Annotated in this window: 47 protein-coding genes and 1 riboswitch; of the genes, 28 read left to right on the top strand and 19 right to left on the bottom strand. The window is 65.1% G+C overall.

The window, feature by feature from the left end:
* Positions 1–647 precede the first annotated feature (647 nt).
* The 11 genes from M2320_RS20890 (at position 648) to M2320_RS20840 (ending at position 11,737) form a co-directional block, all read left to right on the top strand.
* Positions 648–3,038 (top strand): hybrid sensor histidine kinase/response regulator, encoded by a 2,391-nt coding sequence (locus M2320_RS20890; protein ID WP_264598939.1) that lies wholly within the window; start codon positions 648–650, stop codon positions 3,036–3,038.
* 72 nt (positions 3,039–3,110) lie between these two features.
* Positions 3,111–5,318 (top strand): type I secretion system permease/ATPase, encoded by a 2,208-nt coding sequence (locus M2320_RS20885; RefSeq protein WP_264598938.1) that lies wholly within the window; start codon positions 3,111–3,113, stop codon positions 5,316–5,318.
* The gene (locus M2320_RS20880) at positions 5,315–6,799 is read left to right on the top strand and encodes an HlyD family type I secretion periplasmic adaptor subunit (protein WP_264598937.1); all 1,485 of its coding nucleotides are present in this window, start codon (positions 5,315–5,317) and stop codon (positions 6,797–6,799) included. Before M2320_RS20885 ends, M2320_RS20880 begins: the two co-directional genes overlap by 4 nt.
* A gap of 109 nt (positions 6,800–6,908) precedes the next feature.
* Complete coding sequence (irrA, locus tag M2320_RS20875; protein ID WP_210304465.1) at positions 6,909–7,382, top strand: iron response transcriptional regulator IrrA; 474 nt, start codon at positions 6,909–6,911, stop codon at positions 7,380–7,382.
* Complete coding sequence (locus M2320_RS20870) at positions 7,379–7,651, top strand: hypothetical protein (RefSeq protein ID WP_264598936.1); 273 nt, start codon at positions 7,379–7,381, stop codon at positions 7,649–7,651. Before irrA (M2320_RS20875) ends, M2320_RS20870 begins: the two co-directional genes overlap by 4 nt.
* A gap of 219 nt (positions 7,652–7,870) precedes the next feature.
* A complete protein-coding gene (locus M2320_RS20865) occupies positions 7,871–8,350 on the top strand; it encodes a hypothetical protein (protein ID WP_264598935.1) in 480 nt (159 codons plus the stop codon).
* An 8-nt stretch (positions 8,351–8,358) separates the two neighbouring features.
* A complete protein-coding gene (locus tag M2320_RS20860) occupies positions 8,359–8,676 on the top strand; it encodes a heavy-metal-associated domain-containing protein (RefSeq protein WP_264598934.1) in 318 nt (105 codons plus the stop codon).
* A 21-nt stretch (positions 8,677–8,697) separates the two neighbouring features.
* The gene (locus tag M2320_RS20855; protein WP_264598933.1) at positions 8,698–9,006 is read left to right on the top strand and encodes a hypothetical protein; all 309 of its coding nucleotides are present in this window, start codon (positions 8,698–8,700) and stop codon (positions 9,004–9,006) included.
* Complete coding sequence (locus M2320_RS20850; RefSeq protein ID WP_264598932.1) at positions 8,993–9,319, top strand: hypothetical protein; 327 nt, start codon at positions 8,993–8,995, stop codon at positions 9,317–9,319. The genes M2320_RS20855 and M2320_RS20850 overlap by 14 nt, the downstream gene beginning before the upstream one ends.
* A complete protein-coding gene (locus M2320_RS20845) occupies positions 9,312–9,644 on the top strand; it encodes a YtxH domain-containing protein (protein ID WP_264598931.1) in 333 nt (110 codons plus the stop codon). Before M2320_RS20850 ends, M2320_RS20845 begins: the two co-directional genes overlap by 8 nt.
* Positions 9,641–11,737 (top strand): heavy metal translocating P-type ATPase, encoded by a 2,097-nt coding sequence (locus tag M2320_RS20840; RefSeq protein ID WP_264598930.1) that lies wholly within the window; start codon positions 9,641–9,643, stop codon positions 11,735–11,737. The genes M2320_RS20845 and M2320_RS20840 overlap by 4 nt, the downstream gene beginning before the upstream one ends.
* A gap of 13 nt (positions 11,738–11,750) precedes the next feature.
* Here the strand turns inward: M2320_RS20840 and M2320_RS20835 are convergent, their stop codons facing one another.
* The 6 genes from M2320_RS20835 to M2320_RS20810 form a co-directional block, all read right to left on the bottom strand.
* The gene (locus tag M2320_RS20835; protein ID WP_264598929.1) at positions 11,751–11,957 is read right to left on the bottom strand and encodes a heavy-metal-associated domain-containing protein; all 207 of its coding nucleotides are present in this window, start codon (positions 11,955–11,957) and stop codon (positions 11,751–11,753) included.
* Between the two features lie 190 nt (positions 11,958–12,147).
* Entirely contained in the window at positions 12,148–14,613 is a 2,466-nt protein-coding gene (locus M2320_RS20830; protein ID WP_264598928.1) for a heavy metal translocating P-type ATPase, read from the bottom strand.
* Positions 14,574–15,182 carry a thiamine phosphate synthase gene (locus M2320_RS20825; protein WP_264598927.1) on the bottom strand — a complete coding sequence of 203 codons (609 nt, stop codon included), beginning with the start codon at positions 15,180–15,182 and terminating at the stop codon, positions 14,574–14,576. Before M2320_RS20825 ends, M2320_RS20830 begins: the two co-directional genes overlap by 40 nt.
* Positions 15,179–15,958 (bottom strand): thiazole synthase, encoded by a 780-nt coding sequence (locus M2320_RS20820; RefSeq protein WP_264598926.1) that lies wholly within the window; start codon positions 15,956–15,958, stop codon positions 15,179–15,181. Before M2320_RS20820 ends, M2320_RS20825 begins: the two co-directional genes overlap by 4 nt.
* Positions 15,959–16,060: 102 nt before the next feature.
* Positions 16,061–16,258, bottom strand: coding sequence for a sulfur carrier protein ThiS (gene thiS / locus M2320_RS20815; protein WP_264598925.1), 198 nt, complete (start codon positions 16,256–16,258; stop codon positions 16,061–16,063).
* Entirely contained in the window at positions 16,227–17,255 is a 1,029-nt protein-coding gene (locus tag M2320_RS20810; RefSeq protein ID WP_264598924.1) for an FAD-dependent oxidoreductase, read from the bottom strand. The genes thiS and M2320_RS20810 overlap by 32 nt, the downstream gene beginning before the upstream one ends.
* Before the next feature lie 41 nt (positions 17,256–17,296).
* Positions 17,297–17,417, bottom strand: a riboswitch (TPP riboswitch).
* Positions 17,418–17,934: 517 nt separating this feature from the next.
* On the opposite strand from M2320_RS20810, the gene M2320_RS20805 reads away from it, so the two are divergent.
* Together M2320_RS20805 and irrA (M2320_RS20800) are read left to right on the top strand one after the other, a co-directional pair.
* Positions 17,935–18,549 (top strand): Hint domain-containing protein, encoded by a 615-nt coding sequence (locus tag M2320_RS20805; protein WP_264598923.1) that lies wholly within the window; start codon positions 17,935–17,937, stop codon positions 18,547–18,549.
* Positions 18,550–18,671: 122 nt separating this feature from the next.
* Positions 18,672–19,139, top strand: coding sequence for an iron response transcriptional regulator IrrA (gene irrA / locus M2320_RS20800; protein WP_184429217.1), 468 nt, complete (start codon positions 18,672–18,674; stop codon positions 19,137–19,139).
* Positions 19,140–19,219: 80 nt separating this feature from the next.
* Here irrA (M2320_RS20800) and M2320_RS20795 read toward each other — a convergent pair whose 3' ends face one another.
* Positions 19,220–21,001 carry a cation:proton antiporter gene (locus tag M2320_RS20795; protein ID WP_264598922.1) on the bottom strand — a complete coding sequence of 594 codons (1,782 nt, stop codon included), beginning with the start codon at positions 20,999–21,001 and terminating at the stop codon, positions 19,220–19,222.
* Positions 21,002–21,307: 306 nt separating this feature from the next.
* On the opposite strand from M2320_RS20795, the gene M2320_RS20790 reads away from it, so the two are divergent.
* On the top strand, positions 21,308–22,048 hold the full coding sequence (locus tag M2320_RS20790) for a sensor histidine kinase (RefSeq protein WP_264598921.1): 741 nt from the start codon (positions 21,308–21,310) through the stop codon (positions 22,046–22,048).
* Positions 22,049–22,052: 4 nt separating this feature from the next.
* On the opposite strand, the gene M2320_RS20785 is transcribed toward M2320_RS20790, so the two are convergent.
* Together M2320_RS20785 and M2320_RS20780 are read right to left on the bottom strand one after the other, a co-directional pair.
* Entirely contained in the window at positions 22,053–23,615 is a 1,563-nt protein-coding gene (locus M2320_RS20785; protein WP_264598920.1) for an undecaprenyl-phosphate glucose phosphotransferase, read from the bottom strand.
* A gap of 87 nt (positions 23,616–23,702) precedes the next feature.
* Positions 23,703–24,488, bottom strand: coding sequence for a TOBE domain-containing protein (locus tag M2320_RS20780; RefSeq protein WP_264598919.1), 786 nt, complete (start codon positions 24,486–24,488; stop codon positions 23,703–23,705).
* Positions 24,489–24,696: 208 nt separating this feature from the next.
* Here M2320_RS20780 and M2320_RS20775 point away from each other — a divergent pair, with 208 nt between their 5' ends.
* Both M2320_RS20775 and M2320_RS20770 read left to right on the top strand, forming a co-directional pair.
* Entirely contained in the window at positions 24,697–24,858 is a 162-nt protein-coding gene (locus M2320_RS20775; protein ID WP_184429223.1) for a Flp family type IVb pilin, read from the top strand.
* A gap of 338 nt (positions 24,859–25,196) precedes the next feature.
* Positions 25,197–25,358, top strand: coding sequence for a hypothetical protein (locus M2320_RS20770; RefSeq protein ID WP_184429224.1), 162 nt, complete (start codon positions 25,197–25,199; stop codon positions 25,356–25,358).
* 22 nt (positions 25,359–25,380) lie between these two features.
* Here the strand turns inward: M2320_RS20770 and M2320_RS20765 are convergent, their stop codons facing one another.
* From M2320_RS20765 to M2320_RS20735, 7 genes are all read right to left on the bottom strand, one after another.
* Complete coding sequence (locus M2320_RS20765) at positions 25,381–26,370, bottom strand: alkaline phosphatase family protein (RefSeq protein ID WP_264598918.1); 990 nt, start codon at positions 26,368–26,370, stop codon at positions 25,381–25,383.
* Between the two features lie 759 nt (positions 26,371–27,129).
* Positions 27,130–27,582, bottom strand: coding sequence for a type II toxin-antitoxin system RatA family toxin (locus M2320_RS20760; protein WP_184429226.1), 453 nt, complete (start codon positions 27,580–27,582; stop codon positions 27,130–27,132).
* Between the two features lies 1 nt (position 27,583).
* Positions 27,584–28,570 (bottom strand): lipoyl synthase, encoded by a 987-nt coding sequence (lipA, locus tag M2320_RS20755; RefSeq protein ID WP_264598917.1) that lies wholly within the window; start codon positions 28,568–28,570, stop codon positions 27,584–27,586.
* Positions 28,571–28,622: 52 nt separating this feature from the next.
* Positions 28,623–28,910: a DUF5076 domain-containing protein gene (locus tag M2320_RS20750; RefSeq protein WP_184429228.1), complete on the bottom strand. Its 288-nt coding sequence runs from the start codon at positions 28,908–28,910 to the stop codon at positions 28,623–28,625.
* A gap of 47 nt (positions 28,911–28,957) precedes the next feature.
* Positions 28,958–30,301 carry a pyruvate dehydrogenase complex E1 component subunit beta gene (locus tag M2320_RS20745; protein ID WP_264598916.1) on the bottom strand — a complete coding sequence of 448 codons (1,344 nt, stop codon included), beginning with the start codon at positions 30,299–30,301 and terminating at the stop codon, positions 28,958–28,960.
* A 9-nt stretch (positions 30,302–30,310) separates the two neighbouring features.
* Entirely contained in the window at positions 30,311–31,240 is a 930-nt protein-coding gene (locus M2320_RS20740; protein WP_184429230.1) for a thiamine pyrophosphate-dependent enzyme, read from the bottom strand.
* Between the two features lie 104 nt (positions 31,241–31,344).
* Entirely contained in the window at positions 31,345–31,695 is a 351-nt protein-coding gene (locus M2320_RS20735) for an FtsB family cell division protein (protein WP_264598915.1), read from the bottom strand.
* A 147-nt stretch (positions 31,696–31,842) separates the two neighbouring features.
* Here M2320_RS20735 and M2320_RS20730 point away from each other — a divergent pair, with 147 nt between their 5' ends.
* The gene (locus tag M2320_RS20730) at positions 31,843–32,046 is read left to right on the top strand and encodes a hypothetical protein (RefSeq protein WP_264598914.1); all 204 of its coding nucleotides are present in this window, start codon (positions 31,843–31,845) and stop codon (positions 32,044–32,046) included.
* Positions 32,047–32,085: 39 nt separating this feature from the next.
* Here the strand turns inward: M2320_RS20730 and eno are convergent, their stop codons facing one another.
* A complete protein-coding gene (gene eno / locus M2320_RS20725; RefSeq protein WP_184429233.1) occupies positions 32,086–33,369 on the bottom strand; it encodes a phosphopyruvate hydratase in 1,284 nt (427 codons plus the stop codon).
* A 143-nt stretch (positions 33,370–33,512) separates the two neighbouring features.
* On the opposite strand from eno, the gene queF reads away from it, so the two are divergent.
* From queF to M2320_RS20685, 8 genes are all read left to right on the top strand, one after another.
* The gene (queF, locus tag M2320_RS20720) at positions 33,513–33,974 is read left to right on the top strand and encodes a preQ(1) synthase (RefSeq protein ID WP_264598913.1); all 462 of its coding nucleotides are present in this window, start codon (positions 33,513–33,515) and stop codon (positions 33,972–33,974) included.
* Positions 33,975–34,066: 92 nt separating this feature from the next.
* Positions 34,067–34,537, top strand: a complete 471-nt coding sequence (locus M2320_RS20715) for a hypothetical protein (protein WP_264598912.1) — start codon at positions 34,067–34,069, stop codon at positions 34,535–34,537.
* Positions 34,506–34,643, top strand: coding sequence for a hypothetical protein (locus tag M2320_RS20710; RefSeq protein ID WP_264598911.1), 138 nt, complete (start codon positions 34,506–34,508; stop codon positions 34,641–34,643). Before M2320_RS20715 ends, M2320_RS20710 begins: the two co-directional genes overlap by 32 nt.
* 507 nt (positions 34,644–35,150) lie before the next feature.
* Positions 35,151–36,002: a 3-mercaptopyruvate sulfurtransferase gene (gene sseA / locus M2320_RS20705; RefSeq protein ID WP_264598910.1), complete on the top strand. Its 852-nt coding sequence runs from the start codon at positions 35,151–35,153 to the stop codon at positions 36,000–36,002.
* 221 nt (positions 36,003–36,223) lie between these two features.
* On the top strand, positions 36,224–36,562 hold the full coding sequence (locus M2320_RS20700) for a P-II family nitrogen regulator (RefSeq protein ID WP_088518832.1): 339 nt from the start codon (positions 36,224–36,226) through the stop codon (positions 36,560–36,562).
* Between the two features lie 42 nt (positions 36,563–36,604).
* Positions 36,605–38,014, top strand: a complete 1,410-nt coding sequence (glnA, locus tag M2320_RS20695; protein ID WP_184429238.1) for a type I glutamate--ammonia ligase — start codon at positions 36,605–36,607, stop codon at positions 38,012–38,014.
* 97 nt (positions 38,015–38,111) lie between these two features.
* Positions 38,112–38,372: a BrnT family toxin gene (locus M2320_RS20690; RefSeq protein WP_264598909.1), complete on the top strand. Its 261-nt coding sequence runs from the start codon at positions 38,112–38,114 to the stop codon at positions 38,370–38,372.
* On the top strand, positions 38,353–38,691 hold the full coding sequence (locus tag M2320_RS20685; protein ID WP_264598908.1) for a BrnA antitoxin family protein: 339 nt from the start codon (positions 38,353–38,355) through the stop codon (positions 38,689–38,691). Before M2320_RS20690 ends, M2320_RS20685 begins: the two co-directional genes overlap by 20 nt.
* Positions 38,692–38,722: 31 nt before the next feature.
* Here the strand turns inward: M2320_RS20685 and M2320_RS20680 are convergent, their stop codons facing one another.
* Both M2320_RS20680 and M2320_RS20675 read right to left on the bottom strand, forming a co-directional pair.
* Complete coding sequence (locus M2320_RS20680; RefSeq protein ID WP_264598907.1) at positions 38,723–39,466, bottom strand: competence/damage-inducible protein A; 744 nt, start codon at positions 39,464–39,466, stop codon at positions 38,723–38,725.
* Positions 39,467–39,469: 3 nt separating this feature from the next.
* A complete protein-coding gene (locus M2320_RS20675; protein WP_264598906.1) occupies positions 39,470–40,318 on the bottom strand; it encodes an FkbM family methyltransferase in 849 nt (282 codons plus the stop codon).
* 152 nt (positions 40,319–40,470) lie between these two features.
* On the opposite strand from M2320_RS20675, the gene map reads away from it, so the two are divergent.
* Genes map through pcaD form a run of 3 tightly spaced genes read left to right on the top strand, consistent with a single transcriptional unit; the run spans position 40,471 to position 42,776 of the window.
* Entirely contained in the window at positions 40,471–41,304 is an 834-nt protein-coding gene (gene map / locus M2320_RS20670) for a type I methionyl aminopeptidase (protein WP_264598905.1), read from the top strand.
* Positions 41,301–41,993 (top strand): RadC family protein, encoded by a 693-nt coding sequence (radC, locus tag M2320_RS20665; protein ID WP_264598904.1) that lies wholly within the window; start codon positions 41,301–41,303, stop codon positions 41,991–41,993. The genes map and radC overlap by 4 nt, the downstream gene beginning before the upstream one ends.
* Before the next feature lie 9 nt (positions 41,994–42,002).
* A complete protein-coding gene (gene pcaD, locus M2320_RS20660; protein WP_264598903.1) occupies positions 42,003–42,776 on the top strand; it encodes a 3-oxoadipate enol-lactonase in 774 nt (257 codons plus the stop codon).
* Positions 42,777–42,995 lie beyond the last annotated feature (219 nt).

Here is a 42,995-nt window from a genome sequence, read left to right as displayed (position 1 = left end):
CGATTGTCAAACAGCAGGGCCAAAGAATTTAAGCCTCACACCCTAAGGTGTCAACCCGATCCTTCAGCGACACGTCATCCCCGGCGACCTAGCCGACCAAACCCACGAAGGTTCAGTTGAAGACGCGTCAGCGTCCGCCGCCAGTGACCGGCAGCGACGCCGTCGATGGCTGGCTTATAGGACCTCCCCGCTCGAACCGTCAAGCGCCTTTTTCAAAAAAGTTGCATTTTTCGCGCAAAGCGCATCGAAGCCATCCGGAAAACAGATGGTTGCGGCGGCTTCACGCCCCCTGCCCTTCGCTAGGCTGCGAGGACGTCCTTTCAATTTGGCTTTCTGCGCGCCGAAAGAGGGCCGCTCTTCAGAGCGGCCCAGTCGGGGAGGAGGATGTGGCGGTCCCGCCCCGGATGGGACGGGACATCGACGAAACCGCCGCCGTTGGCGATGGTTTCGTCGGGGATCGAAATCGGGGCGAGATCTCCTCTTGGCTGCAGCGGTCGGTCCCGTGGAATCGCCGATCAGGTTTCCCGCATTGCCCCAAGGGACCGGTCCTCTAGAACTTGAGGAAGCCGGGATTTCACCGATCCCCGCGCGAACAGGAAAACCGGGAGGACACGGTCCCACACGGCCAGACAGGCGCTCGGACGCCCATGCTGCGATGGCTTGGAGCCCTGCTGAATCGCATTGAAAGCAGGCCCACGGTCGCAGCGTTCGACGGTTGGACGATCGAGCGTCGTCTCGCCGCGCTCGTGCTCACCCTCGCCGTTCCCCTGAACATTCTGGTCGCCGTCGTCATCTGGCATGTGTCGTCGGCTCAGCAGGACGCCGCGCGCAACAGCCTGCAATATACCGCCCGCGCCGTCGCCCAGGGCGTGGACGCAGAATTGGACAAATACATGCGTCTCGCGGAGGCGCTGTCGCGGTCGCCGGCCCTGGTCGACGGCGATCTCGCGGCTTTTGAGGCGGAAGCGCGCGCGATTTTCGCCGAATCCAGCGACGCCTATGTCGTCGTCGGCGACCTCGACGGAAAGCTCCTGCTGAATCTGGCCGCGCCGCGCGGAGAGGCGCTGCCGCCGAGGACGCCGTCGGAACTCGCCGCGCAGCGGCTTGCCGCGGGCAAGCGGACGCCCGTGGTGTCGCCGCTGCGAAAAGGGCGGATCGCGAACGATTGGGTGTTCAGCGTCGAATTGCCCGTGGTCGCCGATGGGGAGGTCGTGCGCGCCCTGGGCGTGGTGGTCAAACCGCGGGGATTCGTTCGGCTGCTGAACGCCCAGTCCATGCCAGCGAACTGGTTTGCCGGCATTATCGACCAGGACGGCCGCTTCATCGCCCGAGTCCCCGGCAACGACCGCTATTTCGGCGGGCTGGCGTCCGACGGGTTCAGGGCGAGCCGCGGCAAGGAGGGCGCGTTCGAAATCCTGTCGCTGGAGCGCCAAGCCATCGTCCAGGCCAACGCGGTTTCAGGCTTGAGCGGCTGGACCGTCGGCATCGCCATCAGCACGGAAGAATTGCGCGCGACGGCCCTTGGCGCCATGGCCTGGGCGGTGGCGGCGGGCGCCCTGGTGTCGGCGCTGAGCATTATTCTCGCGGCGCTGATCGCCCGGCGGATCACCCAGCCCATCAAGACTCTGCACCTGGGCGCCCAGGCGCTGTTGCGCGGCGAAATGGTCGAAATCGATCCGAAATCGCCGGAGATCCGGGAAGTCTGGGACTCCTTGCGCCAGGTGGCGGCGGAGCGGCGGCTCGCCGAGGCCCAGCGGCGGGAGAGCGAGGCGCGCTCCCGGGAAGCCCTGCGGCGGATCAACGCCGAGCTCGAAACGCGCGTGCAGACCGAGGTGCAGGCGCGCGAACTGGCGCAGGCCAAACTGGCGCAATCCGAAAAGCTGGCGGCGCTCGGCCAGCTCGCCGGCGGCGTCGCGCATGATTTCAACAACATTCTGCAAACCATGGTGGCCGGCGCCGGCCAGGTGGCGCGGCGGTCGGACGATCCGGGGATCGCCAAAGTGGCGCGTCTGCTCACCGAGGCCGCCCACCGCGGCGAATCGATCACGCGCAGGCTGTTATCCTTCGCGCGCCAGGGCGAATTGCGTCCGGAGGCGGTCGATGTCGCGGCCACGCTCGCCGGCCTCTGCGAAATGCTGGCGGCGACCATTGGCCCGAATTACGCTCTGCGCCTGGACGTCGCGGACGATCTGCCCCGCGCGCTGGTCGACAAGGGCCAGCTCGAGGCGGCGCTGGTCAATCTCGTCATCAACGCGCGCGACGCGACGCCCGGCGGCGGGGCCATCGAAATCAGCGCCAAGCTCGACACTCCGCACGGCCGCCCTGGCGACGCCCCCTTCATCCGCTTCTCCGTCGCCGACACCGGGACGGGGATGGACGAAGCGACTGCGGCGCGGGCGCTGGAGCCGTTCTTCACCACCAAGGGGCCGGGGGCCGGCACGGGCCTGGGCCTGCCCATGGCGCGCAGTTTTGCCGAACAATCCGGCGGCGCTCTGGCGGTGGACAGCGCGCCCGGGCGCGGCACGATCGTCTCGCTTTGGATTCCGGTTGCGTCCGAAAGCGGCGGCGCGCGCGGCGCGAACCGGCGCCCTCCCCTGCCCGACGGCGCGGCGCGACCCACGATCCTGCTGGTCGATGACGAAGACGCGCTGCGTCACGTGCTGGCGGCCGAGCTCGCCGACCATGGTTTTCGGGTCGTCGAGGCGGCGAATGGCGCGGAAGCGCTCCAACGTCTTGGCGACGCTCTCCCGATCGACGTCCTGGTCACGGACCTGACTATGCCGGGAACGAACGGCGTCGAGCTGATCCAGGCCGCGCAAGCCGCCCGGCCGCGCCTGCCGGCGCTGCTGATCACCGGCAACGCCATCGAGGCCGCGACGGCATTCCTTGCGGAAGCTGATGGACAAAATGTGGGGCTGGTGCGCAAGCCCATCGACTCCGCCGGGCTTGCCGACAGGATCATGGCGGTGCTGGAAAAATCGCTCCCGTCTCCGCCCGCCTCTTGCGGGGGCGCAGCGGAAGCCGCGCCGCTTGGTTGACAACCGAATGCGCTCCATTGCTAATGCGGCGGTAAACACTTGGCGAGCACCAGGCTCAACTGCGGGCTGGCGATGAATATTGAGCAAAATGTTTTGTTGGAGCCAGAAGCGTCCGCCGACAGGCCTATCAGTGATGCGCAAGTGCAAACGCCCGCGCACACCGGCCTTCTCGCTCTGTGCGGCGTGGCCGCCTATTATCGCATCGCCGCCGACGCCAGCCATCTCGCCAAGGATCTTGCGATCGCGGCGCCGGAGGAGACGCCGAGCGATCTTGTGCGCGCCGCGGCGCGCATCGGTTTGAGGGCGCGCGTCATCGAAAATCCGACGCCAGCGCGGCTCGCCAGCGCCCCCGTCCCCGCCCTTTTGCGCCTCAGGACCGGCGGCTACGTTGTGTTCGGCGGCAAGACGCCGGACGGCTTGTGGCGCGTCGTCGATCCCGTCGGCCATGTCGCGCGCAATTTGACGATCGACGACCTGCTCGCCGAAATCGCGCCGCTGCTGATCCTGGTGGCGCGACGCCGGTTCGGCGGCGCCGGCATCGATCCGAAGACGTTCGGCTTCCACTGGTTCGCGCCTTCGCTATGGCGCTACCGCAAGCCGCTGATCCATGTGCTGATCGCCTCGTTTTTCGTCCAGCTGTTCGGGCTGGTGTCGCCGCTGTTCTTCCAGGTGGTGATCGACAAGGTGCTGACCCATCGCGGCTATTCCACCCTATTCGTGCTGGTCGGCGGCCTCGCCATCATCGGGCTGTTCGACGTCGCGCTGCAATATTTGCGCACCTATGCGCTGTCGCACACCACCAACCGCATCGACGTCGAACTGGGCCAGCGGCTGTTCCGCCATCTGGCGCGGCTGCCGGTCGGCTATTTCGAGACCCGGCCGACGGGGCAGACGGTGGCGCGCGTGCGCGAGCTTGAAACGATTCGCGCCTTTCTGACGGGACAGGGGCTGTTTTCCGCGCTCGACCTGCTGTTCACCTTCGTCTTCATCGCGGTCCTGTTCGCCTATTCCTGGAAGCTGACCCTGGTCGTGCTCGCGACCATTCCGCTCTATCTGGGCATTGCCGCGCTCGCGCGGCCGCTGCTGCGTGAAAAACTGAACGAGAAATTCAATCGCGGCGCCGAAAGCCAGCAGTTCCTGGTCGAATCCATCGTCGGCATGCAGACGCTCAAGGCCGCCGCGGTCGAGCCGGTTGTCGGCAAGCAATGGGAGGAAAGGCTCGCCGCCTATGTGCGCTCGGCTTTCGACACGACCATGCTGGGGGCGAAAGGCCAGAACGCCATCCAGTATGTCAACAAGCTCTCGACCGCCGCTCTGCTGCTGTTCGGGGCCAAGGCGGTGATCGACGGGGAATTGAGCGTCGGCGAACTCGTCGCCTTCAACATGATCGCCGGGCAAGTGGCGCAGCCGGTGCTGCGGCTGTCGCAATTGTGGCAGGATTTCCAGCAGGTGCAGGTGTCGGTCGAGCGGCTCGGCGACATTCTCAACCATCCGCCGGAGCCGACCCCGGCGACGCGGGCCTTGTTGCCGCCGCCGCGCGGAAAGATCGAGTTCCGGCACGTATCGTTCCGCTACCGGCCCGATGCGCCGCAAGTGCTCAAGCAGATTTCGCTGCGGGTCAATCCGGGCAAGGTGATCGGCATTGTCGGGCCGTCCGGCTCGGGGAAATCGACGCTGACCAAGCTGATCCAGCGATTCTACATTCCCGATGAAGGCCAGGTGCTGCTCGACGACATGGACCTCGCCCAGGTCGATCCGGCCTGGCTGCGCACCCATATCGGCGTGGTGCTCCAGGAAAACCTGCTGTTCAACCGCTCCATCCACGACAATATCGCGCTGGCCAATCCAGCCATGCCGCGCGCCCATGTGATGGCCATGGCGCGGCTCGCCGGCGCCGACGAATTCATCGGCAAGCTCCCTCAAGGCTATGACACGATGATCGAGGAGCGCGGCGCCAACCTGTCCGGCGGCCAGCGCCAGCGCATCGCCATCGCCCGGGCGCTGGCCACCAATCCGCCGATCCTGATCTTCGACGAAGCCACCTCCGCGCTGGATTACGAGAGCGAGCGCATCGTCCAGCAGAACATGCGCCAGATCGTGAAAAACCGCACCGTGTTCATCATCGCCCATCGCCTCGCCGCCGTGCGCGACTGCGACGTGATCATCGGCATGGTCGACGGGCGGCTGGTCGAGGCGGGCAGCCATGACGAGCTGCTCAAGACTCCGAACGGCCTCTATGCCCGGCTCTGGGCCATGCAGAACGAGCGGAGCGCGCCATGAACGCCGCCATGAACGCCGCCTTGGAAAAGCTGCGGGCCGCTGCGCCAAATCTTTTCGGCCGGGCGAAACGCTCCGATCGCGCGCCGCTCTCCGATCGGGAATTTCTGCCCGCCGATCTGGAAATCCTGGAATCCCCGCCCTCGCCGGTGCGCATGGCGCTGATCCTGATCATCGCGGCGCTGGTCCTGGTGGCGCTGGCCTGGAGCTGGTTCGGCCGGCTCGACATCATCGCCGTGGCCCAGGGCAAGATTCAGCCGGCGGGCCGCGTAAAGGTGATTCAGCCGCTGGAGCCAGGACGGGTCGTCGGCATTCGCGTCGAAAACGGCCGCCATGTGGTCGCCGGCGACGTGCTGGTGGAGTTCGACCCCGGCGAGGCGCGCGCCGAGGAAGCCGACGCGCGCGGCGCCTATGACGCCTACCGGGCGGAGGCGCTGCGCCGCCGCATTTCCGTGGAATCAGCGGAAAAGCGCGAATTCACGCCGGCGCCGGCGATCCCGTTCGACGCCGATTTGCCGCAACAAATTCGCGACCGCGAAACCCGGGTGCTCGCCAGCGACCTCCGCCAGTTGCAGGTCGCCGTTGAGGGATACAGCGCCCAGATTCGGCAAAAGGAGATCGAACGCGACCGCGCCGATGGCACGGTGGCGGCGCAAACCGAATTGATCGCGACCTTGCAGCAGCGCGTCGACATGCGCTCATCCCTGGTGAAGTCCGGGTCCGGCGCCAAGGCCAATCTGATCGACGCGCAGGAGAGCCTGGATTATCACAAGACCCAGCTCGCCATGCAGAAGGGCCAACGCGATTCCGCGGCCGCGGCCATCGCCGTCCTTCATCTCGACCGCGACAAGGCCGTCACCAGCTTCATCGCCGACAATGCGCAGAAAATGTCGGAGGCGCAGCGGCAGGCCGACGACTGGCGGGAGAAACTGGCGAAGGCGCGGCTGAAATCGCAGCGCATGACCCTGACCGCGCCGATCAACGGCATCGTCTATGGCCTGACCGTGAACACGATCGGCCAGGTGGTCGGCGGCGGCGACGAATTGATGCGCATCGTGCCCGAAGACGCCGCGCTCGAAATCGAATGCTACCTGCTCAACCGCGATGTCGGCTTCGTCAAGCCGGGCCAGAGCGCGGTGGTCAAGGTCGAGGCGTTCCCGTTCACACGATTCGGCACGCTGCCGGCGAAAGTGACCCATGTGTCCAGCGACGCCATTCCGGAGCCCGAGGCGCAGCAACGCGAGGGCGACGCGGCCCGGCTGAACAAGGAAAAGACCTTTGGCGGCGGGCAACGCACCCAGAATCTGGTGTTTCCGGCCACGCTCGCGCCGGGGCGCGCGGCGATGGATGTCGACGGCGTGTCCACGCCGCTGACCCCCGGCATGGCGGTGAGCGTCGAAATCGCCACGGGACGCCGGCGCATCCTGGAATATATCTTTTCGCCGCTGGTGGAGACGGCTTCGGAGGCGATGCGCGAGCGATAGGCGCGTCGCCCCTATTTAGAATAATTCAAAATCGCCGCATTTCGTTTCGGCGCCTGGACTCCCGCTGCTAGCTTTTCCGCATCAGGACAATGCTTTCGCGGATGAGACCATGGAGACCTTCGGCGGCGAGAAATCCCGGGCGCGCATCGCCTATGACTGGCGTGGCGGCCCGCTGGCGCGGATGATCCGGCAGCGCCTGCAGGCGGCGCGCCTGCGTCCCAGCCGGCAGCGCGTCAGCCTCGCCGGGCTGCTGTTCGTCGCCGGCGACCGCCATGTCACCGCGGAGCAGCTTTACCGCGAGGCGCAGGCGCTCGAAATGCCGCTGTCGCTCGCCACGGTCTACAACACATTGCGGCAGTTCGTCGCCGCCGGACTGATCCGGGAGATCGCGGTGTTCGGCTCCAAGGTCTGGTACGACACCAATGTCGGCTCCCACAGCCATTATTTCGATGAAAACCGGCAGCGGCTCTCCGACATTCCCGAGGATTTGACCAAGAATCTCAAGATCGCGCCGCCGCCCGGCTACCGCGTCGTCGGCGTCGACGTGATCGTTCGCCTCTGCGACGACGACGCCCTCCAATGAGCTTTCAACCCGACGAGGCCAATATGTGCGACATCGCCCGTGAACGACACAGAATCGACGCCCTGATCGCCGAGGCGATCACGCCATTTCGTTACCTGGACAGCGCCGGCGACGCGCTGCTGGTCGATCTCGCCTTCGCCGCGCTCAGCGCGCAGTTTTTGGACTTCGTGGCGCCGGCTGCGATCCGGGCGCGATGCGAAAGCACGATCGCGCGGCTGCGGCGGGCGCCCGAAGCGGAGCGGGCGTTTCTGTCCATGCCGGCGGAGTGATCTTGGGCCGCCAATTTGACGCTCACGCTCCGTTAAAGCGACGCTCAAGTAACCGTCAGGTGACATCCAAGTGACGTTCAAGTGACATGAGACATGTTGGAAGGAGTCTAAAACGTGTCGGATTGGTTGCGGCCAAGGTTGTGAAACGCCATTGATGGTTGAAACGTCGGCAGGGTGAGTCGCTTCGCGCCGTCCCTGTCGCGCCAGCGGAATTGCGCCATGAGTCCTTTGAACCCGTTTGCATCCGCCCTGCCCGGCCGGATCAGGCTCCGTCATCCCGCGCTGCGGAATCGCGACATCCATGCGCGGGTTCTGGACAGCTTGCGGGAATTTGCGGACATCGAAAGCAATCCGGCGGTCGGATCGATGCTGTTGCGCTTCGATCCGACGGACGCCGAGCTGGAGGCGCGCATCCGCGCCGAGGTCGCGGCCTTGCTGGGCCCCGCCGAAGCCTCGCCCGCCGAGCCCGGGTCCGAGACCGCCGCCACGGCGCCGCCCCCTGCCCCGCATGGGTCGCGGCGTCGCCGGCGCGCCAAATGGGAGCTGAACCGCGCCGCCAAGATCGGCGCGGTCGCCAGCATGGCTTTGTCGCTCGCCGCCTTGAAATCCAGCCGCAAGCTTCACGCGCAGGCGGGCGTTCTGTCCCTTGCGCTCACGCTGATCCATATCGTCGTCCACCGGCGGCACGTGCTGCGATAGGAGCCGCCATGACCTCCACCGCTTCCCCGCTGCTCGGTCTGGTCCGCCAGCTCAGCGTCGCCCACCACATTCCCGGCCGCATCCGGCTGAAAATGCGGGAAAACCTTCCCCATGAGCTGATCGCCGAGGCCAAAAAATTCGGTCAGGCGCTCGGGGGGGTCGAGGGCATACGATCCGTCGGCGTCAATCCCTTGGCCCGGTCCTGCACCATCGAATATGACGCCCGCGCGATCCCGCCTTCGGCCTGGAGCGGCTTTCTCTCGGGCGAGGCCACGCCCGAGAGCGAAATTCTGCGGCGCCGTCTGCTCGACGCCGCCCACGCCTGATTTGACTGAAAGGAGATCGTCATGCTGCCCGTTTTGACTTTTGTGGCCGGCATAGCGGCCGGCGCCCTCGGGGTGCGCATGCTGAAGACATCCAAGGCGCCCGCCAAGCTGACGGCGCTGGCGCACAAGGCGCGCAGCGGATTCGACAAAGCCGGCGAGGAGCTGCGCGACGTCACGGTGTCCGGCCTGAGCGCGGTCGAAAAATCTTCCGCCAGCTTGCGCGCCAAGCTGGGCGGACAGGCTGAGGCGGCGACCGACCAGCCGGACGCCGCGCCGGCCAAAGATGACCCCGCCGCGGCCCAGGAAGGCGCGAAACATGAAAAAGCTTAAGGTAAGAACGCCGCAACCGCTCGCGCCGGCGGAGCTCTCCAACAATTTCATCCGCGGTCTGGTCGCCACCGGCCTGCTGGCCGCGATCCAGAATCGCGCCGCCGGCGCGTCGCCCAACCGCAAGGTGGCGCAACTCGCGTTGCAGGGCGGCTTCGCTCTCGCCGCCGGCGTCGCCACCGCCGACAGCCTGCGCCGCCAGGATTACCTGAGCGCCGCGCTGGCGATCGCCGGAGGCGTCGCGGGCGTGATGGCGGTCGAAACCTTGCTCACCACAGAAACCCACGATGCGCCGAAGGAGGCCGAAATTGGCTAAGAAGAAGAAAAAGGGAAAAGGCCTGAAGCGCCGTCAACTGCAGCGCCTGCTGGCGGGTCAGGCCAATATGGCGCCGCCGGCCAACCAGGGCGTGTTCGCCAGCCTCAGCAACCTGCTGCCCAAGGGCCGCAACGAACAATTCCTGCTCGGCCTCGCGGTTGGCGGGATCGCGGCCTATGTCCTGTCCGACGAGCAGATCCGCGGCAAAATGTTCAAGAGCGCGATCCAGGCCTATTCCAGCGTGATGGGCGGTTTCGCCGAAATGAAGGAGCAGATGGCCGATCTGGCGGCGGAAGTCGAGGCGGAACAGAGCGCCGCGGCATGACGGCTCAGCCCTGGCTGCGCACGCTGAAAGTCGTTCACCGGCTGCCCGGGCGCGTGCGCCTGCGCTATCGCCGCAATCTCGACGCGCCCGACGCGGCCGCGCTCGAAGGCATGGCGCGGCTGATCGACGGCGTGACCTCGGCCAGGGTCAACGCCCGCGCGGCGTCGCTCACCATCGTCTTCGACACCCAGCGCACCTCCGTCATGACCATTGTCGGGGCTTTGGCCGAGATGCGCTGGGACGAGGTCAAAACAAAACCGCGCGACGACGATGGCGCCGGGGCTTTGGCCTCGTCGCTCGCCGTGCTGCTCGGCGCCAATGTTCTGCCCATGCCGGCGCGGCTTCCGGTCAGCCTCGCCGCGGCGCTGCCGATGCTGCGCGAGGGCGTGGCCGATTACCGCGAGAACGGCGTCACCAGCCATGTGCTGGAGGCGATGGCGGTGTCGATCTCGCTGGCGCGCTCCGATTTCCTCGCCGCCAACGCCACCACATTCATGCTGGCGCTCGGCGAATATCTGGAAGGCACGATCGCGCGGCGCTCCGACGATCTGCTCAAACATTTGTTGCGCCCGAGCAGCGACCTCATCTGGGTGTTGCGCGACGGCGAGGAGGTTCAAATTCCCACCGGCGAGGTCGCCGTGGGCGAGTCCGTCGTGGTCGGCGCCGGCGCGGTGATTCCCGTGGACGGCACGGTGATGTCCGGAGAGGGCGTCGTCAACGAAGCGGCGATGACCGGCGAAAGCGTCTCGGTGATCAAGACGCGCGGCGCAAAGGTCCTGTCCGGCACCAGCATGGAGGATGGCCGGCTCACCATTTACGCCGAACAGGTGGGACGTCATACCGCCGCCGCGCGCATCGCCGATTATGTCGAGCAATCGCTGACGGCGAAAAGCGAGGCCCAGCTCGACGCCGCGCGCCTTGCCGACCGGCTGGTGCCGACGGTTCTCAAACTCGCCGGCGTCTCCGCCGTGCTGACCGGCGACTGGCGCTCCGCCGCCTCGGTGCTTCAAGCCGACTATTCCTGCGCGCTAAAACTGGCGACGCCGGTAGCGTTCAAATCGGCCATGTACAATGCGGGACAGGCCGGAATTCTGGTCAAGGGCGCGACCGCGCTGGAGCGGCTGGCGCAGGCCGACACATTCATTTTCGACAAGACCGGCACGCTCACCACCGGCCATCTGGAGGTGACGGATTCCATCGCCTTCGACACCGCCTATAGCGCCGAAGACCTGATCTGCCTCGCCGCTTCGGTCGAGGAGCATTATTTTCATCCGCTGGCCATGGCGGTGGTCAATGCCGCGCAGGCGACCGACAAGAACCACCATTTCGACCACACCGAAGTCCAGTTCATCGTCGCGCATGGCGTGGCGAGCGAAGTCAACGGCCAGCGCGTGGTGGTGGGCTCCAGGCATTTCGTCGAGGACCATGAGGGCATCGACCTCTCGGCGCAGACCGAAGTGGTCGACCGCCTATATCGCGAAGGCAAGACGCTGCTGTTCATCGGTTTTGGCGGGCGCCTGCTCGGCATACTGGCGCTGAAGGATTCGTTACGCGCCACCGCCGCCGAGACGATCGCGCGCCTGCGGCGCGCGGGCGTCAAACGCATTCTGATGCTGAGCGGCGACCATCACGACCGCGCCGCGGAGCTCGCCGAAAAACTCGGGCTCGACGGCTATCACGCCGAACTCACGCCGGAGGACAAGGCCGGGATCGTCGCCGAGCTCAACGCCAAGGGGGCGAAGATCGCCTTCGTCGGCGACGGCATCAATGACGCGCCGGCGCTCGCCGGGGCGCATGTCGGCGTCGCCATGCAGAAAGGCGCAGATATCGCCCGGCTCACCGCAGATGTGGTGCTGCTGGAGGATTCGCTCGCCCGAATCGCCGACGCCCGCGCGCTCGCCAATGCGGCGATGGCGCGGATCGACACGAATTACAAGCTGACGGTCGGGCTCAACACCGCCATTTTGGGTTTCGCCGCCTTGGGCCTGCTGTCGCCGGTCGCGACCGCCGTGCTGCACAATGGCGCGACCATCGGCATTCTGCTCAACGCGTTCCGAGGCTCCGCGCCCAAGGCGGACAAGCGCCGCGCCTGATTCGAGATTTGCTCTACGCCTGCCGAGCGGGATAGCCCGCTTCGGTGACGGCTTGCGCCAGCGCTTGCGGATTGGCGACGGAGGGCGCGATCGTCACCCGCTTGGTCTCCAGCTCGACCTGCACCTGCGCCTCCGGCGCCTGCGCCTGAATCGCCTTGGTGACCCGCGCCGCGCATTTGCCGCAGCTCATGCCCTCGACATGGAGAATCGTTTCGCTCATTGCCCCTGCCTCCTCTGCCGTATCGCGCCGAAGTTTCCCGAAAGAACATTTGGAGAAACCACGTCAACTCCGGCCTGTGGATAAGTCTGATAACTCGGTTGCGCTGTAGTCCTGGCGTCATTTTCTAAGAACAAAACCGAACCGCTCACGTCAAGTTTAATCTTTTATTAACTAAACCTTCACCGCGCCGTCACGACGCGAAGCTCCTCAAGCGGAGCGCGTTGGCGAGCACGAAAAGGCTCGAACAGGCCATCGCCGCCGCGCCCAGCGCCGGATTGAGCAGCGTTCCGTTCCAAGGATAGAGCGCGCCCATCGCCACGGGAACCAGGACCACATTGTAGCCGAAGGCCCAAAACAGGTTTTGCTTGATATTGCGCAGCGTCGCACGCGACAGCGCCACAGCCTGCGCCGCCTTGACGGGATCGGCGCCCACCAAAACCACTTCGGCGCTGGCGCGCGCGATTTCCGAGCCCGTGCCCATGGCGAGGCCGACATCGGCCGCCGCCAGCGCCGGCGCGTCGTTCACGCCGTCGCCGGCGAAGGCGACGGGGCCGCGCAGGCTCAAGTTTTGCAAAATCTCGACCTTGCCCTCGGGTTTCAGGCCGGCAAAAACTTCGCTCACCCCAGCTTGCGCGGCAATGGCGTTCGCCGTGGCGGCGCGGTCGCCGGTGAGCATGGCGACATCGACGCCCAATTTCTTCAGCGTCGCCACCGCCTGCGCCGAGCTGGGGCGCAGCGGATCGGAAAAGGCGAAAACGGCGGTCGCGCGGCCGTCCACCGCGAGGAAGAAGCAGCTCGCCCCCTGCCCCGCCAAAACTTCGGCTTCGGCTTCGAGCGCGGGCGAATGCGCGGACAGCGCCGCCATGAACTCGCCGGAACCGACCGCGATTTTTTTGCCGCCGACAGTGGCGGCGACGCCCAGGCCTGGCTGGTAGGCGAAATTTTCGACGTCCGGCGTGGCGAGCCCCCGCGCATGGGCCGCCTCGACCAGCGCGCGGGCGAGCGGATGCTCGGAACGGGATTCGACCGCCGCCGCCAGCGCCAGAGCCTCATCATCGCTCAAATTCTCGGCGCGCAGGGCGGTGAGCTGCGGTTTTCCCTCGGTGAGCGTGCCGGTTTTGTCGAACGCCACGGTTTTGACGCCCGCCAGCGTCTGCAGCGCGTCGCCGCGGCGGAAGAGGATTCCCAGTTGCGCGCCGCGCCCGGTGCCGGTCATCAGCGCCGCCGGCGTGGCCAATCCCATGGCGCAGGGACAGGCGATGATCAGCACGCTCACGGCGTTGACCAGGGCGAGGGACAAGGCGGGTTCTGGTCCGAAAATCATCCAGAGCGCAAAGGTGAGGGCGGCGATTCCCAACACCGTGGGGACGAAAATGGCCGTGACCTTGTCGGCGAGCGCCTGGATCGGCAGTTTCGCGCCTTGGGCGCCCTCGACAAGCCGGATAATTCCGGCCAGCGCCGTGCCGGCGCCGACTTTTTCCGCCCGCATCAGCAGAAAACCGGCGGAATTGACCGCGCCGCCGATCAGGGGATCGCCCGGCTTTTTGGCGACCGGCAGGCTTTCGCCGGTCATGAGGGCTTCGTCGACGTGGCTCGCGCCTTCGACCACCACGCCGTCCACCGGGATCGGCTCGCCCGGCCTGATCTCGACGAGATCGCCGACGCGGACTTCTTCGACGGGCAAGTCGATGGCGCCGGTCTCGCGGCGGACGTGGGCGATTTTCGGCTGCAAGGCGCCGAGCGCCGCTATGGCCTGGGCGGCGCGGCCTTTGGCCCGCGCCTCCAGCCAGCGGCCCAGCAGGATGAAGGCGACGATGGCGGCCGCCGATTCGAAATAGGAGTGGCGCGCGCCCTCCGGCAGGATGTTTGGGGCGAAGGTGGCGAGCAGCGAATAGAGGTAGGCCGCGCCCGCCCCCAGCGCCACCAGCGCGTTCATGTCGGGGGCGCCGCGCCGGAGCGAGCCGAAACCCAGCTTGAAAAAGCGCCGGCCCGGACCCGCCAGCACGAAGGTGGTCAGGGCCGCCGCCAAAAACATCGGAGTTTGGTGGCCCAGGGTGGCGTGGGGGGCGCTGGCGAAGTCGTGGGACATGTGCGCGCCCATTTCGAGCGCGACCACCGGGACCGCGCCCGCCGCCGCGAGCCAAAAATCGCGCTTGAGGCGAGCCGCTTCCTTTTCGCGGGTTTCCAGCGGTTCCGCGTTTTCGACCGGGCTCGGCTCGTAATCCTCGGCGCGGATGGCGGCGGCCAGCGTGGCGTAATCGACCGCGCCCGCCAAAACCTCGACGGTGGCGCGGTTGTTGGCGAGATTGGCCGTGGCCGAGAGCACGCCGGGGACTTTTTTCAGCGCCTTTTCGACATGGGCGACACAGGCGCCGCAACTCATGCCGCCGACGCCGATCTCAAACGTCTGGCGGCGGGCAGGATAGCCTTCTTCTTCCACCCTTTGGGCGAGCGCCGCGAGGTTCGCTTCGGGGGCGAGGTCGAGTTCGGCGCGTTCGGTGGCGAGGTTGACGCGGGCGTCGCGCACGCCCGGCGCGGATTTGAGGGCCTTTTCGACATGGGCGACGCAGGCGCCGCAGGTCATGCCTTCGATTTCGAGTGTGGCGGTGTGCAGGGTCATGCCGCTGATATGGGGCGGCGGGTCGCCGCAATCCATTCCCGACAGCGCGCCTCCGGGTCTGGGTTCAGAGAAATGTCGGTGACAACAGCCGCACTGTCGGCGCCGGCCTTAAAGCTCTCCTGCGCGCGCTCGGGCGTCAGGCCGCCGATGGCGACCAGTGGCAGCGCGCCGATTTTTTGCCGCCAGAGCGCGATTTTGCCGAACCCTTGGGGCGCCCAGGGCATTTTTTTCAGGATGGTCGGGAAAATTGGGCCGAGCGCCACATAATCCGGCTCGGCGTCGAGCGCCTTTTGCAACTCGGCCTCGTCGTGGGTGGAGATTCCGAGTTTCAGGCCTCCCGCCTTGATCGCATTGAGGTCGGCGCTCAAAAGATCTTCTTGGCCGAGGTGAACAAAATCGCAGCCGAGGTCCAGCGCGAGGCGCCAATGGTCGTTGACGATCAGTTGCGCGCCATGGGTCTTGCAGAGATCGCGAGCTTCCGCGATCTGCTCGCGCAGGTCTTCGGCTTGCTTGACCCTGAGTTGCGCCAGTTTGACGCCGCAGGGGAGCAGGCGGCGCAGCCAACCGACGTGATCGACGATGAGATAAAATGGGTCGAGCTTCATGTGAAGGCGCGCCCCAGGACCGGGGTGGAGGGTTCGGCCATGTCGCGGGGCTCGATCGGCAGCGCTTTGTAGGCGGCGCGGCCGGCTTCGCAGGCGAGCGCAAAAGCGCGGGCCATGGCGGCGGGATCGCCGGCGCGGGCGATGGCCGTGTTGAGCAGAACCGCGTCATAGCCGAGTTCGAAGGCTTGCGCGGCCTGCGAGGGCGCGCCGAGTCCGGCGTCGATGACAAGGGGGATGTCGCGGAAGCGGGCGCGCAGGGCGCGCAGGCCGAAGATATTGTTGAGGCCGCGGCCCGAGCCGATCGGCGCGCCCCAGGGCATCAGCACGCGGCAGCCGGCGTCCACGAGGCGGTCGGCCAGGGTGACGTCCTCGGTCATGTAGGGAAAAACGTCAAAACCGTCGTCGCAAAGGATGCGCGCGGCTTCGACGAGGCCGAAGGGGTCTGGGGCCAAGAGGTCGTCGTCGCCGATCACCTCCAGCTTGATCCAGGTGGTGTTGAAAAGCTCGCGGGCCATGTGGGCGGTGGTGACCGCCTCCTTGACGCTGCGGCAACCGGCGGTGTTGGGCAGGACGCGCAGGCCGAGATCGCGGATCAGGCCCCAAAAACTTTCGCCGGCGCGGGAGCCCCCGGCCTCGCGGCGCAGCGAGACGGTGACGACCTCGGCTTTCGAGGTTTTCAATGCTTCGGCGAGGATGGCGGGCGACGGATATTGCGAGGTGCCGACCAGCAGGCGGGAGGTCAGCGTGACGCCGTAGAAGGTGAGCGGATCGGTCATGGGCGCGCGCAAATTCTGCAGGGTTGAAGCGATGTCCCGGCGTGGATGCCCGGGACAAGCCCGGGCATGACGGTGTTTGTCATGCGTGGCAATTCCTGCACGTCACCCTCCCTGTCTGGGGCTCAACACTTCCACGCGGTCCCCCTCATTCAACGCGCAGGCGTCCCGGTCTTTGGCGCGCACAAAAATTTCGTTGACCGCCGTGGCGACCAGGGCGGGTTCGTAGCCGAGTTCAGACAGCAGCGCGGCGAGCGTCGCCGCCTGCGCCTCATGCGCTTCGCCGTTGACCGCGATCTTCATCCATCACCTCCGGGAAATGGGCGCCGTCCAGAATGACGCCGGCCGCGCGGCTCGCCAAGGGCGGCGACAGCAAAAAGCCGTGCCGATACAGCCCGTTGAGGAACAGTTTTTTGCCCTCGCGGCGGATGCGCGGCAAATTGTCGGCAAAGCTCGGCCGCACGTCCGAGCCGGTCTCCAGAATTTCGGCCTGGGCGAAGGCCGGGTTCAGCGCAAAGGCGGAATTGACGAGTTCCACAAGACTTTCCGCCGTCACCCGGGCGCGCTCCTCGTTCTCGTACATGGTGGCGCCGACCATGATGGTTCCATCGGGGCGCGGCACGAGATAGACGGGATGGCGCGGATGCACCATGCGCACCGGCCGCGAGAGTGTGATATCCGGGGCGCGGACGATCATCATCTCGCCCTTGACGCCGCGCAGGCCGGAAAGGTCGGGCTTGGCGGCAAAACCGCGACAGTCGAGGGTCCAATCGGCCGTGTCCGCGAGGGTTTCGGCGTCCGCGCTATAGGTGATGGCGACATTGGGTTTCTGCGCCAGATGCTCGGCGAGTTTTTTGAGGGCTTCGCGGGGGGCGAGATGGGCCTCCTGCTCGAAATAGAGCGCGAGATCGAAATTTTCAGCGAGGTCGGGCTCGAGCGCCGCTATGGCGTCGCGGTCGAGCGTGACGAAATTTTTGGTGCGCCTGGAAAAATGCAGGAGGTCGGGACGATCGCGCTTCGGCGCCACGACAAGGCTGCCGCGCTTTTCCGCGACCGGGAAAGTCTCGGTCCAGAATTTTAGGGCTTCTTCGCCGAGCGTGGCGACGATCGGCTCGGTCGATTCGGCCTCGCACCAGGGCGCGATCATGCCGCCGGCATAATGCGAGCAGCCGCGTCCGGGGCCCTCGGCCTTTTCGACGATTTCGACGGCGAGGTCGCGGTTTTGGGCTTCCGCCTGTCGCAGGAGTTCGAAGGCTGCGGTCAATCCGGCGGCGCCGGCCCCGATGATTCTGATGCGCATCAAACCTCCCGCGACATGGGGCGCGGAAAGGCTCGGGTTTTCGAGTCGATCAGCGCCATTCCTCCGCCAGCATGACCTGGTTCAGGTGTGAGGGTCGCCGGGCGATTTTCGGAAATCTCGCCGGCCTCTCAGCCCCCTGCCGGGGCTCCCCTTGGCTTTGGCGATATGTGGACCCGGGGGCGCGCGGGGTCAAGCGGGCCTTACGGCAGAACGCAACCCCGTGTCGTGTGCAAGAGAGCCGAGATGCGCTATCATGGCGCGAGGTTGGTTTTCCTAGCGATTTCCCAACATAGGCATTGACCAAATGCATAGTTTTTCATTCGACTTCAACGCACAATTTTCAAGCGGACAGAATTTTGGAGTCATGACGGGAACGATCGCGTTCTCCTATGACCATTATGACTGGCCATTGTTCAGCGGGTTGGGCATTACCTCAGCTGAGGTTAAAATCGATTACGGAATAGAGAGCGTCACATTTTCCACTGAAGACGCGCTTATTTGGTCGTATCCCAATCAGCGTTATTCCAGAAACATCGACCTTTTCAAAGACGAGCATTCTGGCGGATCTTCTTTTTCTGTCTCACTCGAATTAGAAGACGGCTTTATCCAAGGCCACAACGATTACATTCCCGATCTACGCCTTTTGGCCTTAAACAGCAGCAACGGCGATGCGTTCTCCTTGATCGATTTCAAAGCCACATTCATTGGAGACGCGCCCTGTTTCTGCGCAGGAACGCTGATCGCCACTCCGGAAGGCCCGCGCGCTGTCGAGACCCTGCGCATCGCCGATCGCGTGCTCACCGCCAACGGCGGCGTCGAGACCCTGCGCTGGATCGGGCGGCGCGCCGTCGACACGCGCTTTGCCGATCCGCTGCGCGCCTGGCCGGTGCGCATCGCCGCCGGCGCGCTCGGCGACGCCCTGCCCACACAGGAGCTGCGGCTGTCGCCGGACCACGCGCTCTATCTCGACGGCGTGCTGGTCCAGGCGGGGGCGCTGGTCAATGGCCGCACCATCGTCCAGCAGCGGCCCGAAAGCGAAACTTTCACCTACTACCACCTCGAAATCGACTCGCATGCGCTGATCCTCGCCAATGGCGCGCCCGCCGAGACCTTTGTCGACACCGTCACCCGCATGGGCTTCGACAATTGGGCCGAACATGAAGCGCTCTATCCCAGCGGACGCAATGTCGCCGAACTGCCGTTTCCGCGCGCAAAATCGGCGCGGCAGGTTCCGCGCGCCTTGCGGCGCCGGCTCGACGCCCGGGCCGAGGCGCTGACGCCGCAGGCGGCCTGACCTATCGCGTCGTTTCTTTCCGCTCGTGGCGCCCAATTTGCTTTCTAGCACATGCGACAAACTTAGAGTCTTTCTAAGAGCGTCAGGCCGTGCTAGATCGTGACACGAATGAGGCGGAAATCATGGCGCAATCGACTTCAACCCTCGGCAAGCCGGCCCGGCCCACCTATGACTGGGTCAATGGCGCTCTGGCGCGGCTGGTTCGCGACAAACTGCGCGCCGTCGACTTGCGCCCGACGCGGCAAAGGGTGAGCATCGCCAGCCTGCTGTTTGTCGCCGGCGACCGCCATGTCACCGCCGAACAGGTGTTCGCCGAGGCGCAGGCGCTGAAAATGCCGCTGTCGCGGGCGACCGTCTACAACACGTTGCATCAGTTCGCCGACGCCGGCCTGGTGCGCGAGATCGCGCTCTACGGCTCAAAAGTCTGGTACGACACCAAGACCGGGTCGCATTGCCATTATTACGACGAAGACCGCTCCGTGCTGTTCGACATGGAGCAGGACGTCACCCACCAGTTGCAGCTGAAGGCGCCCAAGGGCAAGCGCATTGTCGGGGTCGACGTGATCGTGCGGGTCGCCGACGACAATTAGGCTCGCGGGCCGGGGAGAGGACCGAATCGCGCCCTGCCCGCTCGCACTCACCGCAAGAACGTCAAGCGCAATTCGTCCCCCTATGTGGTTTTCGCCTTGACGGCGTGGCTCTCGTCGCGGCCTGCCAGGCGCGCCGCCTGTTGCAAGGCATGGCGGAACTCGTCGCGCCTTTGATGGATCGAGGCGATGGCGTGGCCGGTCGCCACCCCTAGCCCGACCAGCGTCGCTTCCGACAATTGCAGGCTCGCTTCGATGGTTTCGGGCACGGCGTCGGTCACGCCCAGAGCGTAGAGCCGGCGCGCGTGATCCTCGTCGCGGGCGCGGGAGACGATCATCACATCGGGCCGCGCCGCGCGGATGCGCTCGACGATCAGGTCGATGGTCTTGCGGCCGTTGATGGTGAGGATCACGCCAGTCACCTGTTTCAGCCCGATGGCCTCGAGCACGCGCGGGTCCGAGGCGTCGCCGAAATGGACGAGATGGCCGTCGCCGCGGTCGCGCGCCACCCCATTGGCGTCATGGTCGATGGCGACGAAGCCGACCTCGTGCTGCCGCAGCAGCGAACACACCACTTTGCCGACACGGCCATGGCCGACGACAATGGCGTGCCGGTCTCCGGGCTGCGCGCGAAACGTGAGGTCCGGCTCGGCGGCGGCCGGGGCTGGCGGTTTGAGGCGCCGCGCCGCCAGCGACAGAATCGGCGTCAGCGCCATGGTCACGGCGGCCGCCGCCAGCGCGGCGCTGGCGACCGGCGGGGGCAGCAGTTTGAGCGACGACGCCATGCCGATGCTGACGAAGGCGAATTCGCCGCCGGGGCCGAGCAGCGCGCCGGTTTCGACCGAAATGCGCCAGTTCGCGCGGAAAAAATGCGCCAGAACGACGAAGATCGCGAGTTTCAGGACAATCAGGCCCGCGACGATTCCGATGAGCAGGCCGGGCTCGTGCAAAAATTCTCGAAAATCGATCTTCATGCCGACGGTGAAGAAGAACACGCCGAGCAACAGGCCCTTGAACGGGTCGATGGCCGCCTCGATCGCCTTGCCATAGGCGGTTTCCGCCAGCATCAGCGCGATGACGAAGGCGCCCAGCGCCATGGACAGGCCGGCCTCGTGGGCGAGCAGCCCGGAGCCGATGATGACGAACAAAGCGGCGGCGATGAACAGTTCCGTCGAGCCCGCCGTCGCCACCAGTTCGAACATCGGGCGCAACAGGAACCGGCCAAACAGGACAATCGCGCCAATGGCGACGCTCGCCTTGAGCAGCGCGACGCCAATGCTGACCAGAACGGACTCGCCAGCGCCATTGCCGAGGATCGACACCAGCACGATGATCGGCACGACGGCGAGGTCCTGGGCGAGCAGGACGGCGAAGCTCAGACGGCCGACGTTCGAGGTGAGACGCCCCTGCCCCGCCAGGATTTCCAGCACGATGGCGGTCGAGGACAGAGCAAGGCTGAGGCCGATGATGGTCGCGGGGCCCAGCTCCAGGCCGAGAGCGACGCCTATTCCGGTGAGCGCCGCGCCGGTGACGGCGACCTGCAACCCGCCGAGGCCGAACACCAGTTTTCGCATGGTGAACAGCCGCTTCACCGACAATTTCAGGCCGATCAGGAACAGCAGGAAGACGACGCCCAGCTCGCCTATGCCCGAAATGCTGTCCGGATTGACCACCGTCACCCAGTAGAGGAAGGGAAATTTTTCGATCTGCGAGCCGAACCCCAGCGGTCCCAGCACGGCGCCGGCGCCGAGATAGCTGAGGATCGGGCTGACGCCGAAACGGCGCAGCGCCGGAACAATGATCCCGGCGACGCCGAGCACCACCAGAATGTCGCTGAAGATCTCGATCGTATTCGACTCGCTCATGCCCGACCATAGCCGGAAAACCGCGCATTAACAGCGCTATTGTCCGGCGCCGCATGAGCTGCGCCCAGGCGATTCGCGCGCGTCGCAACATCAAACAAAAAACGCAACAGATATTTCTTGCCGTAATGTCTCGAAGGGAGGATATTGATGCGGCATATTGCCGCGCTCTCGCATCCGTGATGCGGGCTTGCAGATCATTCCGATCGCTCTGAACTGCAAATCGTCGGAAACGAATTCATCATGCGCAAGGTGGCTTTCAGTAAGCGCGCGAATTCGGATCCTCGATTCGGAGGAGCCGACGCCGTCATGCCGCACGATCCGTTCGCGGCGCAATTCGCACAGTCGGAAAAGCTGGCGGCGCTCGGCGAAATGGCCTGTGGTATCGCTCACGATATCAACAATATCCTTCAGGCGGTGATCATTGGCGCCGAAATCATCCGCCAGCGCCCGAACGACGCACAGCATGTCGAGAAAACGTCGAAACTCCTGTCGCTGGCGGCGACGCGCGGCGCCTCGATCGTCCGCCGCGTGCTCACGCTTGCGCGTCCATCGGAACGGTGTGCGCAAGCGGTCGACACATCCATTCTGTTGGCCGAGCTTTCCGATTTGCTGGTTCTGTCTCTCGGCGATGGCGTGAAGCTGAGGATGCATTTTGGCGCCGACTTGCCGCGCGTTTGTGTCGATCGCGCCGAATTCGAAACGGTGCTCATCAACCTCGCCATCAACGGCCGCGACGCGATGAACCAGGGTGGCGCGCTGACGGTCTCGGTCTATTCCCAGTCCGTGGACGACACGCAGGTCGGCCTGCCTCCGGGAGACTATCTCCGCGTGGATGTGGTCGATTCCGGTTCGGGCATGGACAAGGACACGCTCTCCCGCGCCATGGAGCCGTTCTTCTCCACCAAGCCGGCGGGAAAGGGGACCGGGCTCGGTCTCTCAATGGCGCGCGATTTCGCCGAACGTTTCGGCGGCGCGCTGAGGATTTCCAGCGCGCCGGGCTTTGGAACGTCGGTGACGCTCAGGCTGCCGACCGCCCCGTGCGCGTAAGCCGTCAGAACGCGTTTTTGCCCGTCAGCACCACCCAGGGCGTCTTCAACAGAATGCCGACGTCCAGCCAGAGCGACCAGTGCTCGATATAGTGCAGGTCATGGGCGACGCGCTGCTCGATCTTTTCGAACGTGTCGGTCTCGCCGCGCCAGCCGTTGACCTGCGCCCAGCCGGTGATGCCCGGCTTGACCCGGTGGCGGGCGAAATAATTGTCGACCACCTGCTCATAGGCGCGTCCGGCCGCCGCCCCCTTGAGGGCGTGGGGGCGCGGACCGACCAGCGACAGGTCGCCGCGCAGCACGTTGAACAATTGCGGCAATTCGTCCAGCGAGCTGCGGCGCAGGAAGGCGCCGAACGGGGTCACGCGCGGATCGCCCCGCGTCACCAGTTTCGCCGCGCCATAGTCGCACTGGTCGACATACATGGAGCGGAACTTGTAGACGCCGAATTCCTCGTTGTTGAAGCCGTAGCGCTTTTGCACGAACAGGATCGGTCCGCGCGAGGACAGGCGCACGCCCAGGGCGATCACAAGCAGCAACGGCGACAGGGCGACGATCAGGGCCGCGGCGACGCAGCGGTCGAAGATCGCCTTCAGCGCCACGTCCCAATCGTTCATCGGCTTGTCGAAGGCCGGCAGGAACGGCACGTCGCCGATGAAATTGTAAGCGCGGTCGCGCAGGCGCAGCTTGCCGCCGAGCGCGGAAATGCGCACGTCCACCGGCAGCGTCCAGAGTTTTTGCAGGATGTGGAGGATGCGATCCTCCGCCTTGAGCGGGAAGGCGACGATCAGCAGGTCGACCTTGTAGGCGCGGCAAAAGTCCTCGAGGTCGTCGAAGGTCCCGAGCAGGCGATAGCGCGTCATTTCCGGGGGCAACCGCGTGCGGTCGCGGTCGTCGAACACGCCGAGGATGTCGAGCGCGCCCTTGCCCGATCGTTCCAGGCGGCGGATGGTTTCGAGCGCCTGTTCGCCGCCGCCGACGATCACGGTGCGGCGGGCGAGCGCGCCTGTTTTCGTCCAGGCGCGGATCGCCAGCGACAGGCCGGCGCGCCCGACCAGGGCGGCCCCAAAGGCCCAGACGAACCAGTCCAGGCTCCATTGGCGCAAGAAGGCCATGTCCACGGCGCCGGCCTGCACGCAGGCCGCGTTCCAGATGGCGAGCGCCAGCGCAAGGGCGAAGGCGAGGTCGAGGCCCTGGCGCGGAAAGTCCGAGAGCGCCCGGATCGTGTAGGACCAGCGCGCCCGTAAGGCGACCAGCGCCACCGCCGCGGTCAGCGCGAGCCCCCAAGCCAACAGGGCCAGGTCCGGCTCGACGCCGTAGAGCGCGCCGAAATAGGTGAGGACGCCCGCCGCCAGTATGGCGCCGAGGTCGAAGAGGAAGGCCGCGCCGACGATCATCGGTTGCGAGATCGCGCCACGCGGTTTGGGCGCGGGATCGCATCTGCGGGTTTCGGCGGCGGCCAGCCCCACCACCAGGCGCAGGTCGGCGACATGGAATTCGGGACGGCGCGCCGTCTCACGCGCTTGATTCTGATCTCGCTTTGGACAGGTGGGTTGCGGCAAGCTCATGCGCGTTATCATCCGAAAGCTCGCCTCGCAACGGAGGCGGTGCTTGAAACTGCTCGGAATTTACGTAACAGAGGTAAAGAAAACCGCTCAGCTGACGGCGAGAATCACGTGATTGGCGTCGAATTGCGCCGCCGCCCGCCCGCCGGCCTCCAGCTGCAGCGCCTCGACATGTTCGCGCGCCGTGACCACAGTCAGGGTCTTGCCGCCGCCGATGTCGAGGTGGATTTCGCTGTTGCGCTCGGCGTCGATGCGCTCCTTCACCTCGCCGACAAAATGATTCCGTCCCTGCGCGCCTTCAGGCGCGCTCAACCGGATGAACGAGGATTTGACCAGGGCCAGGGCGCGCCGCCCCGGCGCGAGATGCAGATCGTCGGCGGATTCATTGGTGACGATGGCGTGAATGCGCTGGTCAAGCCCGAATTTCAGGGTCACCTCGACATCAACCGGCCAGCGCCGCACCGTCTCGACCTCGGACTGGAACACGTTGCGGGCCGAAATGCGCGCCCCCACCGTCCACAGCAGCGCCTCCTCCTGGCCTTCGAGCCCCTCTTCGGCGATAAGATTGGTGATGAACGACAGCTTCTCTTCCAGCTTGTGGAAGGTGGCGATCAGCCGCAGCCCTTCGGGCGTGACCTCGGCGCCGCCGCCGGAGCGGCCGCCCGGGCGCGTGCGGAACGCCGGCGTGGGGAGCAGATTGTTGACCGCATTGACCGAATCCCAGGCGGTCTTGTAGCTGAAGCCCGTGGCCTTGGCGGCCTTGGCGATGCTGCCGAACTCGGCGACCTTTTCAAGAAGCTTGATGCGGTCGCGGCCCACGAGAAACCGGCCGCCGCCATGCAGCGCCAGCAATGCGTCGATCTTGTTGTCCGTCATGCCGAAAAATCCAGCCTCGCCGCCGGCCAGCGTTACACGATTTCGGCGCGCGGCGGAAATTGTTCCGGGCCTTCGCCCAAACCCGATCGCTTCAGCTCCATTAGGGTCAACATTACTCGGCAACGTAAAGCTGTAAGAAACTTTTTTGGTAGCATTGTTGGCGCGACGGCGGCCCGGGCGGACCGCCGGGATATTGAGGGACAAGACAATGCGATTACTTAAATCCTTCCTCCGCGACGAAAGCGGCGCCACGGCGATCGAATATGGCCTGATTGCGGCCCTGATCTCGGTCGTGGCCATCGCCACCCTGACCACCACCGGCAGCCGGCTCAACGCGAAATTCACCAAGATTGCGAACGGCTTGAGCTGATCGCGCTGGACCGGTCGCGGGCCAGGACAGAACCGAATCGCGCCCGCTCCCCCGTCTCAAACCGTTAACGCGCCGCGCATGATTCGCTGCGGCGCTCCTTCAGGAGCCCGTTCGCCGAATGGGCTCTTTTTATTTGTTTCCAAAGCTATTTCGCCAAATCGCTCTCCGGCGCCCCTCTCGCCCGGCGCGCAACAGCTCCGACGCTCTCTTCCATGGATTCCGGGCGTGAGCGGACAATCGATCGATTTGTTTCCGTTACGTTAGTCGAGGCGCAACCTCTGGCGCATAGACCTCGCGGCCGACGGAACACACGCAACAAGTTGCAGGAGATCATGGGAATGCGGGGGCCACAACGATTGCGCCACAACGAGCGCGCCGCGTCAGCCGCCGAATATGCCCTGATCGTCTGCCTGCTCGCGGTGATCGCGCTGTCGATTCTCGCCCGCACGGGCGAACCGCCCCGCGCCGAACTCGGCGCCATCGCCGGACAGATCGACTGACCGGCGCCCGCTGCGCAGAGGGTCAGGGGCGCGCGCCCCCACAGGCGGGATAGAACAAGGTCTCCATCGCCGGAGCCCCGGCCGCCTTGCGCAACCGGACCAATCCGAAACCATCCTCGATGGTCGCCAGCAGCGCGTAATGGTCGAGCCGCGCAGTTTCCCGGACCGGTTGGCCGCAGGGCGTGGCGACGAGCGTGGCGATATGGTTGTCGGCCCCGGCGACGCGCCGGGCGATCTCCGAGGGCGGGTTGGGATAGATCGGACGCGCGCCCTCATCGAAGGTCACCACGAACACGGCGCGCGCGCTCCAGGCCTTTGACGCACGGATGCGCGCAAAGACGTCGCGGACCGTGGCGTCATAGTCCCGCGCCAGCTGGTCGCGGTCACCACACGTTCCCAGCCCGTGGCCGTCGTGGCACTGGTTGGGGACGATCAGGGCGAAATTGGGCGCATCCTGGTCGAGGTCCTGGGCGAAAGCGTCGAGCGGCTTCATCCGGGCGCGCGCCTCGGCGTTTTGGGCGAAGGGGGTAAAGAACGGAAAAGGATTGTGCTTTTGCGCATAGAGCGGTTCGGCGCGCGACGGCGCGGCCGCGACCATGGCGCCGGGCGCCGGAAGGCTTTCGGCATAGACAGCGTAGGTGAGCCCCGCGGCCGTCAATTGTTCGGCCAGACTGTCGCCGTCGATGCGATTGCAGGCCGCGCCGGGCGTCAGATCGGAGGCGAAGCAGCTTGGCCGGTCGTCGCGGATGCCGAATGTGTCGCCGCCGACCAAAGCGAGATAGTTGGGCAGGCTCGGATGGGCCACGCCGAAATATTGGGTGGCGAGACCGGCGCGCTCCGCCAGCTCGCGCAGGAACGGCGTGGGACCGTTGAGGACCGCATCGTCGAAGCCGCGATTTTCCAGAACGAGAACAAAGACGTGATCGAGCCGACGCGCCGTAGCCTCTACGGTCTGGGCCATCAGCAGGCCGAGCAGCGCGATGATGAGGCGAGCGCGCGCATTCCGTTTCAAGCGAAGTCTCCCGGTGATTCGCGCTCAGGATAAGCCGCAGCTTGATGCGGCGCCATGCCGGCTTGACCCCTTTTTCGAGCGTGAGCGGGGCGCGAAATTTTCCTGTTGACGCCGGCAAAAAAAGTGGCAGTATTCATTGTATTGCAGCCTCGATTGAAAGACGTGCGGAGCCGCTTCCAAGTCGAGGTCAACGCCCAGGGCTACGAACCCACGCGGCGAGCAATAAACAAATCGTTCCCCGCAGGCCTGGTTTCGAGACTTAAAACGCCGCGAATCCGCTTGCTGGTCGAGATTTCTGAGCCGGAACGCCCGAATGCGCGGTGTCCGGACTGTGAAAAACGGAACGCGAGCATGACTCCACCGCAGAGCCAATCGACCTCCGGCCCTTGATGGGGCGCGACATACGCCGTTTTCACGTATGTCGGGGATGTGCCGCTAAACCGAAGGGAGTAGCAGATCAGACAATCCACTTCTGCACATACGCGGTTTGATACCGCATGACCTTCTGATTTTTATCGGAAATCGCCAAAGCGCGATTACAGGCCCCGTTCCGCCCTCGGCGACGGGGCCATCTCTTTTTTGGGGACGTATCATCCCCTGTGGCGGCGGCGGAGAACTGGGCGGCGCTCAGCGCGGCCTGTGCCGTGAAATATTATTTTTGGGATCAGCCTATCTCTAGGCGTCTGTTTCCCGGCGAGGCGCGCGCAATACTTTATTTACCCCTCAGCAATCTCTCGGCGCCAGACGAATACGTCAGCGTCAGACGCCAAAGATCTGGTCGGCCCGCGCCTCGAAGGCGGTCGAGAACTTCCGGAACGCCGCGTCGAACATGCCGCCCATCAGCGTCGCCAGCATGCGGTTGCGGAATTCATAGGCGATGAAGAATTCCACGCGGCAGGCGCCATTCCCCGCATCGGCAAAAGTCCAGCGGTTCTCCAGATGGCTGAAGGGGCCGTCGACATAGGTGACCTCGATGCGATGCGCGGCGCGGTTCGCAACCACGCGACTCGTGAATTTTTCGCGCACCGCCTTGTAGCCGACCTCCATTTCCGAGACGAAAACCGTCGCGCCGTCGGAGCCGGGGAACCGCCGCTTGATCTTGATGCCGAGGCAGAGCGGGACGAATTGCGGATAGGATTCGACGTCGGAGACCAGATCGAACATCTGATCCGGCGTGTGTTTGACCACATGACTGGTGCGAAACGACGGCATGTCAGTCGGCCCCTCCCTGCCCGTTCTCTTGCCTCCGCTTGGCGCGCAGCCTGACAAAATCGTCGCCGGCGTGATGCGACGAGCGGGTCAAGGGCGAGGCCGAAACCAGGGAAAAGCCTTTTGTATAGGCGACGGTTTCATAGGCCTTGAACGCCTCGGGCGTGACGAACTCCTTGACCGGAAAGTGTTTTTTGGTCGGCTGCAAATATTGGCCGATGGTGAGGAAGTCGACCTCGGCCGAGCGCATGTCATCCATCAGCTGCAGCACTTCGTTGCGGGTCTCGCCCAGGCCGACCATGATCCCGGACTTGGTGAAAATCTCGGGGTCGAGTTCCTTGACCCGCTGCAGCAGCCGCAGCGAGTGGAAATAGCGCGCCCCAGGACGCACCGTGAGATAGTTGGAAGGCACCGTCTCGAGATTGTGGTTGAACACGTCGGGCTTGGCCGCGACCACCACCTCCAGCGCGCCGGGCTTGCGCAGGAAGTCGGGGGTCAGCACTTCAATCGTCGTTTTCGGGCTCAGCCGCCTGATGGCGGCGATGGTCGCGGCGAAATGCGCGGCGCCGCCGTCCGGCAGATCGTCGCGGTCGACCGAGGTCACCACCACATGCTGCAGGCCGAGCTTGGCGGTGGCTTCGCCAATGTGCTCGGGTTCGCCGGCGTCGAGCGCATGGGGCAGGCCCGTGGCGACATTGCAGAAGGCGCAGGCGCGCGTGCAAATCTCGCCCATGATCATGAAAGTGGCGTGCTTCTTGTCCCAGCACTCGCCCTGGTTCGGGCAATTCGCCTCTTCGCACACTGTGACGAGCTTGTTCGCCTTGACGATCGCTCTGGTTTCCGCCCAGCCGGGCGAGCCCGGCGCCTTGACGCGAATCCAGTCGGGCTTGCGCGCCACGGGCTGATCGGGCCGGTGCGCCTTTTCGGGATGGCGCGGACGGTCGCCGCTGTTGCGCGGGTCGGCGTTGAGCAGGTCGATCACGACGGGCATGGCGTTGTTCCGGTGCAAATCTTTTTTTTCATGCGCGGCGGCGCGGCGTCTGTCAATTGATCGGCGGCTGATCGAAGGAGACGCGGTCGAGTCCAGTCTCCAGCGCGATGCGCAATTCGGCCAGCGCTTCCTCGGCGGTCATCGGGGTTTCGTGAGCGTAAACCTGCGCCACCTGCATGGCGAGTTCGGCCAGCAGCCGCCCCCACATTTCCGGCTGCTCGAAGGCGCGCTGCATCGACAGCGTCAGGGCGCCGTTGCAGATGAACAGGCGCAGGATTTCGACCCCGCCGTGTTCCTCGACATCGGGGGGCGCGGACAGTTCGATTTTTTCCAGAGACATTGCTTTCCCTTTCGGCCGAGGACCGAAGGGCCACGGCGCCAAACTTTTTAGAGACCAAGGACTGATTTCAGCGCCGCCACGACGTCGCCGACCTGCGGCAAAGCCAGTTTCTCCAGATTGGCGGCATAGGGCGCCGGAACATCCTTGGCCGTGACCCGCAGCACCGGCGCGCGCAGCCGGTCGAAGGCGTCCTCCATCAGCCGCGCCGAAATCTCGGCGCCGACGCCGCCCTGCGGCCAGCCTTCCTCGACCACCACGCAGCGTCCAGTCCTCGCCACCGAAGCGATCACGCAGTCCATGTCAAGGGGCCGCAATGTGCGCAAGTCGATCACCTCGACATTGACGCCCTGCCCCGCCAAGAGTTCCGCCGCCCTCAAGGCCAGGGCGACGCCGCGCGAGAAGGAGACGACAGTGGCGTCGCTCCCGGGCCGCGCGATGGCGGCGACGCCGATCTCGACCAGCGCGTCCTCTTCGGCGGGCGCGTCGAAGGATTCGCCGTAGAGCTGTTCGTGTTCCAGGACAACCACCGGATTGGGGTCGCGGATCGCGGCCTTGAGCAAACCCTTGGCGTCCGCGGCGGTATAGGGCGCGACCACTTTCAGGCCGGGCACATGGGCGAACCAGGCGGAAAAATCCTGCGCATGCTGCGCGCCCGCCCGCGACCGCGCCCCATTGGGCCCACGAAACACGATCGGGCAGCTCAGCGCGCCGCCCGACATATACAGGGTCTTGGCCGCCGAATTGACGATATGGTCCAGCGCCTGCATGGCGAAATTGAAGGTCATGAACTCGATTACCGGCCGCAGGCCGGCGAAAGCCGCGCCCACGCCCAGCCCGGCGAAGGCGTGCTCGACAATGGGGGCGTCCACCACCCGCCGCGGGCCGAACTCCTGCAACAGGCCCTGGGTGACCTTGAACACGCCCTGATTCTGGCCGATGTCCTCGCCGAGCAGAAACACGCGGGAATCGCGGCGCATTTCCTCGGCCAGCGCCTGCCGCAGGGCCTCGCGCACCGTGATGCGGGTCGGCGCGGCCTCCGGCGCCGGTTTTGGTGTGGCGGCTGGTTTTGGCGGCGCCACAGGTTTTGGAGCGAGCGGCGTGGGCTCGGGCTCGGGCTCCGGTTCGGGCTCAGGCTCGCGTGCGAAAACCTCCGGCCCCGCCTGGATGGCGGCGATGGGCGCGTTGACCGCGACATTTTCCCCTTCGGGCGCGAGGATGCGCGCGAGCACGCCGGATTCCGCGGCTTCGACCTCGATCGTCGCCTTTTCCGTCTCGACTTCGGCCAAAATATCGCCGGCCTCGATGAACTCGCCCTCGCGCTTCAGCCAGCGGACGAGTTTTCCTTGTTTGATGTCGGGCGAGAGGGCGGGCATCAGCACATGGGTGGTCATGGCCGGTCTCTAGAGCAGAATGTCGGTCATGAGCTCGGATTCCTCCGGCTCGTCGCAACTCACCGCCTGGTCGGCGATTTCGGCGACCCGGGCGCGAATCTCCGCATCGACATGGCGCAGGTCCGCCTCGTCGGCGAGGCCCGCGCCCAGGATCGCCGCGCGCAGCCGCTCGACGGGATCGCGCTCGCCATGCGGGCGCCTCTGCTCGGCGGCGGCATGGCCGCGAAAGCGCTCGATGCGCATTTCCAGCAGCGTCGGGCCATTGCCGGCGCGCGCCCAGCCGAGCGCCCGCGCGGCGGCCTCGCGCACCGAGGTCAGGCACATGCCGTCGACCGCCTCGCCGGGAATGTTGAAGGCGGCGCCGCGCCGGGCGAGCGCCGGGCGCTCGTAATGCGGCAGGTTGTTCTCGATCACGAAGACGATGGGCAGGCTCCAGCGCTCGGCCATGACAAAACTCTCGGCGAGCTGGCCCTGGTCGGCGGCGCCGTCGCCGAGCAGAGCGACGCACACCTTGCCGTCGCCGCGATAGGCGTTGGCGAAGGCGAGGCCGGCTCCGATCGGCGCCTGCGCGCCAACAATCCCCTGCCCGCCAAAAAAATCGCGCTCCGGCGCATACATGTGCATCGAGCCGCCCTTGCCGCGCGAAACGCCGTAGCGGCGTCCGACCAGCTCGGCCATCACCGCGCGCGGGTCGGCGCCGCTGGCGAGCAGGTGGCCGTGCATGCGATAGGAGGCGATGAACTGGTCCCCGGGCCGCGCCGCCTGCCGCAGCCCGACGGCGACCGCCTCCTGGCCGACGCAGAGGTGGCAGAAGCCGCCGATCAGGCCCATGGCGAACATCTGGCCGGCCCGTTCCTCGAAACGGCGAATGAGCAGCATGGCGCGAAAGCTCGCCAGCAGATCGCCAGAGCCAAAATCCGCCAGCCTTTGCGTCGCCATTCTTCCTCCCGTCTCTTGAGCGGCGTCTGCCCGGACGATTCCATGAGAAAGCGTAGCAGAAGCGCAGGGAAATGCGAGTGGGGGCGGCGCGCGCGCCCAGCCGCTCAACGCCGCGTGGTCGAGCCGGTCGTTTCCGAACTGACGGAGGGCAGGAAGATCATCAGGTCGCTCTTGCCGACATGGTCGAGCAGCGTGCGCGCGCGTTCGTCGAGCAGGTCGCGGTCGATTTCCGGGCCGCGCAGCAGCGAGATGCGGTTGCGCCAATAATCCTCTTCCGCGCGCACCGCCTTCAGCTTGGCCTCGATCTCGGCCATTTCGCGACGGGTCGCCTGGTCGGCCTCGATGCCGCGCTGGCCGCGCGCGGCCTGCCAGACGAAATAGGACCCCACCACGCCGGAGAAGACGTAGAAGGCCAAGGGAATCAGAATGGCGGCGAGACGCGTGCGAACGACCATGGCGCATCTTCGCGCCTTTTGGTTAGGCGGCGGTTAACAGCCGATGAAGTCCCGCGGCGCCGAAGTTGAACCTCTTGGTCCAACCGGGGGCGACTGTCTCGTCGCGAGACATTTGTCCCCAACAATGTTCATCAATGGGACTCCGCCATGTCCAGATTGGGATTTTCCGTCGAAAAGAAGGCCCCGGCCCGGCCCGGCCGCGCTTCGGATGTCCGTGAGGTCATCTACCGGGACCAGAAGAGCGACCTGAGCTTCGTCGCGAGCATGTTCCTGCTCGGCCTGGCCCTGCTCGCCCTCGGCGCCTTTCACAATCAGGCGCACGCGCTGCTCGGTCCGATTTTCGGGTTCTGAAAATGCGAACGGCGCCCGAAGGCGCCGTTCCAATCTGCGTCAGGCCAGCGCCTTCAGCGCGCTGCGGCCGGCGTAAATCGCCTGCTTGCCCAGCTCCTCCTCGATGCGAATGAGCTGGTTGTATTTGGCCATGCGGTCTGAGCGGGCCAGCGACCCGGTCTTGATCTGCCCGCAATTGGTCGCCACCGCGAGATCGGCGATGGTGGAATCCTCGGTTTCGCCCGAGCGGTGCGACATCACGGCGGTGTAGCCGGCGCGATGCGCCATATCGACGGCGGCGAGCGTTTCGGTGAGCGAGCCGATCTGGTTGACCTTGATCAGGATCGAATTGGCCACGCCCTTCTTGATGCCCTCGCTGAGGATGCCGGTATTGGTGACGAAAATGTCGTCGCCGACGATCTGCACACGGCCGCCGATCAGGTCGGTGGTGATCTTCCAGCCTTCCCAATCCTGCTCGCCATTGCCGTCCTCGATGGTGACGATCGGATAGGCGTCGACGAGTTTCTTCAGATAGTCCGCCTGCTGCTGGATCGAGCGGACCACGCCCTCGCCTTCATAATGATAGGCGCCATCCTTGAAGAACTCGCTGGCGGCGGCGTCGAGGCCGAGCGCGATGTCCTGGCCGGGCTTGAAGCCGGCGGCTTCGATCGCCTTCACGACGAAATCCAGCGCGGCTTCGGCGGACGGCAGGTTGGGGGCGAAGCCGCCCTCGTCGCCGACATTGGTGTTGTGGCCGGCCTTCTTCAGCGAGGATTTCAGGGTGTGGAACACTTCCGCGCCCCAGCGCACCGCTTCCCGAATGGAATCGGCGCCGACCGGCATGATCATGAATTCCTGAAAATCGATGGGATTGTCGGCATGGGCGCCGCCGTTGATGATGTTCATCATCGGGGTCGGCAGCACGCGCGCCTGGGTCCCGCCGACATAGCGGTAAAGGGGAAGGCCGGCGGCGTCGGCGGCGGCCTTGGCGACCGCGAGCGAGACGCCCAGGATGGCGTTGGCGCCGAGACGGGCCTTGTTGGGCGTGCCGTCGAGTTCGATCATGGCGGTGTCGATGGCGACCTGGTCTTCGGCGTCGAGGCCCGAAATGGCGTCAAAAATTTCGCCATTGACCGATTCCACCGCCTTGAGCACGCCCTTGCCGAGGAAGCGAGCCTTGTCGCCGTCGCGCAGCTCAACCGCTTCGCGCGTGCCAGTCGAGGCGCCCGAGGGCACGGCGGCGCGGCCGAACGAACCGTCATCCAGGGTCACGTCGACTTCGACCGTAGGGTTTCCGCGCGAGTCCAAAATTTCGCGAGCGGTGATGTCGATGATCTCTGTCATATTGTTTCCCCTGGGCGTTGGCATTGCGCGCGTCATAGGCGAATTGCACGCAAGAAAAAAGAGGCGGAGCGCCGCAGTCGGCCAAAATCCTTGCGATACGGCGACGACCCGCCTAAATCCGGCGCCAAAGAGGTTTTTGTTCTATGGTCCACACACATGACGGCGCCGATCTGCTCGGCAAACAGGCCCAGGCGCCGAAAAGCCCCGAGGAGGCCGAACTCGACCGCGTGCCCAACCCGCACCCGGACGTCGTCTATCTCGCCCGCTTCGTCCAGCCGGAATTCACCTCGCTCTGCCCGGTGACGGGACAGCCGGATTTCGCCCATCTGGTGATCGACTATGCGCCGGACCAGTTTCTGGTCGAGTCGAAATCGCTCAAGTTTTATCTCGCCTCGTTCCGCAACCACGGCGCCTTTCACGAGGATTGCACCATCCGCATCGCCAAGGATTTGGTCGCGGCGCTGAACCCGCGCTGGCTGCGCATCGGCGGCTATTGGTATCCGCGCGGCGGCATGCCCATCGACGTGTTTTGGCAGACCGGCGAACCGCCGAAAGGCCTGTGGCTGCCGGACCAGGGGGTCCCGAGCTATCGCGGCCGGGGGTAAAGGGGACTGGATCGCATTGCGTGGGCGAGCGCGAAAGACTTGACGCATTCCTGCGCGCAATGCGTTCCTGTCCCGCCCCGGGGAGCCGCGCCATGTCGACAAGACGCATTTGCTTCGCTGCGGCGCTTTGGCTTTCCCTAGCGCCCGCGATGGCGGAAAGCCTGCGAAGCGCTTTCACGGACTTCGACACCGCCAAATGCCGGCGTGAAAAGGGCGACGCCCCCGAGGATTACGGGACCTGGACCTGCACCGGCTACGGACGCTTCAAGGTGATCCTGAGCGCCGGCGACCAGAAAATGTCGGTGGCTTTTTCCGACGGCGAGGCGGGCGAATGGCGTTCCTTCCCCGCCGCCAACACTGTTTATAAAGGCAAGGTCGAGTGGCGGCTCGAGGACGGCCGCCCCTTCGCGACCATTTTGCGCTGGAACGTCGCCGCCCAAGCCGACATCGACAAGGCGACGGGACCGTTCACGCCCTCCGGCCGGGTGCTGGTGGTGTCGCGCCGGCGGTCCAAGCTGCCTCATCGGCTATGTGGACGCGCGCGCCAATGCCAAGGCCATTGAACTGGCGCGCCAGATCGCCGACGAAAACGCCCGGACTTTTAGATGCGGCGTGGACAGGCCGGTGGTGCGCGGCGCGGTGACGCCGGGCCTCGCCTTGCCGGATTGACGCGCCGTTCGCCCCATTTCTGCGAAGCGAAGCCATCCAGCACCCTCGTGCGTCCCCACCGGCGCGGCCCGGAAAAATGGTGGTTCGCGTGGTATTTTTATGGTTCGTATCGCGCCGCGGCAGAGGGGTGTTTTTGCGAAATTGCCACCTGGGGTTGAGCGCGAACTGCGAAAAAGTGATCGAAATCGCGTGTTTTTCTGCATTTTTGTGAAAGAAACGCGCAAAAAACGTCGTGTTTCGCGATGACAACCTAGAAGTTGTGGCGCGGGCGGGATGGAAGGCGCGCCGTCACCACGCGAAATTTTTGTCCTAGGATCAATACCTTGCGCTAAAACGTTTCACATCGAACATATCGGGAACAAAAAATCGCCATTTGTCAACCCCGGCCGATTCGTTTTCACTTTTCACTGCCGCGCGTTTTTTGGCCCCGCCATTCCCCCGCGTCTTTCTGCGGGGGTTTTTTCCGCCCGCCGTTGCGCTAATTTGCGCGCTCCAATGGAGATGCGCATGACGGGTTTGAACGAGACATATCTGGTTTCCACGGATTGGCTGGCGCAGCATCTGGGCACGCCGGGCCTCGCCATCGTCGACGCCTCCTGGCATCTGCCGGCGACGGGGCGCAACGGCGCGGAAGAGTTTTTAGGCCAGCACATCCCCCACGCCGTGCATTTCGACATCGACGCCATCGCCGACAAGACCAGCGCCCTGCCGCACATGCTGCCCGACGCCATCGCCTTCTCCTCGGCCGTGCGCAAACTCGGCATCGGCGACGGCATGAAAATCGTCGTCTACGATTCCCTCGGCCTGTTTTCGGCGCCCCGCGTCTGGTGGACATTTCGAGTCTTCGGCGTGCGCGACGTCGTCGTCCTCGACGGCGGCCTGCCCAAATGGCTGGCGGAAAACCGTCCCGTGGAGGACGGGCCGGCCCAGCCGCAGCCGCGCCATTTCACCGCCCGAATCGACCATCGCCTGATCGCCTCGCTCAGCGACATGCGCGCCGCCTCGAAGGGGGGCGCGCAGATCGTCGACGCCCGCTCCGCCGCCCGGTTCCAGGGCGACGAGATCGAGCCGCGCCCCGGCCTGCGCTCCGGCCATATTCCCGGCGCCCGCAATCTCCCCTGGGGCGAGGTGGTCCAGGATGGACGGCTGCGCCCCCCCGCCGAGCTGGAGGCCGCCTTCGCCAAGGCGGGGATCGACACGGACAAGCCCGTGCTGACCACCTGCGGCTCCGGCGTCAGTGCCTCAATTTTGTCCTTTGCGCTCGCCAACGCCGGCCATGACATCGCGCCGGTCTATGACGGCTCCTGGTCGGAATGGGGACAGGCGTCCGACCGCCCGGTCGCAATCGGCCCCGCGTGACGCCAAATGGCGGGAAAGCGGCGGCGGCGCCGCCTTCCCGCGCAAGATGTGCGACCTTTCGCCATTTGCACAGGTTTTAGACAGTTTTGCTTATTCTCACGGCAATTTGCGAAAAAATCACTCCCTGGCGCGCTGGCAAGCAAAGCGTTGCGGTGCTATGACGCTCGGGTTCCGCGCGGGAGCTGAAAAAACCCGCGTTTGACAGGGAGAAGCCCCCGGGAATGAAAAAAGTCGAAGCGATCATCAAGCCTTTCAAGCTCGACGAGGTGAAAGAGGCGCTTCAGGAAGCCGGACTTCATGGCATTACGGTCACCGAGGCCAAGGGGTTTGGACGCCAGAAGGGTCATACGGAGCTGTATCGCGGCGCCGAATATGTCGTGGACTTCCTCCCAAAAGTGAAGATCGAACTGGTCCTGGCCGACGAAGCCGTCGAGCGCGCCGTCGAGGCGATCCGCAAGGCGGCGCAAACCGGCCGAATTGGCGACGGAAAAATCTTCATTTCCAACATCGAAGGCGCAATCCGCATCCGCACCGGCGAGACCGGCGTGGACGCCGTCTGATCCTTTTCCTCCCCAAAACGTCATCTTCTCAAGAGGCGCAATATGACGACTGCCAAGGACGTTCTGAAGAAAATCAAGGACGAAGACATCAAGTATGTCGATCTCCGCTTTACCGATCCGAAGGGCAAGTGGCAGCACGTCACCTTCGACATCGCGATGGTCGACGAGGAATTCTTCGCCGAAGGCCAGATGTTCGACGGCTCCTCGATCGCCGGCTGGAAGGCGATCAACGAATCCGACATGAAGCTGATGCCCGATCCGGCCACCGCCTTCGTCGACCCCTTCTTCTCCGCCTCGACCCTGTCGATCACCTGCGACGTGCTCGAGCCGATGACCGGCGAGCCCTACAACCGCGATCCGCGCGGCATCGCCAAGAAGGCGGAAGCCTATCTGAAGTCCTCGGGCATCGGCGACACCGCCTTCTTCGGCCCGGAAGCCGAATTCTTCGTCTTCGACGACGTCCGCTTCAAGGCCGACCCCTACAACACGGGCTTCGTCCTCGACCACACCGAACTGCCGTCGAACTCCGACACCCCCTATGAGGGCGGCAACCTCGGCCACCGCGTCCGCACCAAGGGCGGCTATTTCCCGGTTCCCCCGGTCGATTCCTGCCAGGACATGCGCGGCGAGATGCTGGCGGCCATGGCGGCGATGGGCTGCAAGGTCGAAAAGCACCACCACGAAGTGGCCTCCGCGCAGCATGAGCTGGGCCTGAAGTTCGGCACGCTGACCACGATGGCCGACCACATGCAGATCTACAAATACGCGATCCATCAGGTCGCGAACTCGTATGGCAAGACCGCCACCTTCATGCCGAAGCCGATCTACGGCGACAACGGCTCGGGCATGCACGTCCACCAGTCCATCTGGAAGAACGGCAAGCCGACCATGGCGGGCGACAAATACGCGGACCTCTCGCAGGAATGCTTGTACTATATCGGCGGCATCATCCGTCACGCCAAGGCGCTCAACGCCTTCACCAACCCGTCGACCAACTCCTACAAGCGTCTGGTCCCCGGCTTCGAAGCCCCGGTTCTGCTGGCCTATTCCGCCCGCAACCGTTCGGCCTCCTGCCGTATTCCGTGGACGAACAACCCGAAGGCCAAGCGCGTCGAGGTTCGCTTCCCCGATCCGACCGCCAATCCGTATCTGGCCTTCGCGGCCATGCTGATGGCCGGCCTCGACGGCATCGTGAACAAGATCGATCCGGGCGCCGCGATGGACAAGGACTTGTATGACCTGCCCCCGCGCGAACTGAAGAAGATCCCGACCGTGTGCGGCTCGCTGCGCCAGGCTCTGGAAAGCCTCGACAAGGACCGCGCCTTCCTCAAGGCGGGCGACGTGTTCAACGACGACTTTATCGACGCTTACATCGAGCTGAAGATGCAGGAAGTCTATCGCACCGACATGACCCCGCATCCGGTCGAATACGACATGTACTATTCCGTCTGATTTTTTCGGATCGACGCGAAGGAAGGGCGGCCGCGAGGCCGCCCTTTTTGTTTTGGGCGCGATTGACGGGCCGGAACAGATGTAGCTACAATTTGTTATGGTCATCACATGGGACGAACGGAAGCGTCTCGCCAACCTCGCCAAGCACGGGCTGGATTTCAGCGACCTGACGCCGGAATTTTTCCAAAGCTCCATCGTCTTTCCGGCGAAAGCGGGTCGACATCTCGCCATTGGGCGGATGGGCAACGTCTATTTCGCCGCTGTGGTGTTCGTCCCGCTGGGCTCCGAAGCGATTTCAGTCGTTTCCATGCGTCCGGCGAGCAAGAAGGAGCGTGATTATGCCCGCAAGAAAGCGTGAGTTCGAGCCGGGGCAAGGCTTTACCAGGGAAGACTGGGACGAGGTTTCGGAGAATCCGGAACTCTCCGAGGCCGAACTGGCGCAGGCGCGGCCTTTCAGCGAGGCCTTCCCCGCCCTGGCTGAGAGCATCAGGAAGACGCGGGGCAAGCAGAAGGCCCCGACGAAGGAATTGGTGAGCCTTCGCCTCGATCGCGCGACGCTCGCCGCCTTCCGCGCCACCGGCCCCGGTTGGCAGTCGCGGATTGACGCCGCTCTACGGGAGGCTATCGCCGACAAGACGCCGCGGGCGCCGGCGCAGAAACTGAAAGAGCAGACATGAAGCCTACTGCAAGGTCGCCTTCATCCCGCGCTCACAGCCTGTGCCGCTGCGCCGTTTCCTCGAGCAGCGCCGCGACATCGGCCTCCGCCGCCGCCAGCGCATCAGCCTCCTTGCACCTCAGCACCACCTGGTTGACGAACCGCCCATCCTGCAAGCGCGGGTAAGACCCGATCGACACGCTCGGATGTTTTTTCGCCAGCGCCGCCAAGCCCTCGCCATAGGCGCCCTCGGGCAGGCCATGAGCGTCGAGCGTCGCCGAAATCATCGGCGTCCCCCGCGAAATCTTGGGCGCGACGCCGTCGAGCATGGCCTGCATGATAAAGGGCACGCCGGCCATCACGATCACATTGCCGATCCAGAACCCGGGCGCGCGCGACACCGGATTGTCCACCAGCGCGGCGCCATGCGGAATGCGCGCCATGCGCCGGCGCGCCGCGTTCAAATCCTCCGGTTTGATACGCTCCAGCAGAAGCGCAATGGCGCGCGGGTCTTCGGAAATCTCGACCCCAAACGCCTTGGCGACGGCGTCGGCGGTGATGTCGTCATGGGTCGGCCCGATGCCGCCGGTCGTGAAAACATAGCTGTATTTCGCCCGCAAGGCGTTCACTGCGGCGACAATCTCCTCCTCGTCGTCGGCGACCACGCGGATTTCACGCAGGTCCACGCCGATCTGGGTGAGGAAATGGGCGATATAGCCGCTGTTGGTGTCTTTGGTGCGGCCAGACAAAATTTCATCGCCGATCACCAGCACGGCGGCGGTCACGGTCTCGCTCATGGCTCACTCTCGCTCATAAAACAGATAGGAGCGGCTGCGCGCGATGCGCCGGTAGCCTCTCGCGGACAGCAGGCCGCGCAGGTCGGCGTCCCATTTGCCCGGCGAAAACGCCAGGATCAGCGCGCGTGGCCACAAATCCTCGGATTCTTGGGTCAGGAACGGCTCCAGCGCCAAATCCTCGGCCCCCTCGATGTCGAGTTTCAGCAGGTCGATGGAGCCGAACCCCTCGTCGCGGGCGAGCGTCGCCAGCGATTTCACCGCCACTTTCGCCTGCCCGCCGCCGCCCTCGACATTGACCATGCGAATCGAGCTTTCCGAGAGGTCATAAGGGTTGAAGAACAAAACCGCTTCGCCCTCCGAATCGGCGGCGGCGCAATTGAGCGCCTTGACCGAGGGGGCGTCGTTCTGGCGGAGGTTGAACACCATGCGCTCATAAAGGGTCGGCTGCGGCTCGACGGCGAGAATCCGGGCGCCCGGCCCCGCCCGCAAGGCGACAAACAGGCTCGTCGCGCCGCAGCCCGCGCCGACGTCCAAAAACGTCATTTCGGAGCGAATCTGCGCGGCGACAAAAGCGCGCTCGTCGCGGTCAGCATATTGCGGCGTGAACAGCAGGCGTTTTTCGCAGGCGTCATTGAAGGGATAGAGACGCATGCGCGCGGCGATCGGCTCGACCGTCACGTCCACAGGCGCCGCGCGCAGCCGCCGCAAGCCGAAACCGCGCGCGATCAGGGCGCCGCGCTGCGCCAGCCAGTGGGTGCCGGCATTGCAGGTGTAGTCGAGCAGCCGCCGGGTCAATCCGCGCGGCCGATGCGCGCCAAAAGGCGAAAAATCGTTTTTCGACGCAGCAAACATGTTGTCTTTGTAGCAGCGGCCCCACAGACTTCCAAGCGCGCGCCCACGCGGTCGATGCGCGCAAAGACAGCGCGGCCTTGCGCGCTCCGGTAAAACGTCTAAATCTGGGAACTGAATAACCCCGTGCGGCCGAGCCGCTGGAAGAAGCCAAGATGAACTTTATCGAAGCCGACGCCGAACCGCGTCGCAAGAGCGGCCAAATTCGCCTGCACGGCCCCGAGGCGTTCGAGGGCATGCGCAAGGCGGGCCGGCTGGCCGCCGAAGCCCTCGATCTCATGGCCGAGGCCGCCCAACCCGGCGTCACCACCGCCGCGCTGGACAGGCTGGCGTTCGAATTCGGCATGGACAACGGCGCCTATTGCGCGCCGCTCGACTATCGCGGCTATCGCAAGGCGATCTGCACCTCAATCAACCATGTGGTCTGCCACGGCATTCCCGACGACAAGCCGATGCGCGAAGGCGACATCGTCAACATCGACGTCACCTATATTTTGGATGGCTGGCACGGCGATTCCAGCCGCATGTATTGCATCGGCGAGGTCCCGCGCCGCGCCCAGCGGCTGATCGAAGTCACCTATGAAGCGCTGATGCGCGGCATTGCGGTGGTCAAGCCCGGCGCGACCACGGGCGACATCGGCTTCGCCATTCAAACCTATGCGGAATCCGAGCGCTGTTCGATCGTCAAGGAATTCTGCGGCCACGGCCTGGGAAAACTGTTCCACGACGAGCCGAACATTCTGCATTACGGCCACAAGGGCCAGGGCGCAGTGCTGCGCGAAGGCATGTTCTTCACCATCGAGCCGATGATCAACCTGGGCAAGGCTCCCGTAAAGGTGCTGGGCGACGGCTGGACGGCCGTGACCCGCGACCGCTCGCTCTCCGCCCAGTTCGAGCACGCCATCGGGGTCACCGCCGACGGCTGCGAGATCTTCACCGCGTCGCCAAAAGGGCTGCATTGTCCCCCGTACACCGGGACGGCGGGATGAACGATGTTCCGGCGCCAGCGAACCTGAACGCCGGTCATCGCGAACGCCTGCGGGAGCGTTTCCTCCAGGGCGGCCCAGACGCCCTGCCCGACTACGAGCTTCTGGAACTCCTGCTGTTTCGCGCCATTCCGCGGCGCGACGTCAAGTCGATCGCCAAAATGCTGCTGCAGAAATTCGGCTCCTTCGCCGAAGTGATCGCCGCCGCCCCGGCCCGGCTCAAGGAAGTCGATTATGTCGGCGACACCGTGATCGCCGAGCTCAAAATCGTCGAGGCCGCGGCGCTGCGGCTGTCGCGCGAGAGCATGAAGAAAAAACTCACGCTCGGCTCCTTCGCCCAGGTCTTGGACTATTGCCGCTCGGCCATGGCCTATTTGGAAACCGAGGAATTTCGCGTGCTGTTCCTCGACAAGAAGAACGGCCTGCTCGCCGACGAAGTGCAGGGGCGCGGCACGGTGGACCACACCCCGGTCTATCCCCGCGAAATCGTGCGCCGGGCCCTGGAGCTGAACGCCAGCGCGGTGATTTTAGTGCACAATCACCCCTCCGGCGACCCTACGCCCTCGCAAGCCGACATCATGATGACCGAAACCATCGTCAGCGTGGCGAAGCCGCTAGGCGTGAACGTCCACGACCACCTGATCATCGGCCGCAACGGCCATGCGAGCTTTCGCGCGCTAAAACTCTTCTGAGGTTTGTTGATGAGCCGCCTGCAAATCGGCGAGGCCGAAATCAATTTTGCCCTTTCCGGCCCGGAGGACGCCCCAGTCCTGGTTCTCGCCCACCCGCTCGGCGCCGATCTGAGCGTCTGGAGCGAAGTCTCCGCCCGGCTCGCCGAAAGCTTCCAGATTCTGGCGTTCGACTGCCGAGGCCATGGCGGCAGTTTCAAGCCGGCCGGCCCCTACACGCTCGACGATCTCGGCGGCGATCTTTTGGCGCTGCTGGATTCGCTGGCGATCGCGCGCGCACACTTTTGCGGGCTGTCGATGGGCGGCCTGCTCGGCCAATGGTTTTTGACCCACGCGCCGCAACGGCTGGAGAAATTGGTCCTCGCCAATACGGCGGCGCACCTTCCGGACGCCGCGGCCTGGAACGGCCGCATCGCGGCGGTGGCGGAGGGCGGGGTCAAGGCGCTGCGGCCGGCGATCCTGCCGCGCTGGCTCAGCGAAGCTTTTCGCTCGGCGCATACCGAGGTCGCGGCAAAAATCTCGGATCTGCTCGACGCCTGCGACGCCGGCGGCTACGCCGGCTGCTGCGCGGCGCTGCGCGACGCGGATTTCCGCCAAACGCTCCCCACGGCCGCGAAAAAAGACATTCTGGTGATCGTTGGCGAAGCCGACGGCTCGACGCCGCCGCCGATGGGCGAGGAGCTGGCGTCGCTCGCCGGCGCGCAACTGGCGCGCCTGAAAGCGGCCCATCTCTCCTGCGTGGAAGACGCGGACGGCTTTGCCGCGCTGCTGAGAAACTTTCTCTAAGCCGCAGCCCTCCTTCTCCCCTTGCGGGAGAAGGTGGATCGGCGGCGATAGCCGCCGAGACGGATGAGGGGTTTTTAGCCTGCGACGGCGGGAAGAACCCCTCATCCGGCCCCTTCGGGCCCACCTTCTCCCGCAAGGCTACGGCATTCACGAAAGTGATTCCCTTTTTGTCAGAGACCTGATTCCCTGAGCTTGGCTTTCATTGATGGAGGCTGAGCA

It is taken from the genome of Rhodoblastus acidophilus (assembly GCF_025961575.1).
GTDB classification, from domain to species: Bacteria; Pseudomonadota; Alphaproteobacteria; order Rhizobiales; family Beijerinckiaceae; genus Rhodoblastus; species Rhodoblastus acidophilus_C.
The sequence above is the reverse complement of the archived record's forward strand: the minus strand, read 5'-3'. Positions and strand labels throughout refer to the sequence as shown.

What these genes read in the sequence shown, in the direction of transcription:
- M2320_RS20890 (WP_264598939.1), top strand. Translation starts at nt 648, where the DNA reads ATGCTGCGATGGCTTGGAGCCCTGCTGAATCGCATTGAAAGCAGGCCC.
- M2320_RS20885 (WP_264598938.1), top strand. Translation starts at nt 3,111, where the DNA reads ATGAATATTGAGCAAAATGTTTTGTTGGAGCCAGAAGCGTCCGCCGAC.
- M2320_RS20880 (WP_264598937.1), top strand. Translation starts at nt 5,315, where the DNA reads ATGAACGCCGCCATGAACGCCGCCTTGGAAAAGCTGCGGGCCGCTGCG.
- irrA (WP_210304465.1), top strand. Translation starts at nt 6,909, where the DNA reads ATGGAGACCTTCGGCGGCGAGAAATCCCGGGCGCGCATCGCCTATGAC.
- M2320_RS20870 (WP_264598936.1), top strand. Translation starts at nt 7,379, where the DNA reads ATGAGCTTTCAACCCGACGAGGCCAATATGTGCGACATCGCCCGTGAA.
- M2320_RS20865 (WP_264598935.1), top strand. Translation starts at nt 7,871, where the DNA reads ATGAGTCCTTTGAACCCGTTTGCATCCGCCCTGCCCGGCCGGATCAGG.
- M2320_RS20860 (WP_264598934.1), top strand. Translation starts at nt 8,359, where the DNA reads ATGACCTCCACCGCTTCCCCGCTGCTCGGTCTGGTCCGCCAGCTCAGC.
- M2320_RS20855 (WP_264598933.1), top strand. Translation starts at nt 8,698, where the DNA reads ATGCTGCCCGTTTTGACTTTTGTGGCCGGCATAGCGGCCGGCGCCCTC.
- M2320_RS20850 (WP_264598932.1), top strand. Translation starts at nt 8,993, where the DNA reads ATGAAAAAGCTTAAGGTAAGAACGCCGCAACCGCTCGCGCCGGCGGAG.
- M2320_RS20840 (WP_264598930.1), top strand. Translation starts at nt 9,641, where the DNA reads ATGACGGCTCAGCCCTGGCTGCGCACGCTGAAAGTCGTTCACCGGCTG.
- M2320_RS20835 (WP_264598929.1), bottom strand. Translation starts at nt 11,957, where the DNA reads ATGAGCGAAACGATTCTCCATGTCGAGGGCATGAGCTGCGGCAAATGC.
- M2320_RS20830 (WP_264598928.1), bottom strand. Translation starts at nt 14,613, where the DNA reads ATGGATTGCGGCGACCCGCCGCCCCATATCAGCGGCATGACCCTGCAC.
- M2320_RS20825 (WP_264598927.1), bottom strand. Translation starts at nt 15,182, where the DNA reads ATGAAGCTCGACCCATTTTATCTCATCGTCGATCACGTCGGTTGGCTG.
- M2320_RS20820 (WP_264598926.1), bottom strand. Translation starts at nt 15,958, where the DNA reads ATGACCGATCCGCTCACCTTCTACGGCGTCACGCTGACCTCCCGCCTG.
- thiS (WP_264598925.1), bottom strand. Translation starts at nt 16,258, where the DNA reads ATGAAGATCGCGGTCAACGGCGAAGCGCATGAGGCGCAGGCGGCGACG.
- M2320_RS20810 (WP_264598924.1), bottom strand. Translation starts at nt 17,255, where the DNA reads ATGCGCATCAGAATCATCGGGGCCGGCGCCGCCGGATTGACCGCAGCC.
- irrA (WP_184429217.1), top strand. Translation starts at nt 18,672, where the DNA reads ATGGCGCAATCGACTTCAACCCTCGGCAAGCCGGCCCGGCCCACCTAT.
- M2320_RS20795 (WP_264598922.1), bottom strand. Translation starts at nt 21,001, where the DNA reads ATGAGCGAGTCGAATACGATCGAGATCTTCAGCGACATTCTGGTGGTG.
- M2320_RS20790 (WP_264598921.1), top strand. Translation starts at nt 21,308, where the DNA reads ATGCCGCACGATCCGTTCGCGGCGCAATTCGCACAGTCGGAAAAGCTG.
- M2320_RS20785 (WP_264598920.1), bottom strand. Translation starts at nt 23,615, where the DNA reads ATGAGCTTGCCGCAACCCACCTGTCCAAAGCGAGATCAGAATCAAGCG.
- M2320_RS20780 (WP_264598919.1), bottom strand. Translation starts at nt 24,488, where the DNA reads ATGACGGACAACAAGATCGACGCATTGCTGGCGCTGCATGGCGGCGGC.
- M2320_RS20775 (WP_184429223.1), top strand. Translation starts at nt 24,697, where the DNA reads ATGCGATTACTTAAATCCTTCCTCCGCGACGAAAGCGGCGCCACGGCG.
- M2320_RS20770 (WP_184429224.1), top strand. Translation starts at nt 25,197, where the DNA reads ATGCGGGGGCCACAACGATTGCGCCACAACGAGCGCGCCGCGTCAGCC.
- M2320_RS20760 (WP_184429226.1), bottom strand. Translation starts at nt 27,582, where the DNA reads ATGCCGTCGTTTCGCACCAGTCATGTGGTCAAACACACGCCGGATCAG.
- lipA (WP_264598917.1), bottom strand. Translation starts at nt 28,570, where the DNA reads ATGCCCGTCGTGATCGACCTGCTCAACGCCGACCCGCGCAACAGCGGC.
- M2320_RS20750 (WP_184429228.1), bottom strand. Translation starts at nt 28,910, where the DNA reads ATGTCTCTGGAAAAAATCGAACTGTCCGCGCCCCCCGATGTCGAGGAA.
- M2320_RS20745 (WP_264598916.1), bottom strand. Translation starts at nt 30,301, where the DNA reads ATGACCACCCATGTGCTGATGCCCGCCCTCTCGCCCGACATCAAACAA.
- M2320_RS20740 (WP_184429230.1), bottom strand. Translation starts at nt 31,240, where the DNA reads ATGGCGACGCAAAGGCTGGCGGATTTTGGCTCTGGCGATCTGCTGGCG.
- M2320_RS20735 (WP_264598915.1), bottom strand. Translation starts at nt 31,695, where the DNA reads ATGGTCGTTCGCACGCGTCTCGCCGCCATTCTGATTCCCTTGGCCTTC.
- M2320_RS20730 (WP_264598914.1), top strand. Translation starts at nt 31,843, where the DNA reads ATGTCCAGATTGGGATTTTCCGTCGAAAAGAAGGCCCCGGCCCGGCCC.
- eno (WP_184429233.1), bottom strand. Translation starts at nt 33,369, where the DNA reads ATGACAGAGATCATCGACATCACCGCTCGCGAAATTTTGGACTCGCGC.
- queF (WP_264598913.1), top strand. Translation starts at nt 33,513, where the DNA reads ATGGTCCACACACATGACGGCGCCGATCTGCTCGGCAAACAGGCCCAG.
- M2320_RS20715 (WP_264598912.1), top strand. Translation starts at nt 34,067, where the DNA reads ATGTCGACAAGACGCATTTGCTTCGCTGCGGCGCTTTGGCTTTCCCTA.
- sseA (WP_264598910.1), top strand. Translation starts at nt 35,151, where the DNA reads ATGACGGGTTTGAACGAGACATATCTGGTTTCCACGGATTGGCTGGCG.
- M2320_RS20700 (WP_088518832.1), top strand. Translation starts at nt 36,224, where the DNA reads ATGAAAAAAGTCGAAGCGATCATCAAGCCTTTCAAGCTCGACGAGGTG.
- glnA (WP_184429238.1), top strand. Translation starts at nt 36,605, where the DNA reads ATGACGACTGCCAAGGACGTTCTGAAGAAAATCAAGGACGAAGACATC.
- M2320_RS20690 (WP_264598909.1), top strand. Translation starts at nt 38,112, where the DNA reads ATGGTCATCACATGGGACGAACGGAAGCGTCTCGCCAACCTCGCCAAG.
- M2320_RS20685 (WP_264598908.1), top strand. Translation starts at nt 38,353, where the DNA reads ATGCCCGCAAGAAAGCGTGAGTTCGAGCCGGGGCAAGGCTTTACCAGG.
- M2320_RS20680 (WP_264598907.1), bottom strand. Translation starts at nt 39,466, where the DNA reads ATGAGCGAGACCGTGACCGCCGCCGTGCTGGTGATCGGCGATGAAATT.
- M2320_RS20675 (WP_264598906.1), bottom strand. Translation starts at nt 40,318, where the DNA reads ATGTTTGCTGCGTCGAAAAACGATTTTTCGCCTTTTGGCGCGCATCGG.
- map (WP_264598905.1), top strand. Translation starts at nt 40,471, where the DNA reads ATGAACTTTATCGAAGCCGACGCCGAACCGCGTCGCAAGAGCGGCCAA.
- radC (WP_264598904.1), top strand. Translation starts at nt 41,301, where the DNA reads ATGAACGATGTTCCGGCGCCAGCGAACCTGAACGCCGGTCATCGCGAA.
- pcaD (WP_264598903.1), top strand. Translation starts at nt 42,003, where the DNA reads ATGAGCCGCCTGCAAATCGGCGAGGCCGAAATCAATTTTGCCCTTTCC.